At 37.9% G+C, this 57671-nt stretch carries 55 protein-coding genes, 1 other RNA gene and 2 pseudogenes (1 of these 58 running past the window's edge); 42 read left to right on the top strand and 16 right to left on the bottom strand.

What is annotated here, in order from left to right; translation table 11 throughout:
- The 5 genes from ACWOEC_RS06250 to hemH all read left to right on the top strand — a co-directional run.
- On the top strand, nucleotides 1–1041 hold the 3' portion of the coding sequence (locus tag ACWOEC_RS06250) for a hypothetical protein (RefSeq protein WP_455306703.1). Its footprint begins 618 nt before the window's first position; only the last 1041 of its 1659 coding nucleotides appear in the window; its start codon lies off the left edge, out of view; the stop codon is at nucleotides 1039–1041.
- 37 nt (nucleotides 1042–1078) lie between these two features.
- Complete coding sequence (locus ACWOEC_RS06245; protein WP_455306702.1) at nucleotides 1079–1561, top strand: cupin domain-containing protein; 483 nt, start codon at nucleotides 1079–1081, stop codon at nucleotides 1559–1561.
- A 548-nt stretch (nucleotides 1562–2109) separates the two neighbouring features.
- Nucleotides 2110–2862, top strand: a complete 753-nt coding sequence (gene hemQ / locus ACWOEC_RS06240; protein WP_367117313.1) for a hydrogen peroxide-dependent heme synthase — start codon at nucleotides 2110–2112, stop codon at nucleotides 2860–2862.
- An 18-nt stretch (nucleotides 2863–2880) separates the two neighbouring features.
- Nucleotides 2881–4221, top strand: a complete 1341-nt coding sequence (locus ACWOEC_RS06235) for an MFS transporter (RefSeq protein WP_455306701.1) — start codon at nucleotides 2881–2883, stop codon at nucleotides 4219–4221.
- 1 nt (nucleotide 4222) lies between these two features.
- Nucleotides 4223–5119: a ferrochelatase gene (hemH, locus tag ACWOEC_RS06230; protein ID WP_455306700.1), complete on the top strand. Its 897-nt coding sequence runs from the start codon at nucleotides 4223–4225 to the stop codon at nucleotides 5117–5119.
- Between the two features lie 158 nt (nucleotides 5120–5277).
- On the opposite strand, the gene ACWOEC_RS06225 is transcribed toward hemH, so the two are convergent.
- The 3 genes from ACWOEC_RS06225 to ACWOEC_RS06215 all read right to left on the bottom strand — a co-directional run bounded on the left by ACWOEC_RS06225 (nucleotide 5278) and on the right by ACWOEC_RS06215 (nucleotide 8157).
- Entirely contained in the window at nucleotides 5278–7017 is a 1740-nt protein-coding gene (locus tag ACWOEC_RS06225) for an oleate hydratase (RefSeq protein WP_455306753.1), read from the bottom strand.
- Complete coding sequence (locus tag ACWOEC_RS06220) at nucleotides 6993–7130, bottom strand: methanol dehydrogenase (RefSeq protein ID WP_455306699.1); 138 nt, start codon at nucleotides 7128–7130, stop codon at nucleotides 6993–6995. The genes ACWOEC_RS06225 and ACWOEC_RS06220 overlap by 25 nt, the downstream gene beginning before the upstream one ends.
- 199 nt (nucleotides 7131–7329) lie before the next feature.
- Nucleotides 7330–8157 (bottom strand): SDR family oxidoreductase, encoded by an 828-nt coding sequence (locus tag ACWOEC_RS06215; protein WP_455306698.1) that lies wholly within the window; start codon nucleotides 8155–8157, stop codon nucleotides 7330–7332.
- 935 nt (nucleotides 8158–9092) lie between these two features.
- Here ACWOEC_RS06215 and tnpA point away from each other — a divergent pair.
- The 15 genes and pseudogenes from tnpA (at nucleotide 9093) to ACWOEC_RS06140 (ending at nucleotide 25632) form a co-directional block, all read left to right on the top strand.
- Nucleotides 9093–9497 carry an IS200/IS605 family transposase gene (gene tnpA / locus ACWOEC_RS06210; RefSeq protein ID WP_455306697.1) on the top strand — a complete coding sequence of 135 codons (405 nt, stop codon included), beginning with the start codon at nucleotides 9093–9095 and terminating at the stop codon, nucleotides 9495–9497.
- A gap of 16 nt (nucleotides 9498–9513) precedes the next feature.
- The gene (tnpB, locus tag ACWOEC_RS06205) at nucleotides 9514–10656 is read left to right on the top strand and encodes an IS200/IS605 family element RNA-guided endonuclease TnpB (RefSeq protein ID WP_455306696.1); all 1143 of its coding nucleotides are present in this window, start codon (nucleotides 9514–9516) and stop codon (nucleotides 10654–10656) included.
- 269 nt (nucleotides 10657–10925) lie between these two features.
- Nucleotides 10926–11948: a LacI family DNA-binding transcriptional regulator gene (locus tag ACWOEC_RS06200; RefSeq protein ID WP_455306695.1), complete on the top strand. Its 1023-nt coding sequence runs from the start codon at nucleotides 10926–10928 to the stop codon at nucleotides 11946–11948.
- A 112-nt stretch (nucleotides 11949–12060) separates the two neighbouring features.
- Complete coding sequence (locus tag ACWOEC_RS06195) at nucleotides 12061–13311, top strand: ABC transporter substrate-binding protein (protein ID WP_455306694.1); 1251 nt, start codon at nucleotides 12061–12063, stop codon at nucleotides 13309–13311.
- 14 nt (nucleotides 13312–13325) lie between these two features.
- Nucleotides 13326–14195, top strand: a complete 870-nt coding sequence (locus ACWOEC_RS06190; protein WP_455306693.1) for a carbohydrate ABC transporter permease — start codon at nucleotides 13326–13328, stop codon at nucleotides 14193–14195.
- Nucleotides 14192–15043, top strand: a complete 852-nt coding sequence (locus ACWOEC_RS06185; protein WP_455306692.1) for a carbohydrate ABC transporter permease — start codon at nucleotides 14192–14194, stop codon at nucleotides 15041–15043. The genes ACWOEC_RS06190 and ACWOEC_RS06185 overlap by 4 nt, the downstream gene beginning before the upstream one ends.
- 22 nt (nucleotides 15044–15065) lie before the next feature.
- Entirely contained in the window at nucleotides 15066–16691 is a 1626-nt protein-coding gene (locus tag ACWOEC_RS06180) for a glycoside hydrolase family 13 protein (protein WP_455306691.1), read from the top strand.
- Nucleotides 16692–16848: 157 nt separating this feature from the next.
- Nucleotides 16849–17673 (top strand): ABC transporter permease, encoded by an 825-nt coding sequence (locus ACWOEC_RS06175; RefSeq protein ID WP_297076378.1) that lies wholly within the window; start codon nucleotides 16849–16851, stop codon nucleotides 17671–17673.
- A gap of 23 nt (nucleotides 17674–17696) precedes the next feature.
- A complete protein-coding gene (locus tag ACWOEC_RS06170) occupies nucleotides 17697–18455 on the top strand; it encodes an ABC transporter permease (RefSeq protein ID WP_455306751.1) in 759 nt (252 codons plus the stop codon).
- Nucleotides 18456–18467: 12 nt separating this feature from the next.
- The gene (locus tag ACWOEC_RS06165; RefSeq protein WP_455306690.1) at nucleotides 18468–19496 is read left to right on the top strand and encodes an ABC transporter ATP-binding protein; all 1029 of its coding nucleotides are present in this window, start codon (nucleotides 18468–18470) and stop codon (nucleotides 19494–19496) included.
- Between the two features lie 5 nt (nucleotides 19497–19501).
- A complete protein-coding gene (locus ACWOEC_RS06160) occupies nucleotides 19502–20566 on the top strand; it encodes an ABC transporter substrate-binding protein (protein WP_455306689.1) in 1065 nt (354 codons plus the stop codon).
- 11 nt (nucleotides 20567–20577) lie between these two features.
- Entirely contained in the window at nucleotides 20578–22320 is a 1743-nt protein-coding gene (locus ACWOEC_RS06155) for an adenine deaminase C-terminal domain-containing protein (protein WP_455306688.1), read from the top strand.
- Nucleotides 22298–23623, top strand: coding sequence for an amidohydrolase (locus ACWOEC_RS06150; protein ID WP_455306687.1), 1326 nt, complete (start codon nucleotides 22298–22300; stop codon nucleotides 23621–23623). Before ACWOEC_RS06155 ends, ACWOEC_RS06150 begins: the two co-directional genes overlap by 23 nt.
- A 69-nt stretch (nucleotides 23624–23692) precedes the next feature.
- Nucleotides 23693–24478, top strand: a pseudogene (gene yghU, locus ACWOEC_RS06145) (glutathione-dependent disulfide-bond oxidoreductase).
- Nucleotides 24479–24585: 107 nt separating this feature from the next.
- On the top strand, nucleotides 24586–25632 hold the full coding sequence (locus ACWOEC_RS06140; protein WP_455306686.1) for a DUF4767 domain-containing protein: 1047 nt from the start codon (nucleotides 24586–24588) through the stop codon (nucleotides 25630–25632).
- Here the strand turns inward: ACWOEC_RS06140 and trpA are convergent.
- From trpA to ACWOEC_RS06105, 7 genes are read right to left on the bottom strand one after another with little or no spacing between them, the layout of a single operon-like run.
- Nucleotides 25622–26374: a tryptophan synthase subunit alpha gene (gene trpA / locus ACWOEC_RS06135; protein ID WP_455306685.1), complete on the bottom strand. Its 753-nt coding sequence runs from the start codon at nucleotides 26372–26374 to the stop codon at nucleotides 25622–25624. The genes ACWOEC_RS06140 and trpA overlap by 11 nt on opposite strands.
- Nucleotides 26371–27561: a tryptophan synthase subunit beta gene (gene trpB, locus ACWOEC_RS06130; protein ID WP_455306684.1), complete on the bottom strand. Its 1191-nt coding sequence runs from the start codon at nucleotides 27559–27561 to the stop codon at nucleotides 26371–26373. The genes trpA and trpB overlap by 4 nt, the downstream gene beginning before the upstream one ends.
- On the bottom strand, nucleotides 27542–28132 hold the full coding sequence (locus ACWOEC_RS06125; protein WP_455306683.1) for a phosphoribosylanthranilate isomerase: 591 nt from the start codon (nucleotides 28130–28132) through the stop codon (nucleotides 27542–27544). The genes trpB and ACWOEC_RS06125 overlap by 20 nt, the downstream gene beginning before the upstream one ends.
- Nucleotides 28129–28887, bottom strand: coding sequence for an indole-3-glycerol phosphate synthase TrpC (trpC, locus tag ACWOEC_RS06120; RefSeq protein ID WP_455306682.1), 759 nt, complete (start codon nucleotides 28885–28887; stop codon nucleotides 28129–28131). Before trpC ends, ACWOEC_RS06125 begins: the two co-directional genes overlap by 4 nt.
- Entirely contained in the window at nucleotides 28884–29900 is a 1017-nt protein-coding gene (trpD, locus tag ACWOEC_RS06115; protein WP_455306681.1) for an anthranilate phosphoribosyltransferase, read from the bottom strand. The genes trpC and trpD overlap by 4 nt, the downstream gene beginning before the upstream one ends.
- A gap of 15 nt (nucleotides 29901–29915) precedes the next feature.
- A complete protein-coding gene (locus ACWOEC_RS06110) occupies nucleotides 29916–30476 on the bottom strand; it encodes an anthranilate synthase component II (RefSeq protein WP_455306680.1) in 561 nt (186 codons plus the stop codon).
- A complete protein-coding gene (locus ACWOEC_RS06105; protein WP_455306679.1) occupies nucleotides 30473–31828 on the bottom strand; it encodes an anthranilate synthase component I family protein in 1356 nt (451 codons plus the stop codon). Before ACWOEC_RS06105 ends, ACWOEC_RS06110 begins: the two co-directional genes overlap by 4 nt.
- 500 nt (nucleotides 31829–32328) lie before the next feature.
- On the opposite strand from ACWOEC_RS06105, the gene ACWOEC_RS06100 reads away from it, so the two are divergent.
- The 5 genes from ACWOEC_RS06100 to ACWOEC_RS06080 all read left to right on the top strand — a co-directional run bounded on the left by ACWOEC_RS06100 (nucleotide 32329) and on the right by ACWOEC_RS06080 (nucleotide 36591).
- Nucleotides 32329–33777: a glycoside hydrolase family 1 protein gene (locus ACWOEC_RS06100; protein WP_455306749.1), complete on the top strand. Its 1449-nt coding sequence runs from the start codon at nucleotides 32329–32331 to the stop codon at nucleotides 33775–33777.
- 92 nt (nucleotides 33778–33869) lie between these two features.
- Nucleotides 33870–34274: a DUF4430 domain-containing protein gene (locus ACWOEC_RS06095; protein ID WP_455306678.1), complete on the top strand. Its 405-nt coding sequence runs from the start codon at nucleotides 33870–33872 to the stop codon at nucleotides 34272–34274.
- A gap of 22 nt (nucleotides 34275–34296) precedes the next feature.
- Complete coding sequence (locus ACWOEC_RS06090; protein ID WP_455306677.1) at nucleotides 34297–34833, top strand: hypothetical protein; 537 nt, start codon at nucleotides 34297–34299, stop codon at nucleotides 34831–34833.
- Between the two features lie 312 nt (nucleotides 34834–35145).
- Complete coding sequence (locus ACWOEC_RS06085) at nucleotides 35146–36171, top strand: CAP domain-containing protein (protein WP_455306676.1); 1026 nt, start codon at nucleotides 35146–35148, stop codon at nucleotides 36169–36171.
- A 108-nt stretch (nucleotides 36172–36279) separates the two neighbouring features.
- Nucleotides 36280–36591: a heavy metal-binding domain-containing protein gene (locus tag ACWOEC_RS06080; protein WP_455306675.1), complete on the top strand. Its 312-nt coding sequence runs from the start codon at nucleotides 36280–36282 to the stop codon at nucleotides 36589–36591.
- Nucleotides 36592–36635: 44 nt separating this feature from the next.
- Here ACWOEC_RS06080 and ACWOEC_RS06075 read toward each other — a convergent pair whose 3' ends face one another.
- Together ACWOEC_RS06075 and ACWOEC_RS06070 are read right to left on the bottom strand one after the other, a co-directional pair.
- Entirely contained in the window at nucleotides 36636–38375 is a 1740-nt protein-coding gene (locus ACWOEC_RS06075) for a pyruvate oxidase (protein ID WP_455306674.1), read from the bottom strand.
- Nucleotides 38376–38467: 92 nt separating this feature from the next.
- On the bottom strand, nucleotides 38468–39448 hold the full coding sequence (locus ACWOEC_RS06070) for a LacI family DNA-binding transcriptional regulator (RefSeq protein WP_455306673.1): 981 nt from the start codon (nucleotides 39446–39448) through the stop codon (nucleotides 38468–38470).
- A 141-nt stretch (nucleotides 39449–39589) separates the two neighbouring features.
- Here ACWOEC_RS06070 and ACWOEC_RS06065 point away from each other — a divergent pair, with 141 nt between their 5' ends.
- Nucleotides 39590–40984, top strand: a complete 1395-nt coding sequence (locus ACWOEC_RS06065; protein ID WP_297077469.1) for a 6-phospho-beta-glucosidase — start codon at nucleotides 39590–39592, stop codon at nucleotides 40982–40984.
- A 174-nt stretch (nucleotides 40985–41158) separates the two neighbouring features.
- Here ACWOEC_RS06065 and ACWOEC_RS06060 read toward each other — a convergent pair whose 3' ends face one another.
- Nucleotides 41159–41635, bottom strand: coding sequence for a universal stress protein (locus ACWOEC_RS06060; protein WP_455306672.1), 477 nt, complete (start codon nucleotides 41633–41635; stop codon nucleotides 41159–41161).
- A 66-nt stretch (nucleotides 41636–41701) separates the two neighbouring features.
- A complete protein-coding gene (locus ACWOEC_RS06055) occupies nucleotides 41702–41983 on the bottom strand; it encodes a hypothetical protein (RefSeq protein ID WP_455306671.1) in 282 nt (93 codons plus the stop codon).
- Nucleotides 41984–42115: 132 nt separating this feature from the next.
- Between ACWOEC_RS06055 and ACWOEC_RS06050 the strand changes: the two genes are divergently transcribed.
- Nucleotides 42116–42541 carry a phosphate-starvation-inducible PsiE family protein gene (locus ACWOEC_RS06050; RefSeq protein WP_455306670.1) on the top strand — a complete coding sequence of 142 codons (426 nt, stop codon included), beginning with the start codon at nucleotides 42116–42118 and terminating at the stop codon, nucleotides 42539–42541.
- A 69-nt stretch (nucleotides 42542–42610) separates the two neighbouring features.
- On the opposite strand, the gene ssrS is transcribed toward ACWOEC_RS06050, so the two are convergent.
- Both ssrS and ACWOEC_RS06040 read right to left on the bottom strand, forming a co-directional pair.
- Nucleotides 42611–42805, bottom strand: a non-coding RNA gene (ssrS, locus tag ACWOEC_RS06045) — 6S RNA.
- Nucleotides 42806–42866: 61 nt separating this feature from the next.
- Complete coding sequence (locus ACWOEC_RS06040) at nucleotides 42867–44147, bottom strand: replication-associated recombination protein A (protein ID WP_455306669.1); 1281 nt, start codon at nucleotides 44145–44147, stop codon at nucleotides 42867–42869.
- 136 nt (nucleotides 44148–44283) lie between these two features.
- Between ACWOEC_RS06040 and ACWOEC_RS06035 the strand changes: the two genes are divergently transcribed.
- From ACWOEC_RS06035 to ACWOEC_RS05965, 15 genes and pseudogenes are all read left to right on the top strand, one after another.
- On the top strand, nucleotides 44284–44769 hold the full coding sequence (locus ACWOEC_RS06035; RefSeq protein WP_297077478.1) for a DUF3013 family protein: 486 nt from the start codon (nucleotides 44284–44286) through the stop codon (nucleotides 44767–44769).
- Between the two features lie 11 nt (nucleotides 44770–44780).
- A complete protein-coding gene (gene prmA / locus ACWOEC_RS06030; protein ID WP_455306668.1) occupies nucleotides 44781–45746 on the top strand; it encodes a 50S ribosomal protein L11 methyltransferase in 966 nt (321 codons plus the stop codon).
- Nucleotides 45724–46485, top strand: coding sequence for a 16S rRNA (uracil(1498)-N(3))-methyltransferase (locus tag ACWOEC_RS06025; RefSeq protein WP_455306667.1), 762 nt, complete (start codon nucleotides 45724–45726; stop codon nucleotides 46483–46485). Before prmA ends, ACWOEC_RS06025 begins: the two co-directional genes overlap by 23 nt.
- 101 nt (nucleotides 46486–46586) lie before the next feature.
- A complete protein-coding gene (locus ACWOEC_RS06020; protein WP_455306666.1) occupies nucleotides 46587–48800 on the top strand; it encodes a RelA/SpoT family protein in 2214 nt (737 codons plus the stop codon).
- 1 nt (nucleotide 48801) lies between these two features.
- Nucleotides 48802–49245, top strand: coding sequence for a D-aminoacyl-tRNA deacylase (gene dtd, locus ACWOEC_RS06015; RefSeq protein ID WP_455306665.1), 444 nt, complete (start codon nucleotides 48802–48804; stop codon nucleotides 49243–49245).
- Between the two features lie 125 nt (nucleotides 49246–49370).
- The gene (gene rbsR / locus ACWOEC_RS06010; protein ID WP_455306664.1) at nucleotides 49371–50369 is read left to right on the top strand and encodes a ribose utilization transcriptional repressor RbsR; all 999 of its coding nucleotides are present in this window, start codon (nucleotides 49371–49373) and stop codon (nucleotides 50367–50369) included.
- 97 nt (nucleotides 50370–50466) lie between these two features.
- Nucleotides 50467–51381, top strand: coding sequence for a ribokinase (gene rbsK, locus ACWOEC_RS06005; protein WP_455306663.1), 915 nt, complete (start codon nucleotides 50467–50469; stop codon nucleotides 51379–51381).
- Nucleotides 51378–51773 carry a D-ribose pyranase gene (rbsD, locus tag ACWOEC_RS06000; RefSeq protein ID WP_297077490.1) on the top strand — a complete coding sequence of 132 codons (396 nt, stop codon included), beginning with the start codon at nucleotides 51378–51380 and terminating at the stop codon, nucleotides 51771–51773. The genes rbsK and rbsD overlap by 4 nt, the downstream gene beginning before the upstream one ends.
- A 16-nt stretch (nucleotides 51774–51789) precedes the next feature.
- Nucleotides 51790–52677 (top strand): ribose/proton symporter RbsU, encoded by an 888-nt coding sequence (rbsU, locus tag ACWOEC_RS05995; protein WP_297077491.1) that lies wholly within the window; start codon nucleotides 51790–51792, stop codon nucleotides 52675–52677.
- A 206-nt stretch (nucleotides 52678–52883) separates the two neighbouring features.
- Complete coding sequence (locus ACWOEC_RS05990) at nucleotides 52884–53270, top strand: hypothetical protein (protein WP_455306662.1); 387 nt, start codon at nucleotides 52884–52886, stop codon at nucleotides 53268–53270.
- 39 nt (nucleotides 53271–53309) lie between these two features.
- Nucleotides 53310–54395 (top strand): helix-turn-helix domain-containing protein, encoded by a 1086-nt coding sequence (locus ACWOEC_RS05985; RefSeq protein ID WP_455306661.1) that lies wholly within the window; start codon nucleotides 53310–53312, stop codon nucleotides 54393–54395.
- A 235-nt stretch (nucleotides 54396–54630) separates the two neighbouring features.
- Nucleotides 54631–56469: a bifunctional lytic transglycosylase/C40 family peptidase gene (locus tag ACWOEC_RS05980; protein WP_455306660.1), complete on the top strand. Its 1839-nt coding sequence runs from the start codon at nucleotides 54631–54633 to the stop codon at nucleotides 56467–56469.
- Nucleotides 56470–56522: 53 nt separating this feature from the next.
- Nucleotides 56523–57053 (top strand): annotated as a pseudogene (locus ACWOEC_RS05975) (WxL domain-containing protein); the annotation flags it as partial.
- A gap of 3 nt (nucleotides 57054–57056) precedes the next feature.
- The gene (locus ACWOEC_RS05970; protein ID WP_455306659.1) at nucleotides 57057–57284 is read left to right on the top strand and encodes a WxL domain-containing protein; all 228 of its coding nucleotides are present in this window, start codon (nucleotides 57057–57059) and stop codon (nucleotides 57282–57284) included.
- Nucleotides 57256–57576, top strand: a complete 321-nt coding sequence (locus ACWOEC_RS05965; RefSeq protein WP_455306658.1) for a WxL domain-containing protein — start codon at nucleotides 57256–57258, stop codon at nucleotides 57574–57576. Before ACWOEC_RS05970 ends, ACWOEC_RS05965 begins: the two co-directional genes overlap by 29 nt.
- Nucleotides 57577–57671 lie beyond the last annotated feature (95 nt).

Genomic DNA, 57671 nt, shown 5'->3' with positions numbered 1-57671 from the left:
GAAAATATAGTGACTAGACGCTTTATCGGCTTAGGTGTAACAGTGTTGTTTTTGGGACTACTCAGCACAATCTATAAATTTGATCAAATTTGGCTACTAACAAAATTATTTACGAGTAGTTGGTGTTTACTAGTTTGGTTGATCCTTGCTAGTGTGGGTTTTTATCGCGCTTGGTATTATCCTAAGCAACCCTTATTTATTCAAAAAGTGATTGCGCAATCTGTCGTATTTTATGATGGCTTAGCGGATGCTAAACTAGAAAATAATGAATACATTAGTAAAGGGTTGAATATGCAAAAACAATTGCATGTCAATCATGATCAACGTGTCGAAAAACTGACGGGAACGCATTATCTGAATGCTTTATTATTTAGTCGCTATCAACATGTTTTTCTTAGGAAAATTCGCTATCTGATTGTCGTTTTTGTAGTGATCGCTATCAGTTTAGTGGGATTGCGTATAGCCAATATTCAGTATTATTTAAGTGAAAAAGATGCATTGCGTTTGCTGCCAATCTTATTTTTTGTGATGTATGGTTTATCTTTTGGTAAACAGATCGTTCAAATGGTATTTGTAAATTGTGATGTTTCGATGCTATACTATCCATTTTATCGGGAGAGTCATACTATCTTAGAGGGATTCAATTATCGGTTTCGACAAATCATGAAATACAATAGCATAATTATTGTAGGAATCTTTTTATTGTTTTTCCTACTCCAGGTTCTTAATGATTTTTATCTAAGTTGGTCATTTTTTGGCGTGTTACTCTTATTACTAAGTGCGTTAGGGCTATTGTTTTCTTTTCATGAGTTATTTGTTTATTATCTATTACAACCTTTTACAGCCGATATGACAGTGCAAAGCCCGACATATCGAGTCGTAACATGGCTTTTTTATTTCTTTTCTTATATCAATACACGGGTTACATTTCCAGGTTTTTTTTATGTGATCGCGATTTCTTTCATCAGTATCGCCTATGTCGTGATCGGTTTAGTCATCATATATTTTGTCGCACCACGAACATTTAAAATCAAAGAATAATTCTTTGATCGATCATTAAAACAAAAGGAGAAATGACATGATCAAAAAAGAACATTGGATTGAAACATTAGGATTGATCCCGCATCCAGAAGGTGGGTTTTATAAAGAGTTGCTCGCCTCCTCAGAGTGGCTAACAGAAAAAAATCGACCCTTGTATACAACAATCTATTTTTTATTGACGAAAGAAAGTCCATCACATTTTCATCAGTTAACAGCCGATGAGGTATGGTTTTTCCACTACGGTCAACCATTAACCGTTCATGAGTTGATCAATGACGAGTATCGTCAGACAAAACTTGGATTAAATTGTGTGCAAAATGAACACTTACAGTATACGGTGCCCAAAGGATCGATTTTTGGCTCAACAGTCGAAGAAGGCTATGCATTAGTGAGCTGTATGGTCGCACCAGGGTTTACATTTGCTGACTTCAAATTATTTGAGAAAACAGAACTATTGAAATCCTACCCTAATTACGCAGAAATCATCGAAATATTAACTTTAGAAACGATTGAAAAATAACAGACATAAACAATGGCTCGTGTCAATAATGCACAAGCTGTTGTTTTTTTATTTAGATGAAAATAAGAGCTAAATCGATTATATATAAGCTTTTTTTAAATGTTAGTATCCTAGAAACAAAAAATAAAGATTAAAATTCACAAAATTTTTTGTTTGGTAAATAGTGAATTGCACCCAACATAAATCTTTTCAGATACGATTTTTTCTTGAAATAAAGTAAGATTTTATTGTGGATGAAGTGACAAAATGTCATCGTGACGCTTTTTTTAGAATGAAAATGAATTATTGATGTCGCTTATTTCATTTGAATAAGAAATGATAATCGAAGAATTAAATCGATAAATGGCTAAAATAAATCATTTTATCTATAAAATCGAACAGACTTTGTGAAAAAGTACATTTTTTATTAAGAATTTCTTAAGAAATGCGATTATATTATAATTAATGTTTTTTTTACGACGATCTAGGAGTAGGATGGGGTACTGGTGAGTGATTTCACGAATTTAAAATCAAAACCGTAGTTTAAACAAATTGAGGTGAACAACAAAATGATTGCACAAAGTGTCGAAACACTTGATGGTTGGTATGCTTTGCATATGCTCTACAATGTAGATTGGCATGCATGGAATACGATCAGTAAAGAAGAAAAGCAACAACTATTGGCTGAATTGTTTACCTTAGTCGAAGAGTGGGAACAAATCGAAACGAAAAAAGAAGGAAGTCATTATCTGTGGAATGTGACTGGTCATAAAGGGGATTTTAGTTTCTTTATTTTGCGTCCAGAGCTAGGTCAACTGAATGAAGAAGAAAATCGTTTTAGACGATTAGGTCTTTATGATTATCTAACTCCAGTCCATAGCTATGTATCTGTCATCGAGCTAGGTACGTATAGCGGGATGCCAAAGACGGAAGCGGCGATGAAGCGGACGAACCAACATCTCTATCCAGAATTACCAAAAGATGAGTATATTTGTTTTTATCCAATGAACAAAGTTCGTTCGGGTGATATCAATTGGTATACATTGTCCTATGAAAAACGTCAAGAATTGATGAAAGAACATGGGATGATCGGTCGTAAGTATGCTGGCAAGATTCGTCAGTTTATTACAGGTTCGATCGGCTTTGACGATCACGAGTGGGGCGTGACGTTATTTGCAAATGATCCATTGGAGTTTAAAAAAATTATTTATGAAATGCGTTTTTCTGAAGCGAGCAGTGTATATTCAGACTTTCCTTATTTTATCGTGGGAACGTCATTGAATGATCGTGCGCGCTTGACCACATATTTTCAAGGGAAGTAACATTTAGGGGGAGCTATTTTGGAATTATCAATGTCAAAATCAGCGAGAAGTTTTCGTTGGTTATTATTAATCAGTTTATTTATTACACAACTGGATTCAGGAATTATTAGTACAAACTTATCTTCAATGACACGTGATCTAGCACTTGTGCCACAGCAAAGAGGGTGGATCATTGCGATCTATACGATTGGATTATTACTAGCAACACCTGTGATGGGAAGCTTGATCGACCGCGTTGGCTATCGAGCAATTTTCTTAATCGAATTAGGTCTTTATTTTGTAGGCGTCATCGGCATCGCGTTGAGTCAATCGTTTGTGATGTTGATGATCGGTCGCTTATTACAAGCGTTCGGTAGCAGCTCATTATTAACGTTAGTTGTTTCTTTAGTCTTTGCTACGCAAGCACAAAAAGTCGGCAATAAAGTGGGAAGTGTCGGTGCATTAGTAGCTTTATCTACGATCGTTGCACCGATCATCAGTGTGATCAGTTTAGTGAAGACACATGACTGGCGTGCGATTTACTTCATTTTGGCGGCATTGATTGCCGTGATGTTTTTACTTGGTTTCTTCTTGATGCCTAAAGATGAACAAACAACAGTCGAGTCTTTTGATATTAAAGGGAATACGATTTTTGTAATTGGGTTAGTTGCATTTAATCTATTACTAAGTCGTGGTGTACGTACTGGGAATATCATTGAAATCGTATTGTTTGTAGCGCTTATTGCACTTGCCTTATTCTGGTTTATGAAAATCGAAGCCAAACGTGAAGCGCAAAATCAAACTGTCTTATTCTCAAAACGCTTATGGCAACAACCACTTTATCGTACAGGACTTATTAGCGGACTTGTTACTGGTTTTGTGATGTCATTATTTGCTTTCTTACCTTCATTCATCGAATTTTCTTATCAAGTCGATGGTCGTAAAGCTGGATCATTTATGACATTGATGGCTGTTGGAACCTTGATTGGTGCCAAATTAGCTGGTATTTGGACAGAAAAACGAGGTGCGATGCGAGCTACTCGTGGTGGAATGGCGTTGATCGCAGTTAGTTTAGTCTTGATGTTCTTGACGCTCTCTTCATTTGGCTTATTCTTAGGTTCACTATTCTTATTTGGTCTAGCGATCGGGATGGTCATGACAGTACCACTACAAGTCATGGTCGTAGAAGCTTCACCAAGTGACCGTAATGTATCGCTTAGTCTACTTTCGATCTCTAAAAAAATGGGAATAGTTGTAGGGACGACTGTGATTAGTTTATTTGCAGTGATGACACATTCAATCGGATTAAAACCGATGCTACTTGTGTTGATCGTTTGTACGGTACTTAGTGTTGTTGTGTTAAGCAAAAAGGAGCAATAAAATGGAAAAACAGGCAATTTTATTAATGAGTTATGGAACACCAAATAATCTGGACGAAATCTGGGATTATTATACCCATATCCGTCATGGGCACGAGCCTTCAAAAGAATTATATGATGAATTAGTCGGACGTTATGAAGAAATCGGTGGGGTTTCACCTTTAGCTGCAGTTACTGAAGCGCAGCGTGAAGCGATCGAAGTGGCGATGAACCAAGATAGTGAGATCCAATATGAAGTATTCAATGGTTTACGCCATATTCATCCGTTTATCGAAGAAGTCTTAGATGAAATCGTTGAAAAAGGATTCAAGACAATTCATGGGATGGTTTTAGCCCCTCATAATTCAACCTTTATCCAACAATATCATGAACGTGTAACAGATCAATTAGCACCATTTACAGATGTTGCTTATATCAAGCACGATCATTTTTGGCAAGAAGAAGGCTTTTTAAACTTTTGGGCTAACCAAATCAAAAATACAATCGATTCAGAAAAGAAACAAAAATTCTTGTTTACTGCACATAGTTTACCGGAACGATTGCTTGCAAATGGCGATCCTTATGTCGATGAGATCAAAGGTGCCGCTAAAGCGATCGTGGCACATGTTGATGGTACAGTCGACTTTGACAATGCATGGCAAAGTGTGGGGCGTACGGCAGATAAATGGATCGGTCCTAACGTAGAGGACGTTACAGAACACTTGATCAAAGTCGAAGGATATGAAGAAATCATCTATATGCCATTTGGATTTGTAGCAGATAATCTTGAAACACTTTACGATAATGATATCGAATGTAAAGAACAAGTCGAAGCATTAGGGGCTAGTTATAAACGATTAGATATGCCCAATACACACGAAGTCTTTATTAGTGGTATGGTCAGCGAATTACGTAAATAAAAAGAGGCTGTGACGGAAGTGGCAGCTCCAAGAAATAAGCCAAATCATTCCGACAATAGGTCGGTAATGATTTGGCTTATTTTTCGAAGGAGTTACTTCTGGAACACCGTTTATTTTATAAGTGGGTGTGACAAAAATCTGTCACACCCACTTTTTGGTTATTCGAACATTTTTTTCGCTGCGCGCATCAACGTAGGGATATCTTTGTCATACCGAGGGGTTTTCACTAGTTTAGACATCGGTACGCCAGCAAAGTGGAACGCTGCAATCTCACCTGAGCGAACAGCACTTTGTTCAGTAAAGATCATTTGATACGGTTGTTCGACAAATTCACCAGTAAAGGCCAGATTTGTCGAATGTTCCGGGATGACTTTTGGACGATCGACTTTGGCGCGATTGTTGAATAAAGCCGAAGCGTAAGGCATATAGACTGGAATACAGTTGACGATAGCGTCTAAGATTTCATCTTCTTTTTCCATAATATTGATTGGACCAGGATCGACTTTAGACAATTGGCCTAGTAATTCTTGCGTCATTTCTTTTCCGGTCATTTTGATATATTCTTTGTCGACAAATTCACCACGACGTCTTGGGTATAAGAAGTATCCCCAAATCACCGTTTCATTTGGTTTTTGTGTCGTAAAGTGTGGTTGATGATGGACCACGATCGACATATTGACATCTTTTTGGCCAAGAGGTGTGATCGGAGTTGTGGAAACAAATGAATTTAACGCGTTTCCTGGTGTTTGTGTGGTGATTCGTACAATCTCGTTCAACAAGGTATGGTTTTTTGAAGTCAACGTAAAGCTGACCCATTCACTTGCATCGCGATCTGCAAAGAATTTATCTGGATTGCCGAGGTTATAGAATTTTTGGCTAATATTTTTCCACAAGGTCGATGCAGCACCATAATCCATATTTTCAGCAGCCGGTGTATCGTAATCCCCAAGAGTTGCTGAATCGGTGATCGAACCATTGGTAAATAGGACTGCGGTATCTTGATCGACTGGTACAAAAAGTTCTTCGTTGGTAGTCGTATCTATCATATGGATACCTGTTACAGTAATCTCATCTTGCATTGCCGTTTCTTTAAAGTCAAAATCAGTAACTAAACGATCGAGTACGATCTCACATCCTTGAGCTTTTAAATAATTGATCAACGGCAACATGATACTTTCAAATTGATTATAACGAGTACGATTGACACCGACTAAGTGCTCGATTTGCGTAAACTCATAAATCATTTGGTGCATATAGCGACGTAATTCTTGAGCAGAACTACGTGTCCGAAAAGCAAATGTCGTTTCCCACATGAACCAAAAGTTCGTTTCAAAAAAATGAGGAGACGTTTTGAAATAGTCAATGATCGTCACATTATCTAATTTTTCTTCTTCAGAATCTGGCATCATGATCAATTTTGTGAGCAATTTGCGGTCTTCGTTATTTAAACCGAGTTTGCCTCCATCAATAATACCTTTGCCACCTTCTAATAAACGCGCTTTATCAAACGTACGATGTTTTTCATCAAAGTCACGAGTATCTTCTTCAGCCGTCATACCAGGCTCAGTTGCTGAAGGAATACGACTTAATAGATCCATCAAATCGACATAGGTACGGTAGTTTAACATGCGACCACCGCGTGCGATATAGCCTTTTGTATTTTCCATTGGATGTTCTTTATTCCAGTATTCGTCCGTTACTGTGTCTGTTGGTGCACCATCATTTGATCCATGATCATCTAGAGAATAAAACGTAATCTGTGAACCATGCCATTTTCCTTCTTGAATTAAATAAACAGCTGCTGCCATATTGGCAATCCCGGCACCAATCATAATTGCTTTATTTTTACGCATCAGTTTTTCCTCCTTTCGTTTTAGCGTTCCATACTTGTATCGTATTCTTGATATAATACGTCATCATTTTCGAAAAATCCTGTTTTCTTTCCTAAAATGAATAATCCAGTTGCAATGATTCCAACACCGATTCCTAGTTTAAGTGCAGTGTTTTTCATACATTCCATCTTCTTTCTTTGAGATTTACAATGTCATTGTAGGACTACGTGCAAAATAGTGCAAGCTATAACCTAAATAAAATAGACACATTTCAAAATGTGTCTGAACTGTCAATTCTGTTCGTTTTCTAAAGCAAGTAATTGCGTTATACTACCGAATTTTATAAAAAAACACGACTCATTTATGAGTCGTGTAGGATTAATTGAAAGAAGTTAATTCGTGACCTAAAACAGCTACTAAATCTTTGCTATCTCCATCCAATTGACCTTCACGGATATCTTTTTGGATTCCAACAATAAAGCCAATCGCTTCTTGTGGCAATCCTGCTTCAGTCAATTGTTTGGTGTATTCTTCGTCTGTAAGTGCAAGCAACTCGATTTTTTCTGTTTGATCTTGTTGCAATAAATCAGCTAATTCTGGATAAGTCAAAGGTGTACCGCCTAATTCATAGATGGTTTGTTTGGGTGCGACATCAGCTAAGATACGGGCTGCGGCTTCAGCATAATCTTGCTTTTTCGCCCAAGCCGTTTTACCTGATCCAGCAGAATAAGGAAATGGTCGTTTTGCTGCAATCGCCTCAAGTAAAGCTCCTTCATTTTCTAAATACCAATTGTTACGTAAGAAAGCATAGTCTAAACCAGCTTCTTTGATCAAGTTTTCTGTTAATTTATGATCCGGAGCAACTAAAGCAGTGGATTGTTGCGCATTAGGAGCGCTTGTATAGGCAACAAATGTAACACCAGCTTTTTTTAATGCGTCTACTACGTTGCGGTGTTGTTGTTCGCGGGTCTCAAGGTCACCTGAAGAGACAAATAAAACGCGATCGATTCCTGTAAAAGCTGAAAGCAAAGATTCTGGATCTAAATAATCAGCTTGACGAATGTCGACGCCTAGTTCTTTTAAAGCATCTGCTTTTTCTAATGAACGAACCGTTACTGCGACTTGATCTTTACCTACTAGATCAATTAAAAATTGGACACTTTGGAACGCTAAATCTCCAGTTGCACTTGTTACTAAATACTTCATCTCTTTGGCCTCATTTCATTTTTGATTACAGTGAGTATATCACAATGCTTACAAAAAGGAAGTGAAAAGCATTAGAGCCGCGGCTAGATCGATCAAATCGATCACATAGTAGCGTTCTCTAATGCGACGATCGTTTGATAAATCTTAGGATATACATATGAAATCTCATCGACTGTAATTTTGGCAATTGAAAGTCGAATGGAGTTATCAAAGTGTGCGGTATGGAAAAAATTCGCCTGATTACTAACGACATAAATATGTTTTGCAGCTAAGGTGTCGAGTAAACGGGTCGCAGAAAGCTTTGGATGAAGGCGGATCGTTGCATAGTATCCGTCAGAACCTGTATAGACAGCGATACGATTATCCCATTTTTTTGTAAGTAATTTGATTTTTCTAAGTTTTTTCTTGAGATCTTAGTTGATCATTTGTTTGCTTTTATCTAGAAACTGATTGTGGATCAAAATACCTAGCACTGATTGTGAAATTAATGGGGGCGTGTAGTAATGCAAGTGCATGATCTCATTTACTGTATCCATATAAAAGGGATGAAGCTCAGGAGGTAAGCTGACGAAGCCAATTCTCAAATAAGGTAGGATCTTTGTAAATGAACCGAGATAAATACAATAGCTACCAGCTGCTAAATAATAAAGTGGCGTATAATTTGCTGTTGCGTAAGTATCTAAAAAATAGTCATCTTCAGCTAAATAGACATGATACTTTTGGGCTAACTGAATGATTTTTTTCGTTGGGCCAATGGGAGTGTCGTACTCAAAGGATTATGGTTTCGTGGTACGAGATAAAAGAATTTAAATAATTTAGGCAGAAGTCGCCCATCCTCTATAGGTGGGTGATGAATACCGACACATAAGGCATATTGCCTTTTTATTTTGCTTTATGGTATACTCAGTCTATAAAAGAAATGGGTTGATATAACAATGGAATTAGATACAAATAATCATTCAGTGTTTCTTCTTTACTATCACCTTGTTTTAGTTACAAAGTATCGTAGACAAGTGATTGATGATGAAATATCTGATTATGCTAAAGATACTTTTGAAAGAATTTCGAAATCTTATCATATTACTTTAGTTGAGTGGAATCACGACAAAGATCATATTCATATTATGTTCAAAGCTCAACCTAAAACAGAGTTAACAAAATTCATCAATGCCTACAAAAGTGCCAGTTCACGTTTGATAAAACGTGACTTCCCAAGAGTAAAACAGTTTCTTTGGAAAGAAATGTTCTGGTCTAAAAGTTTTTGTCTTTTGACAACTGGTGGTGCACCAATTGATGTGATAAAGAAATATATTCAAAATCAAGGAAACAATCATAAATAGAAAGTAGGTGAGCCTTATGGAACGACTAAAAGCATATAAATTCAGATTATATCCGACAGAGGAACAAGAATTGTTCTTTGCGAAGTCTTTTGGTTGTGTTCGTAAGGTCTACAATCTGATGCTTGATGATCGACAAAAAGCATATGAAAAAGTCAAAAATGGTTCTTCTAAAAAAATGTCGTTCCCAACACCTGCTAAATACAAGAAAGATTTTCCATTTTTGAAGGAAGTTGATAGTCTTGCTTTAGCGAATGCGCAACTCAATTTAGACAAAGCATATAAAAACTTTTTTCGTGATAAATCCATTGGATTTCCTCGATTCAAAAGTAAGAAAAATCCTGTTCAAAGCTATACAACCAACAATCAAAATGGAACAATCGCTTTGATGGATAATAACTTTGTCAAAGTTCCTAAGTTAAAATCATTAATTAAAATTAAACTCCATAGACACCCTAAAGGGGTTATCAAATCTGCAACAATATCCCGTCACTCAAGTGGTAAATATTATATTTCTTTGTTGTGCAAAGAAGAAGTTAGTGAATTGACTAAAACCAATTCGGTTGTGGGTATTGACCTAGGGATTACAGACTTTGCGATTCTTTCTGATGGTCAAAAAGTTGATAATAATAAATTCACGTCCAAAATGGAAAAGAAACTCAAGCGCGAACAACGTAAGGTATCAAGGCGTGCCTTATTGGCTAAACAGAATGGTATCAATTTGTTTGAAGCTAAAAATTATCAAAAACAAAAACGTAGAGTGGCTAGATTACACGAAAAAGTAGTGAATCAACGTACTGATTTTCTGAATAAGTTGAGTACAGATATTATCAAAAATCACGATATGATCTGTATTGAGGACTTAAACACAAAAGGTATGTTGCGTAATCATAAATTAGCCAAAAGTATATCTGATGTATCTTGGTCAAGTTTTGTGGCTAAATTACAATACAAAGCTGACTGGTACGGGCGAGAAATCATCAAAGTAGACAAGTGGTTTCCATCTAGTCAAATCTGTTCAGAGTGTGGACATAAAGACGGTAAGAAACCACTTAGTATTCGAGAATGGACTTGTCCTATTTGCTATACCCATCACGATCGAGATATCAACGCTAGTATCAATATTTTGAGCGAAGGTCTAAGAATACAAGCGTTAGCTTAGAAAAAGTCAAGAACCGTAGGAATTACGGGGATAGCTTGGTAAATAAGAGACACCGCTGTTAGTAAAGAAATACGCTATCAAGTATGCTCTGTTCCCAAGAAGCTCCCACTTCAAGCGTTACAAACCGCTAGGTTTAGCTAAGTGGGGAGTAGTTCACATAATTCGAGCTAGTCACAGCAAAAAATTATTAGCTGTGGCTCTTTGGATTTGAAAAAAGTTAAAATCCTGTTACACTGAAAAATAAGAGTACATATAAGGGATGTGAAGAGATGGCAACAATTAAAGATATTGCTACGATGACTGGTGTGAGTCCCACTACTGTTGCTAATGTAATCCATGGTCGAGTAGGAAAAGTATCTAAGGAAACTCAAGATAAAGTGAACAAAGCATTAAAAGAAACTAACTATACTGCACATATGGGTGGGCGGTTACTGGCAAAACATGGATCGAAAATCATCGGAGTAATTATTCAAGATTCTACTGCAGTCACAGATCATGTTTATGACAACCCTTACCAAGGTGAATTTTTACAAGCAGTTGAACGTAGTATTTCAGATGCCGGTTACTTTATGATGTTTCGGCGTATTTCTACGGTTGAAGAAGGTCTACGTTTAGTAGAAATGTGGAATTTAGAAGGATTGATTATATCCGGATCGCATATAAAAGAAGTAGAAGTCTGGCGTGAAAAACTCAATGTACCTGTTGTCTTTTTAGATATGTATCAACAAGGTAAACAGTTATCCCAGATGAACGTTGGAATCGATGATTATCATGGTGGTTGCTTAGCAGGTAAATATTTGATGAAAAACGGACACAAACGTGTAGCATTTTTAGCACAAGCGGGTGAAGAAGAGATAATAGAAGGTTTAGATGCAGTTAGAGGACAAGGATTTATCGATACATTTGTTAATAGGCAGTGTGATGCTAAATGGCTACCAGTTCCAGCTATGAGAAAAGACTATCACACATATTTAGATGATTTTATCGCTACCAAAATCCAGTCCTATACAGCATTATTTTTTACATCTGATTTATTAGCAGTACAAGCGATATCAAAATTTCATGAAGCAAAAATAGGCATCCCATCTGAACTATCAATTATCAGTTTTGACGGAACTTTACTTTCGCAATACGCAGTACCACGCTTAACAGTTATAAAACAAAATGTAATAGCAAAAGCAAATGCGGCCATCCAATTAGTATTGCAAGCAATTAAAGAAGATAAAAATGATTTATCTTCAGTATCAATTCCAGTTGAATTGATCGTCGGAGAGTCTGTTAGGAAAATTTAAAAAGCATCTTGACCAATTATTTGTCAGATGCTATACTTTTTTATAAGGTGTCACGTGACACCTTATAAAAATAAAGTTAGGTGTGACGTAACACCTGGGAGAGGGATTAAGGATGAATAAAAAAATTATTTTTTTGGCTTTTAGTGTAATCGCTACCATTTTTTTATCTAGTTGTAGTTCTACTGCAGATCAAGGGAAAAAACAAGTAGAATTTTTCAGTAGTAAATCAGAAAATCAAGTTATTTTAAAGCAGTTTGTTGATGAATATGAAGCCAGTCATCCAGATGTTAAAATTATCTTGAGTACACCTGCAGATGCGGGAACGGTTTTACGTACGCGTTTAGTTAAAGATGATATTCCAACGATTATTGCGTACGGTGGAGATGTGACATATACCGAGCTTGCCAATGTAGGAATGTTAGAAGATCTATCCGACGAATCCTTTGTTCAAGATATTCTCCCAGCGTATAAAAAAATGACTCAAGATCTACAACAAGATCGGACAAAACTTTATGGTGTTCCTTACGTAGCGAATGCATCTGGTGTCATTTATAACGAAGAATTATTCAAGCGATATAATCTTGAAATCCCTCAAACTTGGGACGAATTTATTCAAGTTTGTCAAATTTTCAAAGAAAATAATATCACACCAATCGAAGGTACTTTTAAGGATGCTTGGACCTTACAAGCTTTATTCAACCCAATCGCAGGTACATTATCTCCAGATGAAATGATACGTGATCGCAAAGAAAACAAAACGAAATTTCAAGATGAATGGCCGGAAGTATTAGAAAAAATGGCTGAAGCAATAACGTATACTCAAAAAGATGCAATGGGAACAAGCTATGCAGATGGTACTCAAGCATTTGCTAAAGAAGAATCAGCAATGTTAATCAACGGAACATGGGCGATCCCAGAAGTTGTGAAAGCAAATCCTGAGTTAAAGATAAATATTTTTCCACTTCCAGCTAGTAATGAATCATCAAAAAATGTAGTCACAAGTGGAGTTGATGTCATGTTTATGATGGGAAAAGGAACTAAAAATCAAAAAGAAGCAAAAGAATTTATCCACTTTCTTTTAGAAAAGAAACAACTTGCTCGTTATTGTGATGATCAATTTGCTTTTTCAGCAATCAAAGGAGTATCACAAACAGAACCTTCCTTAAGTGGAATCAGTCCATATATTGAAGATGGAAAAGTGACCGATTTTATTGATCATTTATTACCAAATGGATACGACCTTGCGTCTATGCTATCTGAATTTGCATTAGATCAAACTAAAAATTCTAAAAATCTAAAATTAAATACCGAACGTATATTAAATAAAATGGATGATACCTACGATGTAGCCAATATTAAATAAAAGGGGAAAAAGACATGAAAAATATGAAAATTCATAAAGCTTTTTATTGGATGACACTTCCATTAGTTGCTGTATTCTTCTTATTTCATACGATACCTTTTTTACAAGGTATCTTTTATAGCTTTACAAATTGGCGCGGATATGGTGAATGGAACTTTGTTGGAATTCGTAATTATTTGCATATGTTTAAAGATCCTGATATTGCGCAAAGTTATTTATTTACATTTAAATTTGCAATTGTTTCAACTATTTTAGTTAATATCATTGGACTAGGGATTGCATTAGGTTTGAATGCTAAAATCAAATTTCAGAAGTTTTTGAAAGCCGTCTATTTTCTTCCTTATATGTTAGGGACATTGATAGTAGGATTTATTTTTAATTTTATTTTTGCACAACTTCTTCCAGGTTTTGGTATTGCAGCAGGAGTTGAATCTTTAAGTGTGAATATATTAGGAACAGAACACGCTTGGATCGGGATTGTAGTTGTTACAGTATGGCAAGCATTAGCTTTTACCACATTGATTTATTTATCTGGACTACAAACGATTGATCAAGATATTTATGAAGCAGCAGATATCGATGGAGCAAGTGGATTTATGCTTTTTAGAAAAGTGACGTTTCCATTACTAGCACCTTTTTTTACTATCAATATGGTATTATCTGCCAAAGGATTTTTAATGGCGTTTGATCAAATCGTTGCTATGACTGGTGGTGGGCCAGGAGTATCTACAACATCGATTTCGTTATTGATCTATAAAAAAGGATTTACTGGTGGTCAATTTGCATACCAATCTGCAAACTCTGTAGTCTTGTTTTTAGTCGTCGTAACGATTTCGATCATTCAGTTACGCATTCTTGAGAAAAGAGAGGCGAATATGCGATGAATTCAAGTAAAAAATTTTTACGTAAACATGATGGAGCCGTCAACTGGCCCTTAACGATACTTTTGATGGCTTTGGCGATATTCACGATTTTTGGTCCACTTTATATGACCTTGATGATTGCTGTGAAAGATCCTTCTCAAATGGATAATATTTTAAAATGGCCATCGACCTTTCATTGGGAAAATTTTAGTCAAGCATGGACGTTGACGGATTACCCACGTAAATTTGGCAATACTTTATTTATCACAGCGATAAATTTAGTATTCACGATTTTTACTAATAGTTTAGCAGCTTATGCAATTACGCGTAATCGCTCTAAGTCGAGACTCTTTAACTTACTCTATTACTATTTTATCAGTGCAATGTTTATCCCTTTTAATGTTTTGATGTTACCATTAGTAAAACAGGCCTCAATTTTTAACATGGATAATATCTTTGGTATAACCTTCTTGTATATTATTTTTGGATTACCGATGAACACGTTCTTATATACAGGATTTATTAAGAAGATCCCAGAAGCATTAGATGAAGCAGCAGTCATCGACGGTGCGACACCTTGGCAAATCTTTTACCATGTAATCTTCCCTATGCTCAAACCGATTCATGCAACTGTAGCAATTTTGAGCTTTATGTGGACTTGGAATGATTTCTTAATGCCATTGATTTTTTTAAGTAATCCAAATCAACAAACGTTACAACTATCTCAATATATTTTCCAAGGACAATTTTCAACTCAATACAATATGGCATTTGCATCGTATTTAATGGTTATTTTACCTGTACTTTTGATTTATATCTTTTTCCAAAAGTGGATTATAGCTGGTGTAACTGATGGAGCATTAAAATAAAAAATAGTAGGAGTGTGTAAGAATGGAAAAAGCAAAATGGTGGCAAACCACAACCGTTTATCAAATCTATCCTCGAAGCTTTCAAGATAGTAACGGAGATGGAATTGGGGATATTCGCGGGATCATTGACCGGTTAGATTACTTAGAAACGTTAGGGATTGGTGCGGTTTGGTTGAGTCCAGTCTATCAATCTCCAAATGATGACAATGGCTATGATATTAGTGATTATGAAGCGATCATGGCTGAATTTGGCACCATGGAAGACATGGATGAATTATTAGTAGAAGCTGCTAAACGTAATATTAAAATCGTGATGGACCTAGTGGTTAATCATTCCTCTGATGAACATACTTGGTTTATTGAAGCCAAAAAGGGAAAAGATAATCCCTATCGCGACTATTATGTCTGGCGCGATCCTGTCAATGGTCAAGATCCAAATGATTTAGGATCTGCTTTTGGTGGAAGTGCTTGGGAATTTGATGAAGCAAGTGGTCAGTATTATTTGCATTTATTTAGTAAAAAACAACCTGATCTAAATTGGGAAAATCCTGAATTACGTCAAAAAATTTATGATATGATGAATTTTTGGCTTGAAAAAGGTATTGGTGGTTTCCGAATGGATGTTATCGACTTGATCAGTAAACAACCAGATCAGGGAATTACCGGAAATGGGCCTAAATTGCATGATTATTTACAAGAGATGAATCAAGCAACTTTTGGACAAAAGCAATACGATGTGATGACAGTAGGGGAAACGTGGGGGGCGACTCCAGAAATCGCAAAACTTTATTCTGATCCAAAACGTCATGAGTTGTCGATGGTCTTTCAATTTGAACACGTTGGATTAGATCAACAAGAAGGCAAAGAAAAATGGGATCTACGTCCACTAGAAGTCAAAGAATTAAAAGAAGTATTGACCAAATGGCAAACATCTTTAGGTCATGAAGGATGGAATAGTCTATTTTGGAACAATCACGATTTGCCAAGAATCATCTCGCGTTGGGGAGATGACCAAGAATATCGCGTCGAAAGTGGAAAATTATTTGCGATCTTATTGCATTTGATGAAAGGAACACCTTATATCTATCAAGGTGAAGAGATCGGGATGACGAATTACCCGATTACGGATATTTCTGAAGCAGAAGATATTGAAACGATCAATTTGTATCATGAACGAATCGAAAAAGGATATAGTAAAGAAGATGTATTGCTTTCGATCAATACAAAAGGGCGCGACAATGCGCGAACACCAATGCAATGGGATGAGACAAAGCATGCTGGTTTTACAACAGGCACACCTTGGCTACATATCAATCCAAACTATAAAACGATTAATGTCAAAGCTGCTTTAGCAGATCAACATTCATTATTTTATACGTATCAAAAATTGATCGCCTTGCGTCAAGAGGAACCTCTTGTTGCTTGGGGTGAATTTGAACTATTGGATACAGTAGATGAAGTTTTTGCGTATGTTCGCAGTTACGAAGGGAAAAAATGGCTAGTCGTTGGGAATATTTCCAAGTTGCCACATCTACTTGAAATGCCAAAAACTAAAGGTGCCGTCATTATCAAAAATTATCCACGTACGGAATTTTCGGGAACGATCAAGTTAAAACCATATGAAGCGTTTGTCATCAAATTAGCTTAAAAAAAGTAGCATCATCATATTCGATGGTGCTACTTTTTTTGTTTAAAAAACGAACATTAAAGAATTTTAATGTTCTATTTGTTAAGTTTTTGTTTGTTTGTTGATTTTGTTATTTTATAATACGGTTGTGTTTAAAAAACGAACGAGGGGTGTTTAGATGAGGAAAAATGTTCATTATTTTCTTCTGTTTCCCGGTGCGATCCTACTGTTGTTTTTTATGTTTATCCCTTTAATAACGACGATTGTACCGACTTTTTTTACTAGCCATGGTGGGGTGGGCAACTATACGAATTTTTTTGAAAATCAGTTCAATCGCTCGGTTTTCTTCCGTACGATTCGGGTATCTGTGATCGTATCGATTTGTTGTTTGATTCTTGGGATCCCAACTGCGTATTACATGGCGAGCTTATCCAAAAAATGGCGTGGGATTCTAATGGCGATGACGTTGTTTCCCTTGCTGACCAACTCAGTGATTCGTAGTTTTGCTTGGATCAATATCTTAGGGAAAAATGGATTAGTCAATACTATCCTACTAAAACTACACATCATCGAAACACCAATTGCATTATTGTATACAGAATTTGCGATTATTATCGGTTCGATTTATTTATTTCTCCCAACGATGATCATGACTTTGATTGGTGTAATGGAAACGATCGAGGGCGATACGATGGAAGCTGCTGAAACATTGGGCGCGTCACCGCTTACGGCTTTTTTCAAAGTCGTAGTCCCGTTGTCTTTGCCTGGTGCTGTAGTGGGAAGTATTTTAGTTTTTACGGGAACGTTGACTGCGTATACAACACCACAATTACTAGGAGGAAATAAAAAAATGATGCTGGCGACTTTCCTTTACCAACGGGCAACGACCTTAGGTGATTGGAATGGAGTAGCTGTGATCGCCTTTATTATGATCGTAACGACGGTGATCGTTATGAAACTATTAGATGTATTGGCAAAAAGATTAGATAGAAGGGAAGCTTAGTTGTGAGAAAAAATAAATTAAGTATGGGGATTGCGATGCTAGTTTTTGCATTCTTATTTTTCCCTTTAGTTTTGATTGTCGTTACTTCATTTGGAACAGAAGCTGCAATTAAATTTCCAATCAAAGGTTTTACGCTCGATTGGTATGCCAATGCCTTGCGATCTGAGTCAATGGTCCAAAGTTTCTTTTTAAGTTTGCAAATCGGATTACTTGCAACAGTGCTGGCTTTAGTGATTGGAATCCCAGCATCTTATGCTTTATCGCGTTATTCGTTTAGAGGGAAAAAATTATTGAAAAGTTTTTTCTTATCGCCAACAATCATTCCAGGAATTGTAGTTGGCTATATTTTGTTTCAGTTTATCGTTTTATCATTAGGTCTCCCAATCGCTCAAGGTTTATTGATCGGTCATTTTTTGATCAGTTTACCATATATTATTCGCGTTGTGGGTTCATCGATGGAACAGTTAGATTACTCGATTGAAGAAGTCGCTTGGTCATTGGGATGTACAAAAATACGAGCATTTATGAAAATCGTATTGCCAAATGTCACATCTGGGATCTTTGCAGCGTTTATGTTAGCATTTGTCAACTCGTTCAATAATGTCCCGGTGTCGATGTTCTTATCTGGACCGGGAGTGACGATGCTTCCGACTTCATTATTAAGTTATATGGAATACAATTACGATCCGACTGTTTCAGCGATTTCAGTAATGTTGATGGTATTGACCATCGTCTTGATGATCGTGATTGAAAAAACATTAGGGTTAGCAGCGATTTCTTAAGGAGGATATCTTGTGTCATTTGTAGAATTAGATAATATTCGGGTAAGTTATGATCAGAAGCAAAATATTTTAGAAGAGCTTACGATCTCGATGGAAAAAGGTGAGCTTGTATCGTTATTAGGACCTAGTGGTTGTGGGAAAACAACGACTTTACGCGTGATTGCAGGCTTGATTGAGCCAAACGAAGGGACGTTTAAAGTCGATCAAGAAGAGTTGACGCATGTGCCGGTACATAAACGGAATTTTGGGATGGTGTTTCAAAGTTATGCGTTGTTTCCACATTTGACGATTTTTGATAATGTAGCGTTTGGTTTAAAATTACGCAAAGTCAGTAAATCTGAAATCAAACGTCGCGTAGAGGAAATGTTAGCAGTGTGTGGCTTAGAAAATTTAGGAACACGTTATCCAAAACAATTATCAGGAGGGCAACGTCAGCGTGTCGCGTTAGCTCGAGCATTGATTATTGAACCTAAACTGCTGTTGTTAGATGAGCCTTTATCGAATCTAGATGCTAAGCTACGTGTGGGGATGCGGATCGAAATCAAACGCATCCAACAGCAATTAGGGATCACGACTGTTTTTGTCACACATGATCAAGAAGAATGTTTTTCGATCTCAGATAAAGTAGCGATCATGAATAAAGGGGTCATCGAACAATACGATACACCAGAAAAAATCTATCGTTTACCAAAAACGAAATTTGTCGCAGAATTTATTGGTTTTGAAAACTTTTTTACAATCAACAAACAACAAGATCACTATACATTGGAAAATGGGTTGGTTGTCGAGTCGACGATTTCTGATTTAACACACACTCAAGGAATCGGTACGATTCGCCCAGAAGATATTGTAGTTACAGCTTCAGGTCCGATCAAAGGAACTGTATTGGTCCGTACGTTCTTAGGCAAGAGTTATCAATACGAAGTAGAAACAGCAATCGGAACGCTTTTAGTGACAAGTGATGATACGAAGATTTATGAAGTTCAAGATGAGATTCATTTAGCATTACCAAAAGAAAAATTAGTCTTATTAGAAGGGTGAAAAAAATGAAAAAAATCGTATATGCAACATTAGGGTTATGTGCGCTAGTTTTAGGAGCTTGTGGGAATAGCGAGGCGAACACTTCCTCTTCAACTGATCATGGTAAAGAAGATACTTTAGTTGTTTCGACATTTGGTTTGAGTGAAGATATCGTGAAAAAAGATATTATCCAACCATTCGAGTCTGAAAATGATGTGAAGATCACTTTGGATATTGGGAATAGTTCTGATCGTTTTACTAAAATGAAAAATAACCCAAATTCAGGTATTGATGTTATCGAATTGGCGCAAAACAATGCGACTCAAGGTGCACAAAATGATTTATTTGTTAAATTAACTGAAGAAAATGTTCCAAATATCGCGCAATTAACAGACAATGCGAAAGAAGTACTAGATAGTGGAGCTGGTGTTCCGATCGCGGTAAACAGTATTGGAATCATTTATGATGAAGCTAAGGTCGGACATAAAATCTCAGATTGGTCAGATTTATGGGCAGAGGATCTAAAAGGGAAAATCGCTATTCCAGATATCTCAGTTACAGCAGGTCCGCTATTTTTATATGTAGCAGGCGATTATGCGAAAACACCAGTTGTGAAAGATGATGGAAAAGCTGCATTTAAAGCCTTAGAAGAACTAAAACCAAATATTGTTAAAACTTACTCAAAATCATCTGATTTAGCTAATATGTTCCAATCAGGAGAAGTAAGTGTCGCTGTTGTAGCTGACTTTGGTGTAGACATGATCAAAGCTTCTACTCCAGATGCAACGTATGTCGTGCCAGAATCTGGAACATATGCGAATTTTAATACGGTAAATATTCCAAAAACTAGTCAAAATCAAGAATTAGCATTGAAATTTATTAACTATCGTATTAGCGAACAATCACAAAAAACAAAAGCCACTTCTTTGAACGAAGCGCCAACGAACAAAGAGGTTGTATTAACAGATGAAGAATCTGAGAATAAAACATATGGTGAAATTGCTAATCGAGCAAAACCAGTCGATTTTACATTGATCAATCAACAAATGACAAGTTGGGTCGATCAATGGAACAATCTAATGAATAATTAAGGATGGGAAATATGCAAGTAGATATGTTGATCAAAGATGCGTGGGTTTATCAAACCGTTCGCCGAGTATTTGAAAAAAAACAAGTCTATCTTTTAAACGATAGCATCTACTATGTCGCCACTGAATTAGATGATACGCTAAGTGCTAAAATAACTATCGAAGCCGAGGATCAATATTTGATTCCCGGCTTGATTGATATCCATATGCATATCGAAAGTTCAATGACGACACCAGAGATTTTTTCGCAAACAGTACTGCCTTATGGAGTCACAACCGTTGTAGCAGATGCTCATGAAATGGCGAATGTTTTTGGAATTGAAGGACTGAGGTACTTTTTTGACTGTCCGACAGTACTTGATATTTTTCAAGCAATCCCATCATCAGTGCCATCGACTAAACCAGAGCTTGAGACAACTGGCGGTAAAATTGGATTAGCTGAAGTAACCGAGTTGCTTACTTGGCCAAAAATGATTTGTTTGGGAGAAGCGATGGATTTTAAAGGGATCGCTTATGAAAAAGACTCGCTGATTCGGCAAATCATCGAACTTTGTTTAACAACTAATAACACGATGCCGATCGAAGGACATATCCCGAAAATATATGAGCGTGAGTTAGCTGACTTTTTAAGTAGCAAGATCACCTCCGATCATACTCATCAGTTTGCTGAACATTTAATTGAAAAAATGGAAGCAGGCTTATTTATCGAATTACAGGAAAAATCATTGACTAAAGAAATCGTTGAATGCTTGATGGAGCATCGTTTATTCGATCATGCATGTATCGTAACGGATGATGTGATGGCTGATCAATTGCAACATGGTCATTTGAATTTGTTGGTACAAAAACTGGTCGAACTAGGTATGCCGATAGAAGATGCGCTTTACTTAGCAACTTATACACCTGCTAGAAGGATGCACTTGACGGATCGCGGACGAATCGCACCTGGTCAATTAGCAGATATCGTATTACTCGATTCACTAGAGAATTGGCAAGTGGATCTGGTGATCAAATCAGGTGTGATCGCATATAGGAAAGATCAAGAGATTGTGTATGAGGTATTGCAAACATTTCCAGCAGCTTTTTATCATAGTCTGGAGTGTGAACCATTAACTAAAGCAGACTGTCAATTGTCAACGTCGACTAAACAGACTAGTGTACATTGTCGTGTCATAAAAAGAGAAAAAATCGGAACCTTTACTTCACTTGTTGTTGAAGAATTTCCAGTAGTAGATCAAAAAGTACAAATTGATCCTTTAAATACGTGTTATTTACTTGTGCAAGAACGGTATACGAAACAACATCGTATTTCTAAACAATTGATCAAAGAGTCGTTTACCGACAAAGGATGTATCGCTACGACTTGGGCTCATGATCATCATAATCTATTGATTATGGGAAATGATGCAGAATCGATGATCTGTGCTCAAAAGCGTTTGCTTGAATTACAAGGTGGATATGTTGTTGTAAAAGCAGGGGAAGTAATTGCAGAATGCCCATTGCCGATCGGTGGAATTATTTCTCAAGAACCAATCGCGATTTTAGGTCAACGCTTGCAAGAAGTGCGTCATGCAATGAATAAGTTGGGCTATTATCATGCTAATGAGATCATGTCATTTTCGACGCTTTCTTTACCTGTTTCACCAGCGTATAAAGTGACGGATTTTGGTTTATTAGAAACCAAAACGCAACGATTTCAATCCGTGATTATGAAAGAGGAAAGAGAGGGAAATCATGACGACACAATTGATTTATAATAGTACGATTTTGACGATGGATGCGCAACAAACTATTTTTCAAAATGGTTATGTGTATCTTGAAGGATCTGTAATCAAACAAATCGGCAATATGACAGATGCCTTTATTCCAGAAGCTGAAATCATGATTGACGGTCAAAAAGGTATTTTGATGCCAGGAATGATCAATACACATACACATTGTGGTATGATTCCCTTTCGTTCTTTGGGCGATGATGTGCCAGACCGATTGCGACGTTTTTTATTTCCTTTAGAACAAAAAATGACACCGGAATTAGTCTATGCTTCTTCCAAGTATGCTATGGCGGAAATGTTACTAGCAGGTGTGACGACGTTTGCCGATATGTATTATTTCGAAGAGGAGGTCGCAAAAGCTGCTGAAGCAATGTCGATGCGTGGATTTGTAGGTGAAACGATTATTGATATGCCAGTATGTGATGCCGAAACTGTCGATCGTGCTTTAAAAAATGCAGAACAATTGATTCAAAAATGGCACGATCATCCTTTGATTACCCCAATGATCGCACCTCATGCACCAAATACAAACACGACTGAGGGATTGAAAAAAGTACAACAATTGGCTCAGCGCTATAAGGTTCCTGTGATGATGCACGTTGCTGAAATGGATTATGAAATGGACTATTTTCAAGAGAAATTTGGACAAACACCGATCCGTTATTTAGAAAGTTTAGATTTTTTCACGCAACGCTTTATTTTAGTTCATGCTATTTTTGCAAATAAGGACGATTTGGATTGCTTGGCAAACTATACGCAAACAACTACAATCGCGCATTGCATTGGAGCCAATACAAAATCTGCTAAAGGGGTCGCTCCGATTTCCGCGATGCTAACTAAAAATCTGACAGTTGGTCTGGGAACTGATGGTCCAAGTAGTGGCAATACGCTGGATCTATTCACACAAATGCGCATGTTTGCGAATATTCATAAAACAACAGAAAAAAATCGTGCTTGTTTTAAAGCTGAAGAAATCGTAGCACTCGCTATATCATCTGGTGCCAAAGTATTAGGAATTGAAGATCAAGTGGGGTCTATTGAAATTGGCAAACAAGCTGACTTAACACTGGTGGAAACCCAATCAGTCAATATGTTTCCTATCTATGATCCCTATGCAGTGCTAGTTTATTCTGCTAATAGTGGTAATGTGCATTCAGTTTGGGTTGATGGTAAGCAAGTTGTAAAAGAAAAACAACTAATAGAGCATCGCTTATCAGAATTACGAACGACATTGGACCATCAAATGACTACATTTAAACAAGATGCAGCGGCATATTCTTTAGAATAAAGGCCAATCTTTTGGGGATTTTTAGGTTCCATAGTATCATAATGGTATCAAAATAAAAGGAGCGGTCATATGTCAGAATATCAAGTGCCCAAAGTTTGGAAATGAGAAGATGAGAATGAAAATAAAACGGGAAATCGTCCAACGGCAGGTAGTCGTTTTGAGCAACATTTACCCGTCGGCGATGCCCCTTTTCAACTCTATTCATTAGGAACACCTAATGGAATCAAAGTAACAATCATGTTTGAAGAGTTAAAAGAAGCAGGTGTAACAGAAGCTGATTATGATCTTTATTTGATCAATATTGGTGAAGGAGATCAATTTGGTTCAGATTTTGTGGACATCAATCCTAACTCTAAGATTCCTGCGATGTTTGACCAAAGTCAAACACCACGAGTAGATTTATTTGAATCTGGTTCGATCTTAGTCTATCTGGCTGAAAAATTTGGACATTTTTTACCCAAAGAAATCCATAAACGTACAGAAGTGATGAACTGGTTGTTTTGGCAAATTGGTTCAGGTCCTTACGTGGGTGGTGGTTTCGGTCATTTCTTCAACTATGCACCAAAAAAGATCGAGTATGCGATCGATCGTTTTACAATGGAAACAAAACGTCAACTAGATCTATTAGATCAAACGTTAGCTAAACGTCCGTATATTGCAGGCGATGAGTACACGATTGCCGATATTGCGATTTGGTCATGGTATGGTCGATTAGCCTTAGATAAATTATATGCTGGTTCATATGAATTTTTAAATATGGATGAATACACACATGTATTAGAATGGGCACACCGGATCAATGAGCGTCCAGGGGTCCAAAACGGCTTGAATGTTGAGTATAAACCTTTACGTTAAACAAAAAACAATCGTCTGAAAAAGACGGTTGTTTTTTTGTTGTTTTAGTACACGTGCTTAAAAAATCACGTATACTAAAAGTAAACGATAAAAAGGAGCCGATTAGTTTGAAAATATTTCCTTGGTTAGCGCTAGCGACTTGTTGTGTTGCGCTAAGTGCTTGTTCACAAACGACAGCGAAAACTAAGTCGACTACACAAGTAAAGCAAACGAGTACGACGTCTTCAATGAGTGAAACGACTGCAACAAGTACAAAAGAGACGTCCACCACAACTACACAAGCGACACAAGCATTGTTATGGGATAATAAGAAAAAAGAAGAATTAGCAAGTTTTATGCAACGTTGGGGGAAAACGATGAATCAATCGTACACATCCTATGATGAAGCCAACAGTTCTAATTATGCGGGCTTACATTTTCCAGCCGATTTTGATAAATATACCATGGCAGTCGATGACATCACGACTACGATTGCTTGGTCAACAAATGGATTAGGTGAAGCAGAGTATAATGTGGTAGCAGTCTATTGCGATGTCGATGGCGGGACGATCGGCGGACATCTATATTTATTTGCTTTCAAAGAGCAACAACCAGTCGTCTTGATTACCGAACAAAACCAAGCGACACCAGACAATCGCTTGCATTTTACTGTAACAAAAAATCAAGAGTTGAAAAATGGTTTCGCTAAAATCGCCAATGAGCCTATAAATACGACCACTACAAGTATGAGTCAAACAAAAGAAGTGATCCCTAATAGCAAGTTAGTTGCAGCAAAAGTATGGATCAAACACTATAATCTAACTACGAAAGAACAAGTTGAAAGCTCAATGAAATCACTTGATGCACTTGATGTTTACAGTACACCTTCACTACAGATCTGGAGCACAGGTGTTGTAGTCAATAAATCCGTAACGTATATCACCGCTACGCCATTAGCTGGTGGTATGGTGACTTATCATAATAACGAAGACGGCACAGTGATCGATTATCCTGTACCGACTCATTTTCAAGATAAAAACTGGGATGATCCTGTCAAAGGGAAACAAATGGCTAATGAGATCATCGATCAAGCACAAACGATTTCTATCGAAAATATTTCAGATGAATTAGCACAACCGTTAGCGAAGTTTATGACCGGAGAGATTAGTCAGTAAGCGCGTGAAAGGGCGCGAGTAGCTCAGTCAGATACAAATCAACTGCCTCGAGAGTTTGTGTGGCAAATTGTTCCACGATCGCTGAGCCGATCACGATACCATCGCAGATCGATAAAAAATAAGCGACATCAGTAGCATTCGTGATCCCAAATCCTGCACACACAGGTAAATCAGTGGTCGATTTGATCTGTTTGAAGTAAGGCGCTAAGTCTTGTCTTTCGTTTTGCTTACCGGTGATACCGTTGACGGTTACAGCATAAATAAATCCAGTAGCTTGTTTTGTCAATGTAGCGATTCGTGATTGAGGACTAGTCAAAGAGACCATCGTAATCAAGGTGAAATCACTAGGTAAGTGATTGGTTACAAGTTGTCGGTGCTCATAAGGCAGATCTGGGATGATCAATGCTTCCACTTGAGTTGGTTGTAAAGCTTTTATGAGGGGCTCGATCCCGTAATGAAAAAATGAATTGGCATATCCCATTAAAATAATCGGAACATGAAAGGTATGTGTTTGTAAAAAGTCGAGGACTTTTTGCAATGTCACGCCTTTTTTGCGGGCTTCGATCCCAGCTTGTTCAATCAAAGGGCCGTCAGCAACTGGATCAGAAAAAGCAATCCCAAGTTCGATAGCAGTCGCACCATGCTTTTCTAAGAGTCTGATTTCATCGGCTAAGCGATCCAATCCATCAGCGCCAGCCATCAGATAGGGAATGAATTGTTTTTTAGTTGTCTCGAGTTTCATTGCATTTCCTCCATATATTGTTTGACTTGATGGACATCTTTATCGCCGCGACCAGATAAACACACAACGATACGTTTTGAACGATCGAGTGTAGGAGCTAATTTCATCACGTGAGCGATAGCATGCGCACTTTCTAAAGCAGGAATGATGCCTTCTGTTTGTGCTAATAAATGAAATGCCTCAAGTGCTTCTTCATCGGTCACAGAAGTATATTCTACTCGATCAGTCGTGTGTAAAAATGAATGTTCAGGACCGATCCCTGGATAATCGAGTCCAGCTGAGATCGAGAAGGCTTCTTCTATTTGTCCATCGCTATTTTGTAATACATGCATCTTTGTACCATGTAAGATTCCTATTTCACCTTTAGTCAAAGAAGCAGCATGCTCTTTGGTATCTAGTCCTTTTCCAGCTGCTTCGACACCGATCAAACGTACAGGATCATTTAAAAAAGGATAGAATAAACCCATAGCATTACTGCCGCCACCAATACAAGCAAGCGCGATATCTGGCAGTACAGATTCTGAAGCTAGTAATTGCGCACGTGCTTCTTTGCCGATTACACTTTGATAATCACGAACGATTTCAGGAAAAGGATGTGGACCTAAAACAGATCCTAACACATAATGCGTGTCTTCTACGTGAGCAACCCAGTAACGTAAGGCCTCATTGACGGCATCTTTTAGCGAATGACTACCAGAAGTGACTGGCTGTACTTTAGCACCTAAGAGCTCCATTCGAAAGACATTTAGTTCTTGACGTTTCACATCGACTTCACCCATAAAAATAATACATTCCATCCCAAACAGTGCTGCAGCAGTTGCCGTTGCTACGCCATGCTGACCAGCACCTGTTTCAGCTACGATCTTATGTTTTCCCATTTTTTTTGCGAGTAAGACTTGTCCGATCGCATTGTTGATTTTATGTGCTCCGGTATGATTTAGATCTTCGCGTTTTAAATAGATCTTGGCCCCACCTAGTGTTTCAGTTAAGCGTTTTGCATAGTATAAAGGATTTTCACGGCCAACATATTGAGCTAAATAGTAGGCTAGTTCTTCTTGGAAAATCCGATCTTGTTGCGAAGTGCGATAGGTTTGTTCTAATTCTTTTAACGCATACATCAGTGTCTCTGGGACGAATTGGCCTCCAAAGTCGCCATAAAAACCTTGTTCATTTGGTTGATTGTACATAATATTCCTCCTTGACCGCCTTACAAAAAGCGCGGATTTTTTTTGGATCTTTTTTATAGTTGGTTTCAACTCCACTTGATACATCGACGACAGCTGGATGGAAATAGTGAATCGCTTGTTTGACATTACTAGCATCCAAGCCACCCGCGATCCATAGCTCATCGGTATTTAATCTTGAAGGCTCAATTTTTGACCAATCAAAAGGTTTTCCTTGACCACTATGTTTTGCGTCTAGTAATAAAGAGGGATAATGATTAGATTCTAGTGTATCAAGAGAGCGTGCAGTGATTTTAGGTAGCGAACTAGTATAATTTGGCATTGAGCCATGGATCTGCCAAAAATCAAGTGGTACTTGTGTTTCGATTTTTGCAAGTAACGTAGGGCTTGGTGATACGATCACGCCTACGATACTTATGTGTTTGGGTACGATGCTTGCCAGTGCTTGTGCTTGTTTTAAAGAAAGTTGTCGGGGGCTTTTTGCAAAGACAAACCCTACATAACTCGCACCATAAGCATCTGCATAAAGAATATCTTCTACAGTTTGAACACCACATATTTTAATTTTTGTCATATTCTTTTTACCTGTAAAGCTTTAGCAGTTGTTAAAATATCAGAACTTTTCATTAATGTTTCACCGACTAAAATGCCGTCGTAAGTTGCGGCTACACGCTGAACGTCTTCAGGAGTTTTAAATCCAGATTCGCTGATCAATACGTGCTCTTTTTTGTATGGAGCCAAGCGTTCACTAACTGTAAGTGACACTTCAAACGTTTCAAGATTGCGATTGTTGACTCCAATTAATGTTGCACCTAACGCTTGCGCTTGTTGTAGTTCAATGAGATCGTGCGTTTCAACTAAAACTTCTAAATCGTTTGCTGTTGCAAAAGTAAATAAGTGCTGAAGCTGTTTAGCAGACAAACAAGCCACGATCAATAAAACGATACTTGCTCCAGCAGCTTTGGCTCGTAAAATTTGTTTTTCATCGATGATAAAATCCTTACATAATAGTGGCAAGGTGGTCAAATTGGCTACTGTTTTAAGGTCATCGATCGAACCTTGAAAAAATACAGGATCGGTTAAGACCGAAATCGCACTCACACCTGCTTGTTCATAGCGGGTAACTTGTGTTTTGAGATCAACTGATTCGTTGATTGTTCCTTTAGAAGGAGAGGCACGTTTGATTTCACCAATCAAATGGATCTGTTTAGGATTTTCTTTGATCTGTGTTGCAAGGATAGGACGTTTAGTGCTTGGGGTTGGGGCAATAGTCGTCATTTTTGTGACTTCTTTTTGTTTAGTTTCGATAATTTGTGTTAAAAAGTTCATGAAACTCGCTCCTTTTGGGTATCTAATAAGGCATGAAAACAATCGTATACTGCACCGTCTCTTAGAAGTTGTTTAGCAAACGTTACACCTTCAGCGATCGTGTCGACTTTATTGGCGATATAAAAGCCTAGAGCAGCATTTAAACAGACGGTATCTAGATGTGCAGAAGGCCGGCTAGCTAAGATATCTTCAGTGATTTGATGACTCTGTACTACCGAATTGATCGTGATCGCACTTATTGGGATACGAGATAAACCAACTTCTTCAGGTCGAATCTGAACAGTTTGTTCCTGACCATTTTGATAAAATAAGCAAGTCGTTTCACCAGCTAGATTCGCTTCATCCATACCATGTGCACCATGGACGATAGCGATGTTCTGACGTCCTAATGTTTTCAAAGTATCGCGTAATAATGAAAGAGAGGTTGCATCAAATGTTCCCATCAATTGATTCGTTAAGGGATAGGGATTAAGCAGTGGTCCAATCAGGTTGAACAAAGTAGGAGTTGCTAATGCTTGTCGGATCGGTGCGAATTGTTTCATGATCGGATGAAAAGCTGGTGCATATAAAAATGCGATACCGGCTTCTTGTAATTGATACTCGATCAGTGCTTGATCTTCTGTAAACCCGAGTCCAAATGAGGCCAATAGATCTGCACTACCGGAGCGACTGGAAACACCTTTGTTTCCATGTTTGGCCATTTTGATTCCACCTGCAGCTAACACAAATGCACTAATCGTACTAATATTAAATGTCTGCAAATGATCTCCACCAGTTCCACAATTATCCATTAGTTTTAGTGTGGTACTTGGTTGTATTGTCGCTTGTTTTTGCAATACTTGAATCAGACCAGTGAGTTCTGGAGCGGTGATTTTTTTGATCTTAAGTGCAATCAGTGCGGCACTAAGTTGGGCTTCTGACAATGTATTGGAGATGAGTTGCTCGGTTAGCGTGTGCATCTCGGCTTGTGTTAGGTCTTCTTGAGCGTAAAGTTTTTCTAAAAGAATATACATCTGATTTCCTACTTTCTAAATGAAGTCGCGGTAAAAATTTGTGACCAATTGTTGTCCTAAAGGGGTTCCGATCGATTCTGGATGATACTGGATACCATATACAGGATAATCTCGATGTTTGATCCCCATGACTAGACCTGTAGCTGTTTCAGCAATCAATTCTAGTTCATCAGGTAATGTCTCTTTAGCAACGAGTAAAGAATGATAGCGCATGACCAGTTGTGTATCCGGCAGCCCGTCATATAAAGGAGTGTTTTGACAAATAATTTCAGATTGTTTTCCATGCAAGATCTCAGGTGCCTTCGTGATCGTTGCACCAAATACTTCAGCGATCGCTTGATGACCTAGACAGATCCCTAAAATCGGTTTGGTTTGATAAAAGGTACGGATTACTTCTTCCAAATGTCCAGCATCTTTTGGATGGCCAGGTCCTGGAGATAAGATCAAGGCATTAGCTTGTGCAGCAAGTGTAAAGAGTTGAGGATCATCATTACGGCAAACGACGACAGTTTGGTCGTGAAATAAATGGACCAAGTTATACGTAAATGAATCATAATTATCGATGCATAAAATCATACAAGAACCTCCAGTAGTGTTTTGGCTTTATTTAGCGTTTCATGATATTCCATTAACGGATCAGAATCATGAACGATTCCAGCACCGGCTTGGACATAGGCAGTATGATCTTTAATCAGCATTGTTCGAATCGCAATAGCCATATCTAAGCGCTGATCGTGAGTTAAAAAGCCGATTCCACCAGCATAAATACCACGTTTTGTCGCTTCAAATTCATAAATGCGTTGCATTGCGCGAATTTTTGGTGCACCACTAACTGTTCCAGCAGGTAAAGTGGCTTTTAACGCAGCGATCGGTGTACTGTTCTCATTTAAAGTGGCAGTGACGATCGAAACGAGGTGCATGACGTGTTGATAGCGTTTGACTTGCATAAACAAAGGCAACCTTACACTACCAATCCGACTGATCTTACTAAGATCATTACGGCCAAGATCGACTAACATTTGGTGTTCTGCGCGTTCTTTAGGATCATTGAGTAAATCAGTTGCTAATTCTTGATCTTCTAAAACATTTTTTCCGCGTCTTCTAGTCCCTGCGATCGGATTGGTTTGGACAGTATTGCCACTTACCTGAACTAGCGTTTCTGGAGAACTGCCAATGATCGTGACGTCAGGAAATTCGAGTAGATATAAATAAGTCGATGGATTTTGTCTAGCCAATTCTTCAAAGTATGCTAGTGGTTCGACGGTAAATGGTGCACTTAGACGTTGTGAAGGGACGACTTGAAAAAGATCTCCATCGTTAATATAAGTTTTGGCTTGTTTTACGATCGTCATAAATTCATTTGACTGTAGTGTACTTGTAAATGGCTCTGATGTTAATGCTGTAGTTTTGTGCGTCGGTTGATAGTTAGCTAAGTGTTCGCTTATTTCGTTTAAGCGAAGATCTAGTTTCGCTTCAGTAACGTGGCTATACATGTTACTCGTCACGATATACTGTGTGTTTGTGTGATGGTCCACGTAAACAAAGGATTCGTATAAGTAAAACTGAAGATCAGGTAATTCAAAAAAATCAATCGCTTGATGCGCTATAGGTTCGTAAAAAAATGCTAGATCATAACTCGTATACCCAATCGCACCGCCTTGAAAATCAAGGTCTGGAAAGAGTTCTTCTGTGGTATAAGTATACTGTTCTAATGTTTTCAGTGGATCTTTTGAGATAATCTGCTGTCCATCGACAAAAAATTGATCATTTTGAAAGGCTAAATGTGTAATCGGATCAAAACCGATGATCGTGATTCCAGCTTCATTTATGTTTTTTTTGTAGTGGAACAAGCATGGTGTATGGGAAGCTAATGCTTCGTAGAATTGTGTATCGGTTAAGTTTTGTGTAAAACATAGTCTTTTTTTCAATGTGGTCATCCTTTCTTAAACGCAAAAAAGCCCTCAATAGTCCATGGACTATTGAGGGCGTAAGCTACACGGTGCCACCTCATATGTGGATACAGCAAAAAAACCATATCCTTCTCTGATCAGCCATCCAACAATGGCCTTTCTCTATAACGGGAGTACCCGATCGCACCTACTGGCCTAGTGTTCAGCACGATAGCCAAAAGTCCATTCGCATGTTTGCCTTTACTGCATTCTCACTAGTGGCAGCTCTCTTTAAAAGGTCAAGATCATGTTACTTCTCTTTTGTATTGCATGAGTTATGAAGTTGTGACTAGAATCATAACTTCAATTTTTTTGAAAGTCAACTAAAAAAATAGCATATTTTTGTAAAATAACTAAAATACGAAATAGAAAAGCGGAGTAGTAGTCGATTAGGAAAACGTTTCAAAAATAGTGCAAACGCTTGCTTGGTGACGTATACTAAAGAGGTACGGTCTAGTTATATCAATGAATTATACGAGGTGAACTACATGTCAAAAAAAACAATGCCTGAAACGTTTTTATGGGGCAGTGCATCTGCAGCTTATCAAATTGAAGGTGCTTATCAAGAAGATGGCAAAGGGCTATCAAATTGGGATGAGTTTGTTAAAATTCCTGGGAAAACGTTCAAAGAATCGACTGGTGAAATCGCCGTGGATCACTACCATCGTTATTTAGAAGATATTGCGTTGATGGCGGAAATGGGACTACAAACCTATCGTTTTTCGCTTGCATGGACGCGGATTTTTCCTAAAGGGAAAGGTGAAATTAATGAAGCGGGTGTGAAATTTTACGAAGCGATTATTGATGAGTGTGTAAAACACGGGATCGAACCGATGATCACCTTATACCACTGGGATATTCCTCAAGCTTTAGTTGAAGAATATGGTGGCTGGGAATCACCAGAAGTAGTGGATGATTTTGTCTATTATGCAACCTATTTGGTTGAGCGATTCAAAGAAAAAGTGACGTACTGGATTACGTTGAATGAGCAAAATATTTTTACTACATTTGGCTGGCTCACTGCGATGCATCCACCAGGAAAATTTGATGAAGAATCGTTATTTTATAAGGTAAATCATCATGCATTTTTAGCACATGCCAAAACCGTTTGTGCATTTAAAGAACTACACCCTAACGGAAAAATCGGTGCAAGTTTCGCGTATAGCCCAAGCTATGGATTGACGAGTAAACCAGAAGATGCGATGGCGAAAATGGATTTCGACAATCTTAAAAACTTTTGGTGGATGGACATGTATGCATATGGACGTTATCCAAAAACTGCTTATGCTTATTTAGCGACTAAAGGTGTCGCACCAGTTGTGACAAGTGAAGAAACTGCTGTACTAAAAAAAGCCGCAAGTTTAGTTGACTTTATGGGGGTAAATTATTACCAAACTACCGTGTGCGAATACAATCCGCTAGATGGGGCTACTCCGTATGCACAGATGAATACATCTGGTAAAAAAGGAACGAATGAAGTAACGGGCGTACCTGGGGTATACAAAAATCCTGCGAATCCATACTTAGAAACGACAGATTGGGATTGGTCGATCGATCCAATGGGCTTAAAATATGCATGTAAAGAAATCACTACTCGTTATGCATTGCCGATCGTGATTTCAGAAAATGGACTAGGTGCTTTTGACGATCTAACCGAAGATCATCAAATCCACGATCCTTACCGCATTGCCTATTTAGAAGCACATATCAAAGCACTTTTAGAAGCAAGTGAAGAAGGCTGTGAAATCTGGGCGTATTGTACTTGGTCATTTACGGACTTACTAAGTTGGTTAAATGGGTACCAAAAACGTTATGGTTTTGTCTATGTGGACCGCGATGAAACAGGCGGATCAATGAATCGTTATAAAAAAGATAGTTATTATTGGTACAAAGAAGTTATTGAAAGCAATGGTGGAAGTATTAAATAAACAAAATGCATACTCGAAATCGAGTATGCGTTTTTTAGTTTTAGGTAAATATGCTATAATTTCACAAGAATAAAATGAAAGTAGGGAATAAAATGAAAAAAATTATTTCAGGTATTGTATTGACAATCAGTCTAGTAGGATTAGCCGCTTGTACAAATGATACAAAAACAGAAAGTACTGCTTCGACTATACAAAGTACATCAATGAATGAAGCAACTGAACAACAAGTGACGATCAAAATCCAAGAAGATGGGAAAGAAATCTCATCAAAAACGATCACATTTAAAGAAGGTGATACCGTGTACGAAGCATTAAAACAGAACTTTTCCATTGAGGATCAAGATGGATTTATCACTACGATCGACGGTAAAGCGCAAGATCAAGCAGCCAATAAATATTGGATGTATACGATCAATGGCAAAGAAGCCAGTAAAGGGGCTAAAGAGATTCAACTAAAAGCCCATGATACCATTATTTTTAATCTAGCAAAGGTTTGATCGCATGAAAAAACAGACTGCGATGAGAAAGTTTACGACTAGAGAGATCGCGATCATGGCATTATTGACCGCGCTTTGTGTGGTAGGCCGACTAATGAGTAGTTTTCTTCCCAATGTACAGCCAGTGACTGCAATTATTTTATTGATCGCGATTTATGCTAAACCATCTGCAGCTGGTATCGTGAGTATTCTTTCGATGGTAATCACTAATTTTTACTTGGGGATGGGAATTTGGACGATTGCCCAAATCGCAACGTATGGCATACTGATTTTTGGAATATCCTTGCTAGGAAAAGTTGTGCAGATCCCACGAATCTTTTGGTTACAAGTTATCTTGTGTGTTGTAATGAGTATGGGATATGGCTTTTTGATCACATTGATGCTTGCGCCAGTCTGGGGAGTTAAAGCATTTTGGCCTTATTATTTTACAGGAATTTCATTTGATATCATGCATAGTATAGGGACGGTAGGATTCTTTTTACTTTTACGGTATCCATTACTACAAATTTTTAAAAAATATCATTTTATCAAACTTGATCCAAATAGAAAGGACTTGTGAACGCACAAGTCTTTTTTTTTTTTGTAAAAAAAACCCACTAGTATCACTAGTGGGAGGGAGTAAGAAATGAAAAAATATTAGGGTTGTTTGTTTGGGTATACATATACTATAGCGTTTAAATATGAATAAATTATGACTAAATTCTGTCTTAAATCGCAACAACTATGAAAAAATAATAGCAAATAATCAGTATAAAAGATAACGCTTTCAAAAAAAGCTCAATTATTCCTGAAATACTTGAAAATCTTGAACTCGTAATACCTTACAAATATGTTAGACTGAAATTGAGAATCAAATAGGAGGGGGTAAGCGATGAAACATTTTCTATTTGGTAAGGTAATATTGTTAGGTATTAGTCTATTTTTGATCAATGGAGCATTCACGGAATACTTTGTTAAGTCAGATACAAATGGACCAACAGTTACGATGTATCGGATGTACAATCCGAATAGTGGTGAACACCATTACACGGCAAATAAGACGGAACAAACACAATTAGTTGCAGTAGGATGGCGTGCGGAAGGGGTTAGCTGGATCGCGCCAACATATGGCGACCCTGTCTATCGTTTATACAATCGTAGTACGGGTCTGCATCATTATACGATGAGTGAACAAGAAAAAAACCAATTAGTTCAGATTGGATGGTGCTATGAAGGGATTGGATGGCAATCGGCAAAAAATAAAGAAATCCCGTTGCATCGTGTGTATAATCCCGATCCAACAAACGAGGGAACGCATCATTATACGACAAGTACGAATGAACAATCACAATTAGTTCGTGCAGGTTGGAATAACGAAGGTGTCGCATGGTATGGTGTAAAGAGCGCACAACAACAAGCGGATCAAGCGCCACAAGAGACCACCACTGCACCAAGTGCGATGACGGTCGAGCAAGCAAGAGCTGAAATTGCTCGTCAAACATTCGTATTGATCAATAATTACCGTCGTTCAAAAGGATTAAATAGCCTTCGTACTGAAGCGACAATTCGTAAGGGGGCTAATGTTCGTGCGCAAGAGATTGTGACGAATTTTTCTCATACACGACCAAATGGCGGACGAGGGTTATCCACACCATTGGATTATGGTTATCAAGGAATTCCTTATGTAGAAAATTTAGGGTTTTCAAGTTTTAATACGACACTCGATTGGTACGTCAATAATGGAGCACAGCGAATCTTTAATGGTTGGGTCAATTCACCGGAACATAATAAGAATCTCTTAAATACACAAACTACAGAAGGTGCAGTGGGGATTTGTTTGACTGAAAAAAGTCCAGGAAGATATGACCTTACATTTTCGTATTTAGCTGGCCTTCAGCGTAATGAATACAAAAGATAAACAATATAAAGTGACAAATCTGTTGTAAGATTGCCCAGTGAATCCATGTGAAATGTCCTTAGTTTTTGTTATACTAAAAATAGTATGGCAAAGAGAGGAGCGTTTTATATGTTAGTTACGACAACTGAAAAAATTCCTGGTAGAGAGTACGAAATCATTGGTGAAGTTTTTGGTCTTACGACAAATTCAAAGAATATCCTTAAAGATATCGGTGCTAGTTTGAAAAATATCGTCGGTGGAGAAATCAAAGCGTATACAGAAATGCAAGAAGAATCTCGTCAAAGTGCGATCGAACGACTAAAGAAGAATGCAGAAGCACTTGGTGCAGATGCGATCGTGATGATGCGTTTTGATTCAGGAGCGATTGGACAAGATATGCAGTCAGTCACAGCATATGGTACTGCAGTTAAATTTAAATAACAAAAAAGAGGTATGACAGAAATTTGTCACACCTCTTTTTTTGATTAAAATAATTGACGGATAATTTCCTTCAATGGTGGTAATTCTGGAAATTTACGATCTTTTAATACACTTTCGACGGTAAATTTCGCAAATCCTTCTGCTTCGTCTTTCACGATTTTTCCGGGTAACGGTGCATCGTCTTCGACATAGACGTTGACGATCGTGGGTTTTGTGACACCCATCAAATGTGGTAAAAGTGTATCTAATTCACTTGCAGATTTCACCGTATGTCCGATTCCACCAAAAGCTTCGGCGACTTTTGTAAAATCGATATCAGCAAGATCGATCCCATAGTTTCGTTGGCCAGATGATTGTTGTTCGACCTCGATAAACGATAGTTTTTGATTATTTACAATAAATTGCACAAATGGTAGATCGTATTTGACTGCCGTCACAAAATCTTGCATGACCATCGCAAATCCACCATCGCCAGCTACAGACAATACTTGGCGATTAGGATAATTTAGTTTTGCAGCTAAAGCGCCAGGTAATGCACACCCCATTGTCCCTAACCAAGAAGAAATTAGAAAATCTTGTTGTGGTTTTACACGTAAAAATTTCGCTGCCCAAGCAGTTGAAGTACCGACATCGATCGAATAGATCGTATCTGGTGTTGCGAGTGATTCGATTGCGTTAAAGAGATAGGCAGGGTGAACAAATGTATCTTTTGTATTATGACGTTGTTCCTCCATCCACTTCGTCCAATGGCTCATCGCTTGTTGACAAGCAGTGAGAAAATCAGTAGACGTCCGTAAGGGACCTAAGTCGTTTAAAGCAGTAATGAAATCTTCGACTGTACTTTCAATCGCAAGTTCTAGTGGGAATCGCTTGCCAAAACGTTCTGGAACAAGATCGACTTGGATCGCTTTGCAACTGGCTTGGTCTGGTAAGTAATTAACATAAGGATAATTTGTTCCTAATAAAATCAGTAAATCAGCTTCTTTCATCGCCTCGTACGCGGGTTTTGTCCCAAGCTTTCCTAGATTGCCCAATGAATTTGGATGATCGTCAGCTACGATTCCTTTACTAGGGACCGTTTGGACAATTGGGATATGGTTTTCTTCGATAAAAGTTGTCAAAGCACGACCGGCATGTTTTGACCCTACACCAGATAAGATGACTGGATGCTTGCTTTCTTTGATCAAACGCGCGGCTTCTTCCATTTTCTCTGGAATCAAAGCTGGAGGACTAAATAAATTCGCTTCACCAGCTAAAGTTTTATACGTATCGGCGATTTTTTGATCAGGAAAATCATCAGGGATCGTCAGCACAGCGACACCTTTTTGACGCATTGCTGTCCGTATCGCTTCATCGACGATTTTAGGTAAAGACTCAGCTGACTGGATCTCTTTGTTATAGACAGCGACATCTTCTAATAAAGAGGCAGAATTGATCTCTTGGAAGAAATCAGTATTGACAAGCGTTGATTTGACTTGTCCAACGAGCGCAAGTAAGGGGACATGATCCATCTTGGCATCATATAATCCATTTAATAAATGAATCGCTCCAGGCCCACCAATCGATAAACAAACGCCTATGTGGCCGGTCAGTTTTGCTTCACTTGTCGCAGCTAAAGAGGCGACTTCTTCGTGGCGAACTTGTACAAATTCAATTTCATCACTGTAATTGTGTAACGCGTCGATCGTTGTATCGATTGAATCTCCAGGTAAGCCGTATACTCGTTTTACGCCCCAATCGAGTAAAACATTGATCATGGCTTCTGATGCTTTGATTTTTTTCATTTTTTCACCTTTCCTCTCTGTTTCTTTCTTTATCATAGAAGACTCTTCACTTTTTTACAATTATCTTGAAGTATCTAACAGTAATGATAGTTTTAGCGTTTACGTTTTGGTACAGTCTTTCGTTCAATCAAAGTGATCGGTAATGGATGAAATGGGACTTGTTGTTGATTTAACTGGTTATATAAATAGATAAATGCATTTTCAGCTTGATAACGTAACGAATAGTCTACGGTCGTCAGATGGATCAGTTTGCTGATCTCGCTGTTATCAAAACCGATCACTGCGACATCATCAGGAATCTGATACCCTAGATTTTCAAGCTCTGAGATAAATTGAGCCGCGACCGCATCACTATAGATCGCCATGGCATTCGGTTTATTTGGTAAAGCATGCCACTGATGTGCGATCGTGCGCCCATTTGCATGAGGAGAATTATAAAAATAAAACTCTGCTGGAGTGTGAAGCGTACATTGTGTTTCAAAGTCTTTGATCGCCTTTAAACGGGCTTTTGTATTTAAATTTTTTTGATTACCTAGCACATGACCGATTTGGTCATAACCTTTTTCATATAAATACAGTAATGAATCAAAATAGCCTTGATAATGATCGACGTAAGCCGAATAGATCACTGGTGAATCGATTCGTTGCCATGTTGCGATCGGCCCGTATTTAGCGTAAGTAGTGATGACGTTCCATTCGTTTGCTTTAGTTAAAATGAACAAGGCATCGATCTGTTTATACTTTAATTGATTGAAGGCATCGATCTCTTTTTGTTGATCACTGTCCGTAAAGAAAATCGTGACATAGTAACCATGCTGTCTAGCGATCGATAAGAATGCTTCTAAAAAAACAGAGAGCGGATCAATAAAGTGAGGGACGATGAATCCGATTGTTTTGGTTTCTCCACTTTGAAGATTGCGAGCGATCGAATTAGGAACATAAGCCAACTCCTCCATAGCTGCAAGAACTTTTTGACGACTAGTCTCACTGACATAGCCTTTATTTGAAACCACTCGCGAGACTGTAGATTTAGAAACATTTGCTTTTTTAGCTACATCAATAATGGTAGTCATGTCTAACGCTCCTTTTGATAACGATTTCATTTATTTTGAGTATAGCACAAATTTTTTTGAAAAAAAGGCTTGCTATGGGAATGTTCCCATACTTTATGCTATATTTGTAAACGATAACATATTCATCAGGAGGAATCATTCATGACAAGAGGAGCGTTAAAAATTGCGACAATTGGTGGAGGATCAAGTTATACACCGGAATTGATTGAGGGATATATTAAGCGTAAAGACGAACTACCGATCAAAGAGATCTGGTTAGTCGATATCGAAGCAGGCAAAGAAAAATTAGAAATCGTAGGTGAGATGGCAAAACGGATGGTCCAAGCAGCTGGTCTAGATTGGGAAGTTCATTTGACACTCGATCGTCGTGCTGCATTAAAAGATGCTGATTTTGTTTCGACACAATTTCGTGTGGGACTATTAGACGCACGTATCAAAGATGAACGTGTCCCATTGTCTCATGGTGTTTTAGGGCAAGAAACTAATGGTGCAGGAGGTATGTTTAAAGCTTTTCGAACGATTCCAGTCATTTTAGATATTATTGAAGACATGAAAGAATTATGTCCAAATGCTTGGTTAGTCAATTTCACAAATCCAGCAGGAATGGTGACAGAAGCGGCGATCAAACATGGTGGTTGGAAAAAAACAGCAGGTCTATGTAATGTACCGATTGGTCACCGTAAACAAGCTGCGGAAAAATTAGGGTTACCAGAAGATGATTTATTCTTTAAATTTGCAGGGATCAATCATTTCCATTGGCATCGTGTATGGGATAAAGAAGGCAACGAACGGACGATGGAATTGATCGATTTGATTTATGGGCCACAAGAAGATTCTGAAAGTCATCTAAAAAATATTCATAATGCACCGTTTCATTATGAACAAATCAAAGATCTAGGCATGTTGCCTTGTGGATATCATCGTTATTATTATATCGAAGATGAAATGCTAGCTCATTCGATCGAAGAATTTGAACGTGGCGAAACAAGAGCCCAAGTCGTAAAAGAAACAGAAGCTCGTTTGTTTGAACTATATAAAGATCCAAATCTAGACTATAAACCAAAAGAATTAGAACAACGTGGTGGAACGCATTATAGTGATGCAGCATGTGAATTGATCGCATCGATCTATAATGACAAACGTACGGATATGGTAGTATCAACAGCAAATAATGGCACGATCACTGATTTGCCATATGATTGTGTCGTGGAAGTATCTGGACCAGTGACGGCTCATGGTCATGAACCATATAACTGGGGCGCATTTCCACCAGCAGCACGCGGAATCATCCAAGTGATGAAAGGAATGGAAGAAACAGTCATTCGTGCGGCGATCGATGGCGATTATGGTGCAGCCTTACATGCCTTTACGATCAATCCGCTTGTTCCTGGTGGTTCGATGGCCAAAACATTATTAGATGAATTATTGATTGCGCACAAAGATCATTTACCAAACTTTAGTGAAGCAATCGCCAAAATCGAAGCAGAACAACCAGATACCGTGGCTTATGTAACAGAATTAATGAAAAGCAATTAAAAAAGGGGGGCTGTGACATAATTCTGTCACAGCCCCTTATAAATTAGAAGAAACAGCGTTCCAGAAGTAGCTCCTTAAGAAATAAGCCAAACAATTACCGAAATAGGTGAACCTATCATCGGGATTATTTGGCTTGTTTTCTGGAGCTGCCCACTTCTGTCACAGCCTCTTTTTTTATTCGCCTTTTGTCTTAGGTGGCAAGTGATTATCCAGATCTGTGCGGACGATCAGCACATCACAAGGTGCATTACGGATCACGTAATCTGAAACTGAACCGATAAATAAACGTTCAACAGCATTTAGACCAGTTGCGCCAAGTAAAATCAGGTCGATCTTTTTTTCTTTTGGTAGTTGTTTACCAATAATGACTTTGGGTGAACCATATTCGATGGTAGAAGTGATTGATGTTAAACCGTTTTTATGCGCCTTTTCGATATATTCATCTAATGATTTTTGTGCCATTTCAGTAGCTTGTTCCGCTAAAGCTGAATCAAATGAAGCAACTGTTTGAAAAGCTCTAGTGTCGATAACATGAACCAATAGTAGTTCAGATTCGTTTCGTTTCGCCACATTGACTGCTTTTTGGAATGCTAATTCTGCTTCTTTAGAGCCATCAACGGCAACCATGATGCGATTATATTGTTGTAACATAAGCAAAACCCCCTTATCAGTATAGTTCTATTGTATGCCTTTTTCGTAAAAAAGAAAACGAATATCTTAAAAGCGTTCCGACATTTTTTTTGAAAATTGAAAACTAAAAAACATCGACAGAATCAACACGATGCCAATAAACCACAAGGCCAGAACTTTTGTAAAAAAGAAGCTGCCAATGATTCCAATGACCCCTAAACCGATCAATACATAGCTATAACGAAAAATAAATTTTTGATTTTGTGGTGTAGTTTTGATCAATTGAAAGAGGCTTTGTGGTTTTTTTAGCATATAAAAACCAATGCTAAGTAGTGCAATCGCAAAAATAAGTACTAAAATCGTTGTCATAAGATTCCTCCATTATTGAGATGCTTGACTGTAGTATAGAAGAAAATCGCTACTTGAGCAAATTGTCTAAAAAATTATACCTCGCGCTAAAAAATACTTTTGGTATATAATAAAAGAAAAAAGGAGTTTTTTATGGATTATTTCAAAATGTTCAAGAAATACGTAAGCCTAATGGTAGATATCATGTTAGGATTTTTAGTTTTGTTGATTTTAGTTGTGATGGGAGAAGCTATTTATAATATTGTGATGCATATGATCCCACTACATTCGATGAGTAGCTTGAGTAGTTTGGTAGAAGAAGTCGCAACACTGTTTATCTTACTTGAGATCATTTTGATGTTGCTGCGTTACGTTGAAGAAGGACACCATATTCCGGTACGTTATTTGATTTTGATCAGTATTACAGCTATTTTACGTGAATTATTACTTGCACACGATAGCGGATTGCAAGCCATGTTTTTAGCTTTAGCCATTCTAGTTTTAGTAGTCGTATTATTTATTTTAGAAAAAGTCAAAGCCTTCCATACCGCACCAAAGAAGAAGTCAGATAAAATATAAAACGCTTGGCTAAATAGCCAAGCGTTTTTTTATTGAACTGTTTTGCAACAGAAAATAGCAAAAAAATGGGTATTCTCCGTAGATGCCGTTTTTTATCCCGGTGTATTGATCCCGCAAAGACAAGCAGGTGGGTTCCACGGTCTACCATTTTGAACTACCAAATGAAAAGGCATGTTACCAACGGAGACACCGAACGGATCCCAAGATATCAATAAAAATGTTCGGTCAATACTGATAGGGAAAATTCGTACATCACAGATTACCCACTTACATAGTATCACAGAATTTAAAAAGCGGCAACGGACATGCACAAAAAATGTAAGCGTTATTTTGTAGAAGTCTTTTTTCGTTTATGTAATTCTTCGTAGCGCTGAGCGAGTGCTTGTTCATAGCGGCCTGTAGTTTTGGGCTTATAATACTGTGTATGACGCAATGAATCGGGTAAATATTCTTGGGCTACCCAACTATCTTTGAACTCATGTGGGTATTGGTAAGACACGCCACGTCCAAGCGAGGCTGCACCTTTGTAATGTGCGTCTTTTAAATATGCAGGAATGCTTGTGGCTTTACCATTTCGCACGTCTGCTAATGCACGGTCAAGACTTTGATAAGCTGAATTTGATTTTGGTGACAAGCAAAGGTCAAGGACGGCGACGGATAATGGAATCCTAGCTTCTGGTAACCCAAGCCGTTCAGCAGCCATCACTGCATCTACAACACGGCTGGCCGCAGCAGGGTTAGCTAAACCGATATCCTCATAACCGATCACAAGCAATCGACGACAAATACTGATCAAATCACCGGCTTCGATCAAACGGGCTAAATAATGTAATGCTGCATCGGCATCGCTTCCGCGAATCGATTTTTGAAATGCTGAAATCACGTCATAATGTGCATCACCATTTTTGTCATGACTGAAGCCTTTTTTTTGCGTGCATTCGTTTATGATCTCTTTGGTAATAACGATTTGATTTGTTTCATCAGGAGACGTTGAACGAACAGCAAGTTCTAAAGCATTTAAAGCACTTCTGAGATCACCGTTCGTTGCGAAAGCCAGTTCTTTTTTTGCATCATCATGTAGTAAAACAGACTCATCTTTAAAGCCCTCTTTTGCCGTTAGCGCATGTGTTAACGCTTGTTCGATTGCTTCTGGGGTCAAAGGATGGACTTCAAAAATTTGTGTCCTACTACGAATAGCAGGATTGATCGATAGATAAGGATTTTCAGTAGTTGCACCGATCAAAATGATGCGACCATTTTCAAGATGGGGGAGTAAAAAGTCTTGCTTGGTTTTATCTAAACGATGAACCTCATCTAAAAGTAAAATTACCGTGCCGCTCATTTTTGCTTCTTCTACGACGATCTGTAAATCTTTTTTTGAATCCGTCGCGGCATTCAATTTACGAAATGCATATGCAGTGGATCCCGCAACTGCACTGGCGATACTTGTTTTTCCAGTTCCTGGTGGGCCATAGAGAATCATGGAAGATAATAGATTAGCCTCGACCATCCGACGAATGATTTTTCCGGGACCTACAAGATGTGTCTGTCCGACGACATCGTCTAGCGTTTTTGGTCGCATGCGGTAGGCAAGTGGTTGATACATAATCGGCACTCCTTTTATAAATAAGATAGCAAAAGTATAGCACACTCTTTGATAAAAGACTGATTGTGTTTCTTTTGTAAACAGTCGTTTAATGGTAAACTAGGAAGGAGCAAAGAAAAGAACTTTGGAGGATATTATGGCAAAAGAAACGATGCTGAGTTATTTGGATACACAATTAAATAAAAAGTTAGCAGATTATGATATTGCACTAGATTGGGATACGAAAAATCACACGATCGAAATCGTTGTCCGTCTATTTGCAGAAAACAAGACGCAAATCAGTTTAGATGATGCAACGGGTGTGACGTCAGAAGAAGAAGTGATTGAATTTGAAGATGGGATTTTATTATACGATCAAAAAAAGAGTAAAATCGATTCAGAAGATTATCTGACAGCACTTGCATTTGAAGGAAAAAAAGGGGTTTCGAAAGCGTTGATCCATGCTTTGGTACGCTACTTACCAGAAATTTTGACAACTGGACAAGACGACTTACTTGATTTCTTGTTATCAGATGAAATCGAAGTGTTTGAGCTACATTTTGATCAGGCAGTATTTGAACAATATATCAACGAAGAATCGGAACAGGCGAAAACGACCTTTTTGCCGTATCCAAGCTACTAAGGAGAAACAAGATGAAGTGGAATGAAGTAAAAGTACATACAACAAGTGAGGCTGTCGAAGCCGTTTCAAATATTTTTATGGAAGCTGGTGCTAGTGGTGTCGCTATCGAAGATGCATTAGACGTTGAGCACTTTGAATCAGATGCTTTTGGCGAATTATTAGACAAAGAGTCTTTTGTCCATGTCAAAGAAGGTGCGGATGTAATGGCTTATTTTCCAGAGACGACTTTTTTACCAGAAGTGTTGCCAGTAATCAAGATGCAGATCGCTCGCTTGCCTGAATTTGGTTTAGAAATCGGAGCAAATGAACTGACTGTAAGTGAAGTTGCAGAAGAAAATTGGGCGACGGCTTGGAAAAAATATTACCATCCCGTACGTGTTACACGTTATTTGACGATCGTTCCAAGTTGGGAAGGCTATACACCATCATCTGAAGAAAAAGTCATTACTTTAGATCCAGGTATGGCATTTGGTACCGGTACACATCCAACTACGAATTTGACATTGCAAGCACTGGAAGTGGTTCTTCGCGGAGGTGAAACGGTATTAGACGTGGGGACGGGATCAGGTGTGTTAAGTATTGCGAGTAAATATTTCGGCGCCGAACACGTATATGCCTACGACCTTGATGACGTCGCTGTGGCTGCTGCTAAAGAGAATATGGATATGAATCCGATCGCAAAAGATGTCCATGTGGCAGCAAATGATTTGTTAACTGGAGTCGATATAACAGCTGATGTCATCGTTGCCAATATTTTAGCCGATATCATCGTGTTGTTAACCAAAGATGCTGCACGTTTACTTAAAGCAAATGGTCGTTTGATCATCTCGGGGATCATTACAGAGAAAAAAGCGATGGTCTTAAAGAACATGCATGCACATGGTTTTGAAGTCGAACAAGTCTTTACACAAAAAGATTGGCACGCGATTATTTTGAAGAAAGCTGAGGAAGACGATGCAACGTTACTTTCTGAATGAAGCGTATCAACAAAAAGTGCAATTTGAACTTACCGGTGAACCCTATCATCATATGATTCGTGTCATGCGGATGATGAACGGTGATCAAGTCTATCTTGCTTTTTTAGATGAAGTCATTGTTGCAAAGATCGTGGCAGTCGATCCTGAGAAAGTCTATCTAAGAGAAGTCAGTAAAGAGATACAAACAAAAGAATTACCCGTTCAGGTGACGATTGCAAGTGGTTATCCTAAGGGAGACAAGTTAGAGTTGATCTTTCAAAAAGCAACTGAACTGGGAGCTTATGCACTACAAGCTTTTCCAGCCAAAGCTTCGATCGTAAAATGGGACCACAAGAAACGTCAAAAAAAACAAGAACGTCTTCAAAAAATCGCACTAGAAGCAGCCGAGCAATCTCATCGTAGCTATTGTCCAACAGTCGAACTTTACGAACGACTGGATCAATTAGTCGCAACATTTTCTGAGTATACCCATATTTTAGTTGCCTATGAAGAATCGGCAAAACAAGGAGAACGTGGAACGTTTGCCAACGTGCTTTCCTCATTAAAAGCACAAGATTCTGTTTTAGTAGTATTTGGTCCAGAAGGTGGGTTTTCTGATCAAGAAATCGCATTATTTGAAACAGCAGGCGCACAGCGTTGTGGCTTAGGACCTAGAATCTTACGCGCAGAAACAGCTCCATTTTATGCATTAAGTGCGATTAGTTACCAAATGGAGTTACTGACGGATGCAAATGAATAATTGAAAAAAGATGAAAATATTTGTATAATGATGACACCTATTTTCAGTAAAAAATTGAGAATGAAACAACTTTCCCATGTTGGGAACAGAAGGGGTAAATTATGGCAAAAGAAATTATTTTGACCGGTCCCGGAGTAATAAATATTGTTTCAAGATATATGAGTGAACCGCATGTTGCTTTTGTCCAAAAAGCATTAGATTTTGCGACGAAAGCCCATGCTGATCAATTTCGTAAATCTGGTGAGCCGTATATTATTCACCCGATTCAGGTTGCCGGTATTTTAGCAGAGTTACAAATGGACCCGCATACAGTTGCCACAGGATTTTTACATGATGTCGTTGAAGATACAGAGATTACGCTAGCAGATTTGACGCGCGAATTTGGCCCAGATGTTGCCATGTTAGTAGATGGCGTGACGAAACTTGGAAAAATCAAGTATAAATCGCATGAAGAGCAACTAGCTGAGAATCATCGCAAAATGTTGATTGCGATGGCTCAAGATTTACGTGTGATCATGGTCAAATTAGCTGACCGTTTACATAATATGCGCACATTGAAACATTTAAGAGAAGATAAACAACGGCGAATCGCCCAAGAAACACTAGAAATCTATGCACCTTTAGCGCATCGTTTGGGGATCAGTCGCATCAAATGGGAATTAGAAGATACATCATTGCGCTATATCAATCCGCAACAGTACTATCGAATCGTTCATTTGATGAAAACCAAACGTACAGAACGCGAGGCTTATATTGAAGAAACTGTTGAAGAATTACGTGTTGCGACGGAAGAGTTGGATATCTATGCTGAAATCTATGGACGTCCTAAGCATTTATATTCGATCTATCGTAAAATGGTCGATAAGAAAAAACAATTCGATGAGATCTATGATTTATTAGCCATTCGGGTCTTAGTGGATTCCATCAAAGATTGTTACGCTGTTTTAGGAACGATCCATACGAAATGGAAACCAATGCCAGGGCGTTTTAAAGATTATATCGCAGTGCCAAAAGCAAATATGTATCAATCGCTACACACGACCGTTATCGGGCCTCAAGGCAATCCAGTCGAAATCCAAATCCGAACACACGAAATGCACGAGATCGCCGAATTTGGGGTCGCAGCGCATTGGGCATATAAAGAAGGAAAGACGGATAAAGTCCAGTCAGATAATCTGACACCAGCAGTCGGCTGGTTTAAAGAAATTTTAGAGTTACAAGATGAAAGTTTCGATGCGTCTGATTTTATGGAAGGTGTCAAAGGCGATATTTTTAGCGATAAAGTGTATGTCTTCACACCAAATGGTGATGTCTCAGAATTGCCACAAGGCTCTGGACCACTTGATTTTGCTTACAATATCCATACTGATATTGGAAACAAGACAGTCGGAGCGAAGGTCAATGGCAAAATGGTCCAACTAGATTATAAATTGAAAAATGGTGACATCGTTGAGATCATGACTTCTCCAAATTCGTTTGGGCCGAGCCGGGATTGGCTGAAGTTAGTTCGGACAAGCAAAGCAAAAAATAAAATCAAACGTTTCTTTAAAACTCAAGATCGCGATGAAAACATCACTAAAGGACATGACATGTTAGTCAAAACCTTGAACGAGATGGGTTTTGTACCAAAAGAATGTTTAACAAAAGCAAAAATGCAAGAAGCATTGCAAAGATTTAATTACCAAACGGACGACGATTTATTTGCTGCTGTAGGTTTTGGTGAAGTGAGTCCCACGACTTTAGCCAATCGTTTGACAGAAGAAGAGCGTAAAGAACGTGATTTAGAAAAACAAAAACAACAAGTTCAAGATCTACTGACGCAGCCAGTCAAAAAAGAACCTGAAAAGATGAAAGTTCGACATGAAGGTGGCATCGTGATCCAAGGTGTCGATAATTTATTGGTACGAATCAGCCGTTGCTGTAACCCGGTACCAGGTGATCCAATCGTTGGTTATATCACCAAAGGCCGAGGGATATCGATCCACCGTGCTGATTGTCCAAATATTTTACATGCTGAAGACTTAGCCGATCGCACAATCGAAGTCGAATGGGAAGATACGGATAATGCGAATAAAGAATACGATGCGGATATCGAGATCTATGGGTATGATCGTGCCGGTTTATTAAATGACATTTTACAAACTGTTAGTTCGATGTCAAAACGTCTAGTGGGCGTCGAAGCTAAAAGCAACAAAGAAAAGACAGCTACGATCAAAATCACAGTCAGCATCCAAAATCTATCGCATTTGCGTTCGATCGTGGAAAAAATCAAACAAGTACCAGACGTCTATAGTGTACGTCGATTGCGAGGTTAGTATGCGAGCAGTTGTCCAACGTGTCACAAAAGCTAGCGTAATGATTGATCAAGAAATAGTAGGCGAAATCGCACAAGGCTTTATGGTATTGCTTGGTATACATGAAGACGATACGTTAGAAGAAGCCGTATATTTAGCTAAAAAAATTGCACAGTTACGTGTTTTTGAAGACGAGCAACATAAAATGAATCTTAGTATTCAAGATATTTCGGGTGCTATTTTAAGCATTTCGCAATTTACCTTGTATGCACAAACAAAAAAAGGCAATCGACCTAGTTTCGTCAAAGCTGCTAGACCAGAACAAGCACAACCACTTTACGATGCGTTTAATCAAGCGTTGAGCGAGTATAAGATCGTGGTTCAGACTGGAAGATTTGGAGCGGATATGGCTGTTTCGTTAGTTAACGATGGTCCGGTCACGATTATTTATGATACGAAAGAATGATAAAACAGTAATGTGAGTATTTAACTTACATTACTGTTTTATTATGCATATTTTTAATGAAAGGGCTTTTACTTTTAGTGAATCGTGGTAAAATTAACTACAGAGATGTGGTGGAGGTGCAGAAGATGAAAAAGAAAAAAGTGACGATTAAGGAAGTAGCAAAACTTTCAGAAGTATCGATTGCGACAGTATCCCAGATTTTAAACGGCCACGAAGCAAAATTTAATAAACAGACGGTAGCGAAAGTATTTGCTGCTAAAGAAAAATTAAATTATGAACCAGATTATTTTGCCAGAAGAATGGTGATGAAAAATAGTAAAACGATCGGTGTATTAGTACCAGACGTTACCAATCCTTTTTTTAATACATTGATTCGCGGAATCGATCGTGAATTATATAAAGCGGGTTTCATGACTTTATTATGCAATGCTGATTTAGAAGAAGAAAAAGAGCGTTCTTATCTAAATGAGTTAACTAGACGGGGAGTCGATGGATTTATCATCGCCAATTCTGCGATTTCTGATCAAGAAATCAATGAGTATCTCCGTAAAAAAGAGAAACCATTTATTATTATTGACCAAAAAAAAGCAGAAGGGTTTAGTGATGCTGTTGTAACCGATGATTTCTTAGGTGGTCAGCTTGCTGGTATGCATTTTTATGAACTTGGTCATCGAGACATTGCCATTGTGATCCCCGAACATGCCCCAAGTAATATCCAACAACGTCTATTCGGTCTGTATTCCATTTTTGAAGCAAATCATATAAAAGTAATCCATGCACCGCTAACTAAACAAGGTGGTGAGGAGGCGGTATTAAGCATATTGACTAGTCAAGCAACAGCAGTTTTAGCAGCAAATGATGAAGTGGCCTTTGGCGTATATGCAGGCTTGCTTGCCTGTGGGAAAAAAGTTCCCGAGGATTATAGTGTTATTGGTTATGACAATGTAGAAATGTGTCGATACGTGACACCACAATTGACGACAGTTGCCCAACCGATTGCAAAAATCGGGCAATTATCAGCACAGTTACTGATCAAACGAATCGAGGATCCTACGAAGCCATGGGAGGAAATTTCTTTACCTGTGGAATTGATCAAGCGTTCTTCTACAGCACCCTTGAAATAGCTTTCAAGGTGTGCTATATTTTTGTTGTGGAATTAAAACGTTTTAATTTCAGCAAATGATCATGATTATAAGTGTATGACGAAAGAGGTTGACTAAAATGAATCCGATTACAGTTGTTGGAAGTATTAACTTAGATACGAATCTTCGTGTGGCATATATGCCAAAACCAGGTGAGACTATCCATACGAAGGAAATGTACACTGCTGGTGGAGGAAAAGGTGCAAATCAGGGGGTATCAGCGCAGCGTTCAGGAGCAAAAACACGTTTTATCGGTGCGATTGGTGATGACGCAGCAGGTCAAGTAATGTTAGAATTACTTGAACAAGAAGCAATCGATACATCTGGTATTCAACAGTTGACAAATAAACGTACCGGACAAGCATTTATTACAGTTGATGAAGCTGGAGAAAATAGTATAATGATCCATGGTGGTGCCAATAGTGCATTTTCTAAAGTAGATGTTCAAAATAGTCGCGAATTGATTACCACGAGTCAATGTGTGATCGCACAATTTGAAACGCCACTAGAAAGTACGCTAGAAGCTTTTTTTATTGCTCGAGAAGCGAATGTTCATACGATTTTAAATCCAGCGCCAGCCTTAGCGATCTCAGAGGATTTAGTACGTGTGACGGATATTATTGTACCAAATGAAACCGAGACACAGATTTTAACAAAGATTACGATTACTGATGAAGCGAGCATGAAGCAAGCAGCTGCTTATTTCCATGATCTAGGAGTAAAAATCGTCATTATTACGCTAGGAAGTAAAGGTGCTTTTTATTCAACAGGAACAGACCAAGGAATCGTTCCAGCTTTTAAAGTGAGAGCGGTTGATACGACAGCAGCAGGAGATACATTTATTGGGGCATTTGCGGCTTATTTAACACCTGATTTAAGTAATTTTGTAGAAGCGATTCGTTATGGTAATCTGGCTTCATCCATTGCTGTACAACGGTTTGGTGCGCAACCTTCAATCCCTACAAAAGACGAAATCACGGAGGCAATGAAATGAAAAAAACTAGTGTGATCAATTCAGATCTAGCCAGAGTTATTAGTCAAATGGGACATTTTGATTGTTTGGCCATTGGGGATGCCGGGATGCCAGTACCGATGACGACCGAAAAAATCGATTTAGCTGTAACCAATGGCGTACCAAGTTTTATTGAAGTTGTTGAAAATGTATTGACGGAATTAGAAGTACAACGTATCTTTTTAGCTGAGGAGATCAAACAAGAAAATCCACAAGTTTTACAAGAAATTCAAGCACTTTTACCAGAGGTCGATGTGGTCTTTATACCACATGAACAAATGAAGGCGCGTTTACACACAGTGCCAGCTTTTGTGAGAACAGGTGAAATGACACCTTATGCCAATATCTTATTGGAAAGCGGCGTCGTATTTTAGAGGAGGAAGTTTTTACATGAATACATTAGCATTATTGATCGGTTTGGGACCATTATTAGGTTGGGGACTTTACCCAACGATCGCATCTAAAATTGGAGGGCGTCCAGTCAATCAAATTTTAGGATCTACGATTGGAACGTTGATTTTTGCACTGATTTTTGCATTGGTGAAAGGAACGACTTTTCCAAGTGGAATGGATTTAACATTTTCGATTTTATCTGGTGTGGGTTGGGCAGCAGCTCAAATCATTACTTTCCGCTCATTTGAATTGATTGGGTCGTCTCGTGCGATGCCGATCACAACGGCTTTTCAACTTTTAGGAGCTTCACTTTGGGGAGTTTTCGCTCTAGGAGATTGGCCAACGACTCAAGCGAGAATTATTGGAGCTATTGCATTGGTTGTGATTATTATTGGAGCGTATCTTACAGTATGGTCAGAAAAGAAAACACATGCTGATAGTAGCGCTCTAAAAAAAGCCGTTTTATTATTAGTAATCGGTGAGATCGGCTATTGGGCTTACTCAGCAGCTCCACAAGAAACTAATATCGACCGTATGGATGCATTCTTGCCCCAAGCGATTGGAATGTTACTTGTTGCTGTTATCTATACATTGTTCTTATCATTTAAGGATAAAGAAAAGTCCGCATTTTTAGAAACTGTTTCTTATAAACAAAGTATCTCAGGATTTTTCTTTGCATTTGCTGCATTGACCTATTTGATTTCTGCTCAACCAGATATGAATGGCTTAGCCACTGGATTTATTTTATCGCAAACTTCAGTTGTATTGGCTACTTTAACCGGTATTTGGTTCTTGGGTCAACAAAAAACGAAAAAAGAAATGGCAGTTACGATCGTTGGATTAGTATTGATCATCGCAGCGGCAGCCGTAACGGTTATGTTATAAACCAAAAACTATGTGGGTTCCTTATTTTAAGGAACCCACATAGTTTTTTCGAATATTAAGATAACGCAAATAATCCATCAAATAAATTGAAGTTGTTCTTGAATTTAGCTATAATATAAATATATGAAGGGAGTTTTTTAATTTAAAACGACTTGACACGAGAAAAAATGTTGTACGGTTTTACCCCAGTTAGGAAGCGATTGAGAATGAAAAATGAACTATTTGATCTATATGATCCAGATATCAAAAAAATTATTATTATTTTAGATTGTTTAGAAGAAATGCCCGATAAGATTGACGTAAAATTACTTTCAGAGCGGACTAATTTGTCTAAAATAACAGTCATGAATTATTTGAATCAAATTTCAAATTATATTGAGATGACGAATAGTGACAAACTTGAGCTGTCGTTTATCAATAAAAACCAGTTTATTTGGCGTGTGCACGATATCTATCAATATCTTCATTTACGCAATTTCATTATTCAAAATTGTTCGATCATTCAATTAAGTGTTCGGCTTCTATTAGGGAACCAAGTAAACAAAGAAGACTTTTTAGAAGAGTTTTTCTTGTCAGCATCTACTTTTAAATGACGATATCGTCAGTTAAAGAATATTTTTAAACATTACAATTTGAGTATTAAATCAAACAATGGAGATCTTTGTTTATTAGGTGAAGAAGCGGTTATTAGACGTGTAGCTCGCGATCAGTTGATCGATTTATTTGTTGCTTGTCCTTGGCCGTTTGAAGAGTTTGAAGAATCATTGATGGAAGAGCATTTATTGCGTGCCTTGCGGATCGATGAAGTTGAAAAAATGGATCAAGACTATTTCATTAATGCAGATATGTTAAAGATCATGAAGTACGATTTAGCGATTCAGTGGATTAGGATCGAAAATGGTCATTGTATCTCATTGAATGAGGGAATCACAAAAAATATTAGCTTTTTCCGCTTATTGATGGAACAAGATATTTTAACCGTACCGGAACATTTTGAAGATTACACCGAAAAAATTTATTTTATGTGTTCGCTTTTGGCTAAAGATATTTTTTATCTCTTACCAATCAGTGAAGTTGTACAAGAAGAGTTGCAGTCGCTTCAACCACCGATTTATCAATTTGTTTCGTTTGCTATCAAAGAATTTGAACAAATTGTTTTACCGATCACACAAGAGCAAAAACAAGATGTTTTTCCAATTATTTTGAGTATTCATTTAGCCAATTTGATCTATCCAAACTGGAGAGGGTCGACGCATTATCAAATTTTAGACGCACGCGTTCCATCGATGAATCGCGCGATCACCACATATTTGAATGCATTAGAGGCATATGATGAAAGCATGATCATCAAACCAATCGATATGCTCAAACAAGCGTATGAGCAGATTATCGGCTATATCACGGATTACTCTGTAAACAGTGAAACGATCTTTGTTGCTGTAAGAGGGACTAATAGTATACTGGATATGAAGATCGCTGAGCGGATCATCGAAAAAACGTTTAGCTTTTTCTACAATATCGAATTCGATGCTAAAAATCCAGACATCATTATCCACATGAATCAACATGCGCGCTACCTGTTTGAAGACAAACAACAGCATGTGTTGAATTGTTTTATTTCGTCTTCTTTTGTAGTAGAAGATATGAATTTGATTCGTCGGGCATTGTCACAATTTTTAGATCTAAAAGTAAAACAAGAAGCACTCGAATATTTCTAATAAAAAGATCAGACATTTAGCGATTATGCAGAAATGTTTGGTCTTTTTTTTTGCCAAAGTAGCTTATACTCAAAAATAAAGTACTATGAAAAAATTCGTTTGTTATATATTGAAAAAATTGCACAGCTTTTTCAACAACGTGCTATACTTAAGTTAAATGAAAAAAATAAAAATTTGAAAACAATAAAATGAATGTAGTATATGCTTTTTTTTTAGGGAGAAAGGAGCTTTAATTTTGAAAAAGACTGATTTAGTAAAAAATAAGTTAAATGACACACCTAAATATAGCTATTTAAATAAAGTATTTTATGCTGGAATCGCTATGTTTAGCGGAACTTTAGGTACGGGGATTTCAGCATATGCACATGAAGAAGGTACTGATGCACTACCCGTTCAAGGAAAAGAGAGCGATACATCAACTATTTTAGCGACTCAAGATACGGTAACGATTCCCGTAAATAGTGAAGTGTCTTCTGTTGAAGTAACACAACCTATTAGTGAATCAATGACTGTAACTTCATTGACTAGTGAATCGACAACAGTCTTAGAATCAAGTTTGAGTGAGTCGACTAGTACGACTTCACAAAGTGCCACTCAAGACTCGCAAAGCCAGATGAGCCAAAGTACAAGTCAAAGTGCGAGTCAACCAAGTGAATCTACGAGCAATTCGCAAACTAGTCAAAGTACTAGCCAGACGTCAGAACAAGCAAGTACGTCAACAAGTACGCTTTATTCGACAAGTACATCAACATCTACTAGCACATCGCTATCGATGTCTACTAGTCTATCGACATCGACAAGTACTTCACTTTCAACAAGTATCAAACACTCAACTTCAACGTCGACAAGTGCTAGTTTGTCTAACTCTTCTTCGATGAAACAAAGCCAAAGTACGAGTCTTTCACAGGCACATGCCGTATCGCTAAGCACATCAACTTCAATGTCACTTAGTATGAAGACGCCACCACGTCCAACGATTGTAAAACCAGTTGAACAAGTAAGACTGACAACACCGACATATACGTATCAAACACCAAGTGTTGCTGTAAATCCTTCGTATACATCAAGTTCAACGATCGATTCAACCTTTAATCTTGATCATGTGCTTAATAATATGACGCAAAAACAATTTAAATTATCAGATAGTGTCTTAGAATGGAAAGATCTTGTAACAAAAGTGGCGAAAGAACAAGGCATGGAACAATATGTACCGCTTATTTTAGCGATTATCCAAGTCGAGTCAAATGGTACAGGTACAAAAGACATTATGCAAAGTAGTGAATCAGCAGGACATGGAGTCAATTATTTCCAAACAGAAGAAGCGTCTGTTCAGCAAGGTGTGAAACACTTGCGTAACGTTGTCGAAAAAGCTGCAAGCTATAATAAAGGGTATGAGAAGAATATCAAATTGATCGCTCAGGCCTATAATTACGGTCCAGGATTCATTGATTACGTTCATACACATGGTGGTTATTATAATTTGAGTGTTGCTCAAAAATATTCCAAAGATGTCGTAGCACCTAGTCTAGGCAATACAACAGGTCAGACATACAAATATTCGAATTTCTTCTCGCAAGCTGCAAATAATGAATTTTTATATTTAAATGGTGGGAATTATTACTATGGAAATATTGTTAGTTCATTTGTCTATCAAGAATTTTCACCGATCTTGATGGCTCTAGATGAATTCCAAGGACAAGAGTATGTATTTGGTGGAAAAAATCCAGCGATGGGATTCGACTGTAGTGGTATCGTATCTTGGGGACTAGCTAAATTAGATATTTCCTTACCATCATATACAGTAAGTCAGTGGCAACTGACGACACCAGTCAAATTAGAAGATGCACGTCCAGGGGACTTGATCTTCTTTAAAGGGACATATGGCGATGCGGACTTCATTTCTCACGTTGAATTTTATGTCGATGAAAATACGATGTTTGGTAGTAATGGTAATGGTGTCGGGTACCATAATTTTAAAGATAGTTATTGGCAACAGCATTTTGCAGGTGTTCGCCGTGTAACAGAATTAAGTCAAGTTTTTGACACAAAAGAACATTTAAATTTAAATCGTTAAATAAAAACACTTGAAATCTTGTTTCAGATTTCAAGTGTTTTTTTTGTCCATTTTTTGATTTTGGGATGAATAAGATTTCCAATAAAACACAAACTTATTATGCACGTGCACAAAAATATAAAGAGGATCTAGTTACACCAAACTATGTTCAAATCTCAGATAATCGTGGTTCGAATGCAGGCTGGACCTTAACACTTAAACAAAATGGGCAATTTAAAAATGACGATACGTTAAACAAAGTTCTAACAGGATCAGTCATTGTTTTAACCGATCCTAAAGTGGATTCTGCAACTATGAACGTAACGGCACCAACAGCGCAATCAACAATCACGCTTGATCCAAATGGAGCGGAGTCTTTAGTAATGACAGCAGCTAAAAATGCAGGTGCTGGAACTTGGGTGGATGCTTTTGGTACGGTAGAAACAGTGACTGAAAAAGATGCGGATAACAACGATGTTACAGCAGATATTACTAAGGCAATTGCATTGACTGTACCAGGGAATACACCAAAGGATGCAGTATCTTATGCAACGACACTGACTTGGACATTAACTGATGTACCAACAAATGAACAGGGGGAATAAAAAATGAAAAAAGCAGCAATAGTATTTACAGGATTACTTATGAGTAGTATGGTCTTACCCACGATAGCTTTTGCGGAGGAAACAGGAGCTGTCTATACGTCAAATGGAGCCATGACATTTACAGCAAATACTGATCCTACCAAACCAGTTGATCCGCTACAACCAGAAAATCCAATCACACCAACTGATCCGACCAATCCTGGTGAAAACGGCGAGGGGGGGAGAAGCTAAACCAAGAACAGCAGGACCATTATCAATCGATTTTGCATCTAGTTTGCAATTTGGAGAACAAAAAATCACTTCAACGACAGAGGTCTACCATGCTGAGACGCAAAAATATACAACCAAAGACAATGAAAAAACAGAAGGTCCTAACTATGTTCAGGTAACTGATAATCATGGGAAAGAAAGTGGTTGGATACTAAAAGTAAAACAAAACGGTCAATTTAAAAATGCTAACGGGAAAGAATTGACTGGAGCAAAGATTGTGTGGTTCTGTTGCAAAGTTTTAAATAAAGAATAAAATCCCTTACGGTATCTATGATTTAAGCTGGGATTCCCAATAATACCTTGATTTCAGTACAGACCGAAAACCCGAAGAGAGTGCCTTCTTTTCGG

The organism is Enterococcus bulliens (assembly GCF_053761865.1).
The sequence above is the reverse complement of the archived record's forward strand: the minus strand, read 5'-3'. Positions and strand labels throughout refer to the sequence as shown.

Bases quoted from the DNA above. Each gene is read 5' to 3' on its own strand.
- ACWOEC_RS06110 (WP_455306680.1), bottom strand. From the start codon at position 30,476: ATGATTTTATGCATCGATAATTATGATTCATTTACGTATAACTTGGTC.
- ACWOEC_RS06180 (WP_455306691.1), top strand. From the start codon at position 15,066: ATGGAAAAAGCAAAATGGTGGCAAACCACAACCGTTTATCAAATCTAT.
- dtd (WP_455306665.1), top strand. From the start codon at position 48,802: ATGCGAGCAGTTGTCCAACGTGTCACAAAAGCTAGCGTAATGATTGAT.
- trpB (WP_455306684.1), bottom strand. From the start codon at position 27,561: ATGTACAATCAACCAAATGAACAAGGTTTTTATGGCGACTTTGGAGGC.
- ACWOEC_RS06155 (WP_455306688.1), top strand. From the start codon at position 20,578: ATGCAAGTAGATATGTTGATCAAAGATGCGTGGGTTTATCAAACCGTT.
- ACWOEC_RS06065 (WP_297077469.1), top strand. From the start codon at position 39,590: ATGACAAGAGGAGCGTTAAAAATTGCGACAATTGGTGGAGGATCAAGT.
- ACWOEC_RS06125 (WP_455306683.1), bottom strand. From the start codon at position 28,132: ATGACAAAAATTAAAATATGTGGTGTTCAAACTGTAGAAGATATTCTT.
- rbsU (WP_297077491.1), top strand. From the start codon at position 51,790: ATGAATACATTAGCATTATTGATCGGTTTGGGACCATTATTAGGTTGG.
- hemQ (WP_367117313.1), top strand. From the start codon at position 2,110: ATGATTGCACAAAGTGTCGAAACACTTGATGGTTGGTATGCTTTGCAT.
- ACWOEC_RS06040 (WP_455306669.1), bottom strand. From the start codon at position 44,147: ATGTATCAACCACTTGCCTACCGCATGCGACCAAAAACGCTAGACGAT.
- ACWOEC_RS06170 (WP_455306751.1), top strand. From the start codon at position 17,697: ATGGGGATTGCGATGCTAGTTTTTGCATTCTTATTTTTCCCTTTAGTT.
- ACWOEC_RS06020 (WP_455306666.1), top strand. From the start codon at position 46,587: ATGGCAAAAGAAATTATTTTGACCGGTCCCGGAGTAATAAATATTGTT.
- ACWOEC_RS06025 (WP_455306667.1), top strand. From the start codon at position 45,724: ATGCAACGTTACTTTCTGAATGAAGCGTATCAACAAAAAGTGCAATTT.
- hemH (WP_455306700.1), top strand. From the start codon at position 4,223: ATGGAAAAACAGGCAATTTTATTAATGAGTTATGGAACACCAAATAAT.
- ACWOEC_RS06200 (WP_455306695.1), top strand. From the start codon at position 10,926: ATGGCAACAATTAAAGATATTGCTACGATGACTGGTGTGAGTCCCACT.
- ACWOEC_RS06055 (WP_455306671.1), bottom strand. From the start codon at position 41,983: ATGACAACGATTTTAGTACTTATTTTTGCGATTGCACTACTTAGCATT.
- ACWOEC_RS06220 (WP_455306699.1), bottom strand. From the start codon at position 7,130: ATGAAAAACACTGCACTTAAACTAGGAATCGGTGTTGGAATCATTGCA.
- ACWOEC_RS06060 (WP_455306672.1), bottom strand. From the start codon at position 41,635: ATGTTACAACAATATAATCGCATCATGGTTGCCGTTGATGGCTCTAAA.
- ACWOEC_RS06160 (WP_455306689.1), top strand. From the start codon at position 19,502: ATGAAAAAAATCGTATATGCAACATTAGGGTTATGTGCGCTAGTTTTA.
- ACWOEC_RS06075 (WP_455306674.1), bottom strand. From the start codon at position 38,375: ATGAAAAAAATCAAAGCATCAGAAGCCATGATCAATGTTTTACTCGAT.
- ACWOEC_RS06150 (WP_455306687.1), top strand. From the start codon at position 22,298: ATGACGACACAATTGATTTATAATAGTACGATTTTGACGATGGATGCG.
- ACWOEC_RS06095 (WP_455306678.1), top strand. From the start codon at position 33,870: ATGAAAAAAATTATTTCAGGTATTGTATTGACAATCAGTCTAGTAGGA.
- ACWOEC_RS06175 (WP_297076378.1), top strand. From the start codon at position 16,849: ATGAGGAAAAATGTTCATTATTTTCTTCTGTTTCCCGGTGCGATCCTA.
- tnpB (WP_455306696.1), top strand. From the start codon at position 9,514: ATGGAACGACTAAAAGCATATAAATTCAGATTATATCCGACAGAGGAA.
- prmA (WP_455306668.1), top strand. From the start codon at position 44,781: ATGAAGTGGAATGAAGTAAAAGTACATACAACAAGTGAGGCTGTCGAA.
- ACWOEC_RS06090 (WP_455306677.1), top strand. From the start codon at position 34,297: ATGAGAAAGTTTACGACTAGAGAGATCGCGATCATGGCATTATTGACC.
- ACWOEC_RS06245 (WP_455306702.1), top strand. From the start codon at position 1,079: ATGATCAAAAAAGAACATTGGATTGAAACATTAGGATTGATCCCGCAT.
- ACWOEC_RS06185 (WP_455306692.1), top strand. From the start codon at position 14,192: ATGAATTCAAGTAAAAAATTTTTACGTAAACATGATGGAGCCGTCAAC.
- rbsR (WP_455306664.1), top strand. From the start codon at position 49,371: ATGAAAAAGAAAAAAGTGACGATTAAGGAAGTAGCAAAACTTTCAGAA.
- ACWOEC_RS05990 (WP_455306662.1), top strand. From the start codon at position 52,884: ATGAAAAATGAACTATTTGATCTATATGATCCAGATATCAAAAAAATT.
- ACWOEC_RS06215 (WP_455306698.1), bottom strand. From the start codon at position 8,157: ATGAAGTATTTAGTAACAAGTGCAACTGGAGATTTAGCGTTCCAAAGT.
- ACWOEC_RS06190 (WP_455306693.1), top strand. From the start codon at position 13,326: ATGAAAAATATGAAAATTCATAAAGCTTTTTATTGGATGACACTTCCA.
- tnpA (WP_455306697.1), top strand. From the start codon at position 9,093: ATGGAATTAGATACAAATAATCATTCAGTGTTTCTTCTTTACTATCAC.
- trpC (WP_455306682.1), bottom strand. From the start codon at position 28,887: ATGAACTTTTTAACACAAATTATCGAAACTAAACAAAAAGAAGTCACA.
- ACWOEC_RS05970 (WP_455306659.1), top strand. From the start codon at position 57,057: ATGAAAAAAGCAGCAATAGTATTTACAGGATTACTTATGAGTAGTATG.
- rbsK (WP_455306663.1), top strand. From the start codon at position 50,467: ATGAATCCGATTACAGTTGTTGGAAGTATTAACTTAGATACGAATCTT.
- ACWOEC_RS06085 (WP_455306676.1), top strand. From the start codon at position 35,146: ATGAAACATTTTCTATTTGGTAAGGTAATATTGTTAGGTATTAGTCTA.
- trpD (WP_455306681.1), bottom strand. From the start codon at position 29,900: ATGTATATTCTTTTAGAAAAACTTTACGCTCAAGAAGACCTAACACAA.
- ACWOEC_RS06070 (WP_455306673.1), bottom strand. From the start codon at position 39,448: ATGACTACCATTATTGATGTAGCTAAAAAAGCAAATGTTTCTAAATCT.
- ACWOEC_RS06080 (WP_455306675.1), top strand. From the start codon at position 36,280: ATGTTAGTTACGACAACTGAAAAAATTCCTGGTAGAGAGTACGAAATC.
- ACWOEC_RS06050 (WP_455306670.1), top strand. From the start codon at position 42,116: ATGGATTATTTCAAAATGTTCAAGAAATACGTAAGCCTAATGGTAGAT.
- trpA (WP_455306685.1), bottom strand. From the start codon at position 26,374: ATGAAACTCGAGACAACTAAAAAACAATTCATTCCCTATCTGATGGCT.
- rbsD (WP_297077490.1), top strand. From the start codon at position 51,378: ATGAAAAAAACTAGTGTGATCAATTCAGATCTAGCCAGAGTTATTAGT.
- ACWOEC_RS06035 (WP_297077478.1), top strand. From the start codon at position 44,284: ATGGCAAAAGAAACGATGCTGAGTTATTTGGATACACAATTAAATAAA.
- ACWOEC_RS06195 (WP_455306694.1), top strand. From the start codon at position 12,061: ATGAATAAAAAAATTATTTTTTTGGCTTTTAGTGTAATCGCTACCATT.